This window comes from Bacillus sp. AFS037270 (assembly GCF_002585305.1).
Genome location: NZ_NUNF01000001.1, coordinates 1 through 57,671, shown reverse-complemented (window position 1 = coordinate 57,671; position 57,671 = coordinate 1). Strand labels below are relative to the sequence as shown.

Genomic DNA, 57,671 nt, shown 5'->3' with positions numbered 1-57,671 from the left:
CATGAGTACGGATTCAAAAAATCAGCGTCCAGAACACGGTGGAGCTCCACAAAAACTAGGTCCAGGAGGAGGATTCGGACCTCGTGGAATGGGGATGCCTGTCCAAAAAGCAAAAGATTTTAAAGGAACTCTTAAAAGACTCGTAGTCTACTTAAAGCCATATAAATTGCAGCTTATTTCTGTCCTTATCACAGCAATCATTAGTACTATCTTTTCAATTGTCAGCCCGAAAATAATGGGTAAGGCCACAACCAAGCTCTTTGAAGGCTTAATGATGAAGCTAAAGGGTGTTCCTGGCGCTAAAATCGATTTTGATTATATCGGTCAAATCATATTACTCTTAATTGGTCTCTATATATTGAGTGCGATTTTTGCCTATTTACAGGGATATATCATGGCAGGGGTAGCCCAAAAGACCGTTTATCATTTAAGAAAAGAAGTGGAAGAAAAACTGAATCGTCTGCCGTTAAAGTATTTTGACTCTAAGACCCATGGTGAAATACTAAGCAGGGCCGTCAATGATGTAGATAATATCAGTACTACGCTGCAGCAAAGCTTAACACAGCTGATTACTTCCGTTGTTACTTTAATTGGTGTCATCGTGATGATGCTTTCAATCAGTCCATTAATGACCTTGATTGTCATCGTTACACTGCCGCTGAGCTTTATTACTACGGCTAACATTGCGAAAAAATCACAGCAGTATTTTAAAGGACAGCAAAAATCACTTGGTCAGTTGAACGGGCATGTGGAAGAAATGTATACGGGCCATAAAGTGGTAAAAGTGTTTGGACATGAAAAGAAATCATTCGAACAATTTGAAGAAATTAACGACAAGCTTTATCAATCAGGGTGGAAGGCCCAGTTTGTTTCCGGAATGATTATGCCGCTTATGTCTTTTATCAATAATATCGGCTATGTGCTTGTATCTGTTGCAGGCGGGCTATTAGTTACTAAAAAGGCGATTGAAATCGGGGATATCCAGGCCTTTATCCAGTATGCCCGTCAATTCTCCCAGCCAATTGCACAAACAGCTCAAATTGCCAACGTCATCCAATCAACTATTGCTAGTGCAGAGCGTGTATTCGAAATCTTAGATGAAACAGAAGAGGTTCCAGAAGCGGTTCAGCCAAAAGAAATTCAATTACCACAAGGTAATGTAAGTTTTGAACATGTTTCCTTTGGTTATAAGAAAGATGAATTGTTGATTGAAGATATGAACATTGATGTTAAATCAGGTCAAAAGGTTGCGATTGTGGGTCCAACTGGAGCTGGGAAAACTACTCTAATTAACTTATTGATGAGGTTCTATGAACTTAATTCCGGTCGAATATTAATTGATGGAATCGATACAAGGGATTTAAAAAGAGAGAAACTTAGAAGTCTGTTTGGAATGGTTCTTCAGGATACATGGCTGTTTAACAGCACGATCCGTGATAATGTCGCTTACGGAAGAGAAGGGGCGTCGGAAATGGAAATTGTGGCAGCTGCTAAGGCTGCAAATGCTGACCATTTTATCAGAACACTTCCGGAAGGCTACGATACGATTTTAAATGAAGAAGCATCGAATATATCGCAAGGCCAGAAACAATTACTCACGATCGCTAGGGCTATCTTAGCGGATCCGGCTATTCTTATTCTTGATGAGGCAACCAGCAGTGTCGATACTCGAACGGAAGTACAGATTCAGAAGGCAATGGATTATTTGATGAAGGGACGCACTAGTTTTGTGATTGCGCACCGTTTATCGACCATCCGGGATGCTGATTTAATCCTTGTCATGAATAATGGTACGGTGATTGAGAAAGGTACACATCAGGAATTATTGGAAAAAGGCGGTTTTTATGCTGATCTATATAATAGTCAGTTTGCCGGTCGGAAAAATGTAGGTTAATGTATGGCGCTTAGGGTGATCCTAGGCGTTTTTTTATTGTTATCTGAAGCAGACGTCATGAAGACAATGGGGAGGAGATTTTAGATTCAAATATCCCACACGGGGAAATTGAAGACAAAAGAGGAAGGAAGTCATCCGATAAATATCCTTAAGAAGGGCTCTTGAAGACAAATTTGTAATAAAAACACCCGAAATTGTCGTCAAGAAGGGGTATTTTAGTAAGGAAATTTCAACAGTAGTTGTAGCTAAAGTGAATTTAATTATGTGGTTAAAATTTAATCTCGTCTCATTTTCTTAAGTATACTTAGGATTTGAGACAATTTACGAATTTGTTTGCATAATAACATTATGTAAACTAATAAAATTAGAAAAAACTGCCGAGAAGAGGCAGCATTTTCATTATTCTATTCAATTTGTTCTTTAGGCATATCCATTTTATCTACGGCTATTTTTAAATCGTCGTTCTTAATATGTGTATAGATCATCGTTGTCTGAATAGACGAATGACCTAGTTGTCGTCTTAATTTTGGCACATCATTTATCTCAGCATGATATCTCGTTGCGAACGAATGTCTCAGTTTATGTACCGATAATGATGGTTTACCAAATGCCGCTGCATATTTTTCAATCAGTTTTTCAACAGATCTTGCTGTTAGCCTTCGTGATTTTCCTTTTGGACCTACTGGTGCAGAAATAAACAATGCTTTATTCGTTTTATCGACTTTATACTTTGAAACTCTCACTGAGAGATATTCCTGGAGATCAGCCATGGCCACCTGGCTAAAGTATACGAATTGTTCTTTATTTCCTTTTCTAATCACTCTTACGCAGTATTTACTGAAATCGATATCGTCTAATTCGATACCAACTAACTCGGAAAGCCGCAGGCCTGATCCTAAAATTAAGGAAACAATCGCTGTATCGCGTTCTTTATTTAACAAATAAAAGTTATAAAGCTTTTTATTTTCCTTATTTAATTCACCATAATCATTCGCTACAAACAAACGAAACTTTTCATATTCATCGCCAAGAAGGATTTTACCTTCCATTTTATTTGCTTTCGTTTCCATGCTGTCTTTTACTTCATTAAATTCGATTTTAGCCATGACATTACGGTTAATATATGGCTTTAAATCAGGCGTTTCAGCAATATTTTGCAAGTAGTTGAATAACGACTTTAAGGCTGATAATTTACGATTAACGGTCAATTCCTTGTTATCTAATTGGTAATGGAGATAGTTTAAGAAGTTTTCAACCTCTAAAACTGTCATGTGTTCGAGACGTTCTAATGGGATATCCTTAACGGGACCTTGATAAAGTTGCTCCATAATGATCCAATTGAAAAAGATCTTGTAGTCATGACAGTAATTAAATAAGGATGCGGTCGAAAGTTTCCGCAACTTGTGATTAATGTATTCTTCAACATACCAAGGAAGTTCGTTCAGCAAGGTTTGTAATTTCTTAAAATTAGTTTGTTTATCCTGATTTACCATAATAACACCTCACTTCTATATTTTACCTGATGGTCATAATTACGTCAAATTTATATTTTACGTAATTATATAAAAAGTAGAGTTTCACCACCTTTCCCATAAAATGTAATATTAATATCCAGCTGTCCAGTTGGTTATCATATACAGAAAAATTAACAATCTCGTGTCCAAAGGATTTATAAATCCTATCAATTTTCCACCTGGGTCTCGAATACTTTTTCAGTTTTTACATTTTTTTTGATGATTGCATTGGGTTATCAATTAACTTTTCCTCATATATATCTCCATAATTAGTCTTCTTCTTCTGCAGTACATGTGCTTCTGTTACGTTTATTCCTGTGCCATGTTCTGTTGTTAATGGATGACCAACTCTTCGTTTCCGTCATGGTTAATATCTTCAAAAAATAACCTGAATATCTAATTTTGTTTATTTTCCCCCATCCGACTGTTTACTAGCAAAAAATAACAAGCAATGAGCATCATTAAGGTAACCTTCACAGTTATTTTTTACAATGGATCAATCGTTATTGTAATTCTTTATAAAGCCTTCAACATCTTTTGGCGATTTCAAGACAATAACTTCTTTTTCTTTAGACAACTTTTCAAGTTTCTCTAAAATTTTAGGTTTTCGCAACTTTGGATATTGCCATATCCATTTAAAAAACTTAAAAGAAAATCTCTCGTAACAACCTTCTCCCATATCTGGCCTTGTCTTATTTCGATATTGATTCATCCTTTTGAATGCCCGATAAATACATATTATTCTCGGAATATCAAGAAAGATTATTGTATCAGCAGCATTTAATCTTATTTCCATTGTCCCACTATAATTTCCATCCATAATCCAACTTTCTAATTTCACAAGTTCTTGTTGACTATCTATCCATTCCTCTCTTGGGGTTTCAACCCAACCTGGCTTCCAAAATAGTGAATCAAGGTGTAATACATTTATTTTTAACTTTTCTCCTAATTGCCTTGCCAATGTAGATTTTCCTGAACCCCCCGAACCAATAATTACAACTTTCCCCATTACATACCTCCCCATATTAATTTTGTTTTATTATATCAATGAACTGAATGTTCATATGCCTTGATCATCTTTTGCTAATAGTCATCCTATTGATTACTAATCTAGGTTTCTTTAAGCTTGTGCTGTAAGAGGATGTTTAATTTGTATTGGAAAACGATTGCTACTAATTGCTCTTACAAACAATACTTCAGTCCCCCTAAATACATTACCCTCTGTTTTAATTCCTTCATAATCTGGGGTATAATGAAAAACAATTTTAATCGTTTCTCTATCAGTAATTTTTGAAAATATATCTTGAATATTTATTTCTTTCTTAGAAATAATGTCAAAAATATCAATTTGGTTTTCATCCTTTTTATAGATTACGATAACATCCTCTCGGTCTAGATAGTAAACATCATTGTTAAATACGTACATACAGTAAAACATTAAAATCCCTTGAGTATTTTCCGTTCCAAAAAGTTTAGATACGGGTAATCTTTCGGATGCAAATTCATAAATAAAATGAAGATCCTCGGTATTGAGACCATTAAGTTTCCGAATACCAGAAACATCTGTTTTACTCGGTTTAAATTCCATTGAAAATTGATACTCATTAACTGGTTTAAACCCAAACTTTGGGTAAAAATCTAAAACAGTTTGGTTAGCAAATAAGTACATATAATCGTACTCGTTCTCATATTCATCTAATATTTTGTTTATTAAACTGGCAGAAAGGCCTTTCCTTCGATAATCCGGATGAGTCATAACGGTGCCAATCTGTAATGCATTTTTTTTCTCACCATTAATAACTAAATTTAGAACGTTAACTGAAACATTTGCGACAACTTTACTACCATCTATATAAGAAAAAGGGATATATCGGTTATTCCAAAAGCCTTTTTGGTACCATCCCTCAAAATTAATGCCAAAAACCTTCGCAGCAAGCTCATTGAAGCTTTTTCTAAGGCTCTCATCATGCTTATAATCTTTTAAATATTTTAATTCCTTCATTACCCGTCCCCTTTTTAGTATTTCTATTTTTTCCTTACTTCCACCAGTCGTCTCACCTCTATCTATGAAAACAGTTTAATATCCATAAAAATTACTTCCGTTTATTACGTTCAATATAAACTATTCGATTATATATGATAAAATTCCTTGAGAGGTAGGTCTACCAGAATATGATATAATTACATAGGAGGTGAATTATGGAAGGGAATCAAGAGGTGCCTGCAAAATGGTACAAGAACCCCCACGACAAAATTATTCTAAAAATATTAATCCCTATCATTCTTGTAATCATTCTACTTGTCATGAAGAAGATCTGGGGAGATACCATCCTCTCCTACACCCAAGAAAACAAGTGGTTTATACTTACTGTATTTTCAGCTGTCATTCTCTACATAAGTTGGGCCTTTAAAGACTTTTTTGCCAACCATAAACAAAATCTTCGGAGAACATGGTATTTCTTGTTTATTGTTGAAGTGGTTCTGCTGCTCAATCAAACAGGTTTTGATGTGAAAGAGTGGCAACGGTACACATTGTTAGCAGGAATGTTCATTTTTATTGATTTAGCCTTGTTTCTTACTCCATCTATCAAGAAAATCGGCGGCGCTGAAATGGAACAAATCAATGAGGTTGAAAGTGTCAATGAAGAGATGAAGAAAGTCATTGCTCAAACGCAGAATAGAAGTTTACAATTTACATATTTATTGGACATGATACAAATTTCATCTTTTGAAACGCAAGAATGGGATGTAATAGACAGTTATCGTGAGAGTTTAGAGGATTTTTTATTTTCATATGGGGAAACATGCCGACAAGAGATCACCGTATTCAAGAAAGATCATGACACTCATTTTAAACAAGAAGTTGGTACAGTACTCGGAATAAATCTTACAGAAGAACAAATGAACTCCATTGATGATAATACTGTAGTCCATATTAACAAACAAACTGTTCTTATCCCCTACCTCGAAAAAGTTTTTCCAGTAGTCATTTCGATCGAATCGGAAAAAGAACATGTGTTGGATATAGACATAGATCACATCATTAATCTATCTTTGATACATAGTTGGTTGAAAAAACCACAAGAAGAACAAACGAATTGGCAAACATTGTAGATAAAAAAGTGTATGTTTGATAGAATTAGGGTATAGGTAGGAAAGGAGTGGATAAAATGCCAGAGCGTACTAAAAAACCTAAAGAAAATGTAGTAACTATTGTTGGAAGGCGCAGCGGTAGAGTTAAGTCTCCTTTTTTACAAGAGAAGGCTACTCGAACAATTCCACGAACTTCTCCATCATTGTATACACGGGAATTATTTAAGAGAAGTGACGAAGCTGTAGATCGCTTAAAAGATAGCCGTTACGCAAAATAAGACTAAAAGACAGGTGATACTCCTGTCTTTTTTGATTAAAACTTTCATAATTTGACCATACAAACAATATATATATATGGACAGGGATTAGTATGGGAGATGATAATGTGGGAGTAAGTAAGAAGAAAAGCCCCTTTTTAACCGATAAGCCCTCTGGAACCTTACCAAGGCGGGACAATGATGATAGTTTACTGCTAAACTTGAATAGGAAAATGAAAGACAATATTGATAAATTAAAGAAAGGCAGATAGGGTATTGGTTATCCCACCTGCCTTTTTTCTTTGTCTACTGTTTTAGCAACATGATGAAACCGTTAAAGAATAAAGTTTCGATATAACAACTTACTGCTAAATAATCAATGGTTATTTGAATCTACTCATAACTTAAATCCCTTGGACCAAACTGATGCCCAGCGTGAGGATGCTGTTGCTCTGTTTGTGCTTCTACTTGTGCACCATCTTGAGCTCCTGTTTGTGTTCCTGCCTGTGTACCATCTTGAGTTTCTGTTTGTGTTCCTGCCTGTGCACCATCCTGAGTTCCCATTTGTGCTCCTGTCTGGGAACCAACTTGAGTCCCCGTTGGTACACCTGCCTGTGCCCCTGTTTGTAATCCAGTTTGGTTACCAGTTTGATAACCTGCTTGAAACCCGGTCTGGAACCCGGTTTGGAACCCCGCCTGGAACCCTGCCTGGAACCCTGCTTGATATCCGGCCTGATGCATTGCTTGTTGCCCAGTCTCTGCCCCGCTTGGCAGACCCATTTGCTGCCTCACACTATTAAAATCATAGTCTTCATATTCATTTTCATACAAACAATTGTCAATTCCATCCTGCCCTGCTTGTTGCTCTACTTCTGCCCCATTTGGCAGACCCATTTGCTGCCTTACGTCATTAAAATCAGAGTCTTCATATTCATTTCCATACAAATCATTGTCGATTCCATGATGCATTGCTTGTTGCTCAGCATCTGCTCTAGTTGGCAGAACCATTTGCTGCCTTACGTCACTAAAACCAGAGTCTTTATATTCATTTTCATACAAATTATTGTCAATTCCATACTGCACTGCTTGTTGCCCTGCTTCTGCCCCATTTGGCAGACCCATTTGCTGCCTTACGTCATTAAAATCAGAGTCTTCATATTCATTTTCATACAAATCATTGTCAATTCCATGATCCATTGCTTGTTGCCCTGCTTCTGCCCCGCTTGGCAGACCCATTTCCTGCCTTACGCCATTTAAATTAGCGTCTTGATATTCATTTCCATACAACTCTTTGTCGATTCGATTAAACATATACTCACCACCTGCCGATATGGTATGCACTTTAGGAAAAAGATGAGCCTTTCCATAAAATAGACATCGGATATACTACATATTTTTAGGCAGTTTGTCGTCCAATATAATTCTACACTAGTGGCATAAGCTGAAATTTAGGATGTTCATTCTCTCCTAATGTTCTTACCTTGAAACTTTTCGTACTTTGAGACTTCCATAATCGTTTCCTCGATTTCTTTTACATATGTATCAAATAATGGAAGATTCTCTGTTACTATAAAGTTCTGTTTATCTATAGAATTAAGTAATGCAATAATTGCTTTAAATTTGAGATCATCATGATTCGGTATTTTTGCTGCTCCAGATATTTCTCCTTTAACCTCAATTTTTCCATCCGTGTCTTCCATTTTAAAATTCACTGTATGTATTTGGTCTGTTTCCACAAAATATGCCTTCTTCCTTATCAATTATCAGGACATCAAAGAAAATAGATGGCACCCTTAATGGGCGCCTTTTTACGGCTCAATTTTTCTTGTGACTTTATTGTCTGTTGAAGCAAATTCAGTTCCGTATTTTCCTGATGAACCAGCTTGTTGGCGCGATGCCTCCGCTTGGTTATCTTCAACGGTGCGACTGTCTTGTTTTTTATTCTTATCCATACACATTCACCTCCAACGTTAATATATCCAAATAAGACGTCTTTATTTTTTAACCAACTGGTATTTTTCATAAAATCACTCACTATTGCAAATTCTATATTTGTTAAACACTAAAATAGCAAAGGAGTCTTATTATGCAAATGATGCAAAATAATCAACCGCCTATTCCCAACCCGCCACGAGCCATTACCACAAAGGATCTTTTATATTTGAAGGATGCTATGTCATGGGAGTTGCTTGCATTTAAGAAATTTCATTCTATGGCTCAGCAAGTGCAAAATCCACAATTTAAGCAAGCACTCGACAAAGTCGGCCAAATGCACCAAAATCATTTCCAAAGAATCCTTGGTCACCTACAAGTCGATAATAATGCAGCTTTAGCAAGCTTACCTAATACACAACTACAGTAATCTCAAAAAAGAAAAACGGAGGTTAAGTGATGCAAAACCAACAATCACAACAAAACCAAAACAAGAATCAAATAGCCAATCCGCAAACTGGTGAACTGCCGAAGGTAAAAAGTCCGGAAATGAACGATCGTGACTATGTTAATGATGCGCTTAGTACCTGCAAATATTTAACTGACAGCTTGAATATTGCAGTTCGCGAGGCCAGCCATGAACAGCTGCATCAAGAATTACAGCAAATCCTAAATGAAACACACCAAAGTAGCCGTGAGCTTTATAACTTAATGTTCCAGCATGGCTGGTATAAGCTTGAGGCGGAAGAACAGCAAAAAATCGATCAGGCTTATCAGCAATTTAACAGCTATTCTTCACAATTCCCATACTAAGATGAAAGCCTAGTGTTCTAGGCTTTTTTATTTTATTTTCCTTTCTCCCTCCCTTCCTTCTAAAGTCTAAATAAAATAGCAGTATAATCTTTCCCGTCAGATTTTTCATAACATTAGTCATATTTTCATAATTTTAATTATATTCATAAAACTAACTTGACTTTTCCAAATTAAATTAGATATAAAATTTGTATACCTTTCTGGTTATAGAACTATTTTCCTAAGGTCCCTTGTATTTTGGTGACTTAGAATTTCCCGTGATTTTAAAAAGAAAGTTTACTAAATCTTAGGTAAAGTGAGGTAATGTCATGTACAAAGCTTATTGCCGAACGTTTCAAAGGGTCATGAAAATGACCTCCTCCCTCCTGCCTTGGCGGGAACCGGAACTATTAGAAGGCGAAAATAGTCTACGGGAACTGGCCAACCTTATTAAAGACCAAGGAGTTGAAAACGTTTTAATCGTAACCGATCAAGGAATCGTCTTGGTTGGACTGATGGATGAATTCCTAGAAGATCTTCAAAGTGAAAAAATTAGCTACGTAATCTATGATAAAACGGTCCCAAATCCCACGATCGAAAATATTGAAGAAGCATTACAAATGTACTCGGATAATAACTGTCAAGGCATAGTCGCGTTTGGCGGGGGTTCCCCGATGGATTGTGCGAAAGGTGTAGGCGCCCGGGTTGCTAAGCCCCAAAAAACCGTCCCGCAAATGAAAGGTGTATTAAATATAATAAAGAAGCTTCCTCCCCTCTTTGCGATTCCTACCACAGCTGGCACAGGCAGTGAAGCTACCCTTGCTGCCGTAGTCTCTAATAGCAAAACCCATGAAAAATATGCCATAATGGATATATCACTCATTCCGCATTTTGCCGTTTTGGATCCCTTGTTAACTGTCAAACTCCCCCCTCATATTACAGCAGCAACCGGGATTGATGCTTTGACACATGCGGTTGAAGCCTATATTGGCAGGAGTAATACTAAGAATACAGCGCAGTACAGTATCGATGCTGTAAAATTAATTTTTGATAATCTCGATGAAGCATACGCAAACGGGACCAATCTTGCGGCACGTTCAAATATGCAAAAGGCAGCCTATCTGGCTGGAATGGCTTTTACTAGAGCGTATGTTGGTTATGTACATGCGATTGCACATACCTCGGGTGGATTCTATTCGGTTCCCCATGGGCTTGCAAATGCGATTATCTTACCCTATGTCCTCGAGTATTACGGTGATTCAGTCCAAAAGCCGTTAGCAGAACTTGCAGACGTCATCGGCATTGCTGACCCAGAGAAATCAATTGCACAAAATGCCGAGAAATTCATAGCGGCAATTAAGCATTTGAATGAAAGGTTGGACATCCCTAAAAAAGTAAGCGGGATTATTGAAAGTGATATTCCCGTTATGGTAGAGCGGGCTCTCGCAGAAGCCAATCCTCTCTATCCTGTTCCGCGAATTCTCTATAAGGATGACCTGATTCAACTTTACCAGCTAATAAAGGAGTAGCATTCTGTATTCAAGTAGGAAAAAATAAAAGGTGGGTAAAGAATGGAGACCTACAGTTCTCTCATTAACAAGCAAAAATCATTTTTCAAAACGGAAAAAACTAAAAATGTCGATTTCCGTATTGAAGCCCTTCAAAAGTTACGAAATGCGATTAAAAAAAATGAAAAAACACTAATGGAGTCTTTAAGAACAGACTTAAATAAATCAGAATTTGACGCATACACATCAGAAATCGGATTTGTTTTGGAAGAATTGCGTTTTACAGTGAAACATCTGCGTTCATGGGCAGCCCCCAAAAAGGTTAAAACACCGGTTACCCATATTGGTTCCAATAGTTATATTTATCCAGAGCCTTACGGGGTAGCATTGATCATCGCACCTTGGAACTATCCATTTCAATTGGCAGTGGCGCCGTTAATTGGCGCGATTTCCGCTGGAAACTGCGCCATAATCAAACCGTCTGAATTGACACCTAAAACATCCGAGGTATTAGAGACCCTTATAAAAGAAATTTTTCCAGAGGAATATATTGCGGTCGTCCAAGGCGGAGTTGAAACAAGTCAAGCCCTGTTGTATGAACAGCTTGATTACATCTTTTTCACAGGAAGTGTTCCTGTCGGAAAAATTATTATGGAGTCCGCTGCAAAACATTTAACCCCGGTAACATTAGAACTGGGTGGAAAGAGCCCTTGTATTGTTCATGAGGATGCGAATCTTAAACTGGCTGCCAAACGGATTGCCTGGGGGAAGTTTACAAATGCCGGACAAACCTGTATCGCCCCGGATTATCTTTATGTTCATAAAAGTATTAAAGATGTGTTTCTTCAGCAATTTAAGGAAACAACACTTGAATTGTATGGAAAAGAGCCTTTAAAGAATCCTGACTTTACGCGGATTGTTAGTGAAAGGCATTTTAATCGACTTTCTTCATTTTTGGACAATGGACAATTATTTATGGGTGGAAATACGGATAAGGAACGATTAACAATCGAGCCTACCGTTTTAACTGATATCACATGGGAAGAATCGATTATGCAGGATGAAATTTTCGGACCTCTTCTTCCCGTGATGGAATATGTCGATTTATCAGAGGTGATCGAGGGCATTCATCGTCATCCAAAACCACTTGCTCTCTATATCTTCTCGGAAAATAACAGCATCCAAGAGGAAGTCTTAAATAAAGTCTCCTTCGGGGGCGGATGTGTTAACGATACTGTTTATCACTTTGTCTCTCCATACCTGCCATTTGGCGGTGTTGGTACCAGCGGGATTGGCGCTTATCATGGAAAAGGGAATTTTGACACGTTCTCTCATCAAAAAAGTGTCCTTAAACAAACTACAAAGTTTGATATACCGTTCCGTTATCCAAATGTTAAGAACGGACTGGAAAAAATCAAGTTATTTATGAAGTAAGATAAAAAGCCTGACCTTCAGAAAAGTAAGGCCAGGCTTTTTATAATTACAAAGGCTGTGTTTTATTGTTCCTAATGACTAGAACAAAGGATACTATAAATTATCAAGTATATTTCCATTTTCAGTTTCTTTGTTAAAAGTCAGTACCTCTTCAACCGGTTGATAGGATTCGCCATAGAAGCGTTTGTCTTTATAGGTATGAATTAAGTTATAAGTTTTTTTCATGGCATCAAAGATGATTTCTTCTGACTCATTACTTGGAGCCCAATAAAGTATTTCCATTTTATTAATTTCATTTGTGGCTAAAGACCTCCGTGCATATCCAATTGACTCTGCATGTTCAAAACCTTCTCGCTTATAAAAACGAAGCCGTTTTGCTGTATCACTGTCTCCATAGTTTACCGGTTCCACTTCCAGAATAATCGGTTTCCCTCTGTGCTTCATTTTTCCCATAAGTTTATGACCGAGTCCCTGACCACGGTCATTTTTAGATACAAAAAGATAATCGATGAAAATAAAATTATCAAGCTCTACATACATTAAAACATGATTGGGCCCTTCATCCTTATGATAGATTTCAGAGCGTTCTTTCATTAAAGTCTCTATATGTTCTTTTGATTTCATTTCCTCAATCGGGAAATATTGATTTAATTTTTCATACCAATGCATGGACATACTCCTTTGAATATTGTTAATACCTAAAGGAATTATGTGCTATTTGTAAAATTTCATACTGAATTTTATAGGTGAAAAATCTAAAGCTCAAATTCCCATTCATCCTTAAGATTTAAGTAAAGAATAAGTAGAGTATTTTCTAATTCTGTCTCCGTTTTTCCTACCACGTCGATCCCTGTTTTAGGCAGCAGCAAATCAGCAATCTGTTTTGTCAGCTGATTTCGTTCCTCCACTGGCAACTGATGAAAACGGCTTGCATAGGTACTCACCAACTTCCAATCCTTAGCCGTAAATGATTTTAACGTCCAGTCATCCAATTCAAGGTCGTTCTCGGTAAGTCCTCTGAGATTAATTTCTTTTTCAATGGGTGTAAATTTCTTTTTCTTTTTGGCCTTTCGTTCATGAACGACAATCGTACCTGCAACAAGGTCACCAAGCCGTTTATGTTTAGGATGGAAAAATATCATAATAATACCAAGAAAATAAGCAGTTGGCAGTGAATCGATCAAACGAACAAGATTTCGAATAAAACTAGACAGCAATGTAATGCTGTGCCCATTTTCCTGAATAACTCGGATCCCGACCACTTTTTTACCAAGGGTTCGACCCCCAGAAAAAAACTCGAAGAAAAAGAAGTAGCCCCAATTTAGAACAAACAAACCTATCACCACAATCGCAATCGGAAAGGTACTTTCCGTAAGAAAAAAAGGAGATGTTTCCATCCCATCCATTACGAAAAAAAGAATCACGATTGTCAGTATATTTATGATCATAAGCAGAGCCTGATCGATAATAAAGGCTGCGGCTCTGCTCCCTAATCCAGCAATCTGAAACTGTATGGCTACATATTCTGGTGTTTTGATATCTAAATGATCCTCTGTCATCAAATTCCCCCCTTAAATCTCGTTGATTTTCTCTGATATGGTTTCTATTTTCCTACTAATTTTCTATAATAAGGAGAAAAGGATAAAAATTTACATAGCTCTGTAAAAGAAGGTGTCAAAATGAATCTCAAGCAATTTGTCAAAATGCACCGGGAAGATTGGAAACAACTTGAACAATTCGTTACCCTATTAAGCAAGCGAAAAAGGGACTATACCGGTGAAACCATTACACAGTTTCATCGATTATATCAAAAGGCAGCGCAAAATCTTTCTTACAGTCAAACTTATTTTCCAAATGATGAAATAACGCCCTATTTAAACGGACTTGTCTCCAAAGCACATAACCTTTTATACAAAGACCAGGTTTCGAGCTTTAAACAGATTCGATATTTTTTTAGCACTAAATTTATTGGTTTATTGCTTGAGCAATGGAAATTTGTCGTCGCCGCGATGATTTTATTTTTAATTGGAGGCATCGGAAGCTTTCTATCGGTTTTGAATGACCCGCTCCATATTTATTCGATTCTCCCTGCGGAAATTTCTCAAGGCGTTGATCCAGAAAAATTAGGAAAAGGCTCTGATGCAGTTGATTCTTCCCTGATGTCAGCGAGTATTATGACTAACAATATTAAAGTCGGCATCTTTGCCTTTGCCGGTGGCATTGCCTTTGGGCTCGTTACCGTTTATTTAATGGTCTATAACGGGATCATTATTGGAGCACTTGCTGCCCTTTTTTGGCATCACGGCAAATCCTATGATTTTTGGGCCTACATTGTTCCACACGGAATGATCGAGCTTACAGCTATTTTTATCGCGGGCGGGGCCGGGCTTTTAATGGGCTATAAGCTCTTTGTTCCGGGGCAATACACAAGAGGCTGGCAATTAAAGCGGCATGCCAAACGATCCGTTCAGCTTTTGCTTGGTACAATTCCATTGTTTGTAATAGCTGGAATCATCGAAGGCTTCATTACACCGGCAAAGATTTCGTTGGAAGCAAAATATTTCGTTGCGGTCCTAACCGTTGCCGGCCTTATCCTATATGTGTTAATTGGCAAACTTAAACTAGCCAAATCCCAGCCTATAAAAGATTTTGATTCATAATTTCAATATAATTGGAAACGGCCGTTACAGCCAACTTTTCCTCTCGGGCCTCTATCATCTGGAGGCCTTGTTTCTCCCATTTGCTCTTTTCTCGCTTTTTTATTATGACTTGCTGCTGAGCAATACTTTTCACCATTGCTTGCTGTACCGTTTCAGGCACTTCCTTTACCCTCTTTAATAGAGTCTGGTCTTCCACGCCGATCATCAAAAACAAATGGCGCTGTCGAAGCCGTAGTAAATAGACTAACGCACTTTCCTCATGTAAAAAAGTACGAACATCACTAAATAAGAAAAGCAGACTTCGTTTCTTTTGAATCGTTTCTAAATATAGTAAAACAGCTCCATAATTAGACTCAGATGCGTCTACCTTTAGATTGTAAATAGCATGCAATATTGTCTGTAAGTGAGCCATTCCTTTGGCAGGGGGAACAAAGACGTGGATTTCCTTTGAAAAAGCAAGAACAGAAACATAATCGCCTTTTTTTAATGCGGCTGCCGTGACAGTCAGGGCTGCTTCTAACGCCTTTTCTAGCCGATTCCCCTTTTTCAACTCGGCTCCCATCATACGCCCGCAATCAATTAAAATCGTTATATATTTGCCATGCTCTGGCTCATAGTCATTTGTCATGACTTCCCGCAGTTTGGCCGTTTGCCGCCAGTTAATCTTACGCGGATCATCACCGACCACAAACTCTCGGATTTTTGAAAAATCACCAACACCGCTCCTTTGTCTGCGGATGTTTAATCCTTCATACTTTAAATAACTTTGAGCATTTTCTAAGTATTGTTTTGTTTCAGTTAAATCTGGAATCACTTTTACCGTTTCCTTTAAGGAAACGGTTGTTTGTTTTTCCCATAAACCAAACCGGCCGCTATAGCGAAAATACAGCTTTTGTACATCATAGTCTCCTCTAATCGTAGCAGTAGTATCATAGGTAATCACTACGGTAGAATCCTTTTGAATTTGTCCCTTAAGTGGAAACGGCCTTTCAAAGGATTGTGGCAGGCCGTCCAACAATTGGTACGAAAAAAAATAGGGTGAAGAATTGCTAACCTCGATCTCGATTGGATAAGAGATACCTCTTTCCAATTCTTTAGGCAATATCCGGTTAAAGGAGAGTAGCTGTTTACAAGGTGAAAAAAGTAAGTCCATTAAACTAATACAAAGGGCCAATATATTAAAGGTAATGACATAGGCCCACGAGATACCAATAATCGTTCCCAGCATGAAAACTAGAGAAATTATGAGGTAAATGAACAATAACCGTTTGGTAGGTAGGATCCCTTTATCTTGGAACAGGAACCGAGCCCACAAGCTCTTCAATGATTTGGTCAACGGTTGCTCCCTCCAATTCTATATGTGGAGATAACTGAATACGATGTCTTAATGCCGGTTTGGCAACCATCTTAATGTCGTCTGGCGTCACATAGTCTCTCCCTGAAAGATATGCCCAAGCTTGAGCCGCTTTCCCAATTGAAATCCCAGCTCTCGTACTGGCCCCAAAGCGGATTGATTCCGCCTCTCGTGTTTTACGAACGATCTGTAAGATGTAACCTAATACGGTCTCACTAACGGTTACTTTTTCAATTTCTTTTCTTATCGCAATAAAAGTGTCCATATCCAAGATCGCTGTTAACGAACTTTCCTCAATAGTGTTTTCAATCACCATCTTCAATACATCTTTCTCCTCATCAAAGGAAGGAAAATCGATGTAAAGTTTAAATAAAAAACGATCCTGCTGCGCTTCTGGAAGTGGGTATGTACCTTCAAATTCAATTGGATTTTGTGTAGCGACCACAAAAAATACATCCGGCAAAAGATAGGTTTCTCCTTGGATGGTCACCTGCTTTTCTTCCATCGCCTCCAAAAGTGCTGCTTGTGTCTTAGCAGGGGTTCGGTTAATTTCATCAGCTAATAGGATATTAGTAAAGATCGGACCCTTAAGTGTTTGAAACGTACTTTCTTTCATGTTATAAATCGTGCTGCCAGTAATATCACTAGGCAATAAATCCGGTGTGAACTGAATCCGGTTAAAGCTGCCTCCCAGAAGACCTGCGAGCGTTCGAACCATTTGCGTTTTACCGGTGCCAGGAACTCCTTCCAAAAGGACATGTCCGCCTGATAGAATGGCAGAAAGCAGGAGTCTAAGATTAAGGTTCTGACCTAAGATCCGCTCTCCATATTTTTCTAAAAAAGATGTTAATTCTGTCTTCATGATTCAACCTCGTTTCGTAATTCCTCTAGTTTTCTCGACCACAAAAGATATTCTTGCTTATTGATCTTTTCCCGGTTTAAGATGGCGGCTAAGCCGTTTAAGAAAGTTTTTATTTCACGGGCAGGCATTTTTAGCCATTTTCTTTCAAAATAAGGAGTAAGGTCCTGCCAATCCTTATGATAAGGAATATGCCAGCGTTCCTGCAGCAGCACCTTTACATAATCTGCTTGGATATGGAGTGAATCTTGATAACGTCTACCTTTTAAATACCAGGCGGCAATCGCCTGGATCCCTTCATCACTAAAACGGACCCACTCTTCCCGCGGGATTAACAATGGGCCAAACCGTTTCCCCTTGTACCACAGCCAGAACACCACCAATAAAATCCCTTGAAATATAAGGACCAAAAGCCACATTGGATAAACCGCTAAAATGGACGATTTGTTTTCCCCAACATGCGTATATTCATCAACCAAAAGGGTGTCAGGATTCCCTCGATTTAATAGTTGAAAACTAAGTGGCAAATGGTCTTTTTTCAGTAGTTTATCATTGGTCAACCACTCAGGGGTAATGGCAACGATTAAATGTCCCTTCCCATAGGTTCTTTTTACTGCGATCGGACCATACTGATCAGACAGCAGCAGTTCATCGCCCTTGATCGTGCGGATTCGAACATCTGAATTCACTTCTGCTTTGAAAGATTTATGGTTCTGATCCTTTACCGTCTGCCATTTTTCACTTTGAGAGGTACTCTTTTCAATAAATTCCGCTTCAACATCAAACATCCCTTTTGGGTTTGTTTGTAATAACAAGATCGTATTTCCAGCATTCATATAATCTTCATATGCCTGCATTAATTCTTTTTCAGGTGTAAAAGAAGGCCCGACCATTACAAGCATTTGGTTTTTGTCCCCATTAGGGAGTAGATCGGGTGAATGGTTCCAGCTTCTTACGTCTTTTTCATTTTTTAAATATGTATATAATGCCTTAATCCCAGTTGGAGCAGGAGAGGTGGTGACATAATCCGGATAAATTTTTGGTTTGGGTGTAAAGGCGAAATAACCAACTCCAATAAAGAGAAGGAGAAGCACGGCAAACCAAATCCATCCACGTATTTTTGATGCATTCATTGAATACTTTCCACCCCCCTACTTCCCAATATATCTCTGATTTTGGTGCGAAACGGTCTATATTCTTCGGGACTTACCTTATGTTCTCCATAGGCCGCATTCTCAAAGAAATGGGCAAGCTCGTAAAATTCTTCAGCATTTTGCTGACTCACTTTTCTTAATTCATCATAGTAATCCCAATTGGTTTTCCATATCCTTGCCTCTAGCCATCCCATTTCATGATAATAAAAAAGCATGGCTAAGAAGAGGTGCCTTGTTGATTCTGTATATTCTTCAAGGGATTCCAGTTTTTCCGCCTCTTCTAAATGCCTTACGTACGTCCAATTTCTCTCAATTAATGATTGAAGTGGCTTCTGGTTTCGCAGCAATCGATTCCGTCTTGTATTTCGAATCAGAATAAAGGCTGCGAAAGCTAACAATAAAATGACAATAACAATAATCGTGATTAAAATGGAACTGGAAGCGCCACTTGCCGATTTAATGGAAGGGAACAATTTCTCCAATTGTGAGGCAATCCACTCTTTGGCCTTTTCCCACCAAGTTTTGATCAACCCGTTAGAATGATTATAATAAACTTGATACTCCTGTTTTTGTAAAATCTCTCCAATATCATCTCGTGCTTTGTTTGCATTTAACATAACCATCACCTAACATATAGGTTTTTAGATAGACTGATAATCCTCAATCAATTCCTTTAAATCCTCCGCATCATTTCTTGTTTTTAAATCAAGATACATAACCCCATAGCCGACGGAGAAAATCATTGTTGTAAATAATGATGCCAGATTCGAAATAAGGCCCAATAAAACACTGTCCCCTAAAAGTGCGCCAAAAGTCAGCTGAACAGCAAAGCTTATAATGGAAACAATTAAGTAAAACACAATATATAGGCCAAACAAAAACCAAGTCCGCTTCTTCGACAGCCGCCAGCTTCGAGTAAAACCGGGTGTGACTTTATCAAGGACAACCGAGCCAAAATAAAAGCTCCAACGTGTGATTAACAGACCCACACCGACCGCAAACCCAATAAACAACAGAATCCCGACCAATATCCCTAAAATAGGATGGACAGCGGCTGCTAGAGTAGCGCCTGAAAAAGCGACAATTAGAATGGGGATCAAGATTATTCCTAACAGTATAAATCCAAATAAAATCGAACTGCCCAGCATTGGCCAGAAGCGGAGAAATGCTTCTTTGATGACCGAGCTAACCGAATACTCTTCTTCGTTCTTAATATGCTGGATGGCAAATAAAATAGCGGCCTCAGCAACCGGAAAAAGCAGGAAGCTCACTAACCCAACGACGATTAAACCGATATCAGCACCCAAACTACTAGAATCGAACGAGCCGGCGGAACTGTCCAAGTTTGAAAGTATTTGTTCATACCATTGACCACCTGTCCCTGTATCCCGAAAAAAGCTGGTCCCGGTGGCCATTTGAATAATCGCTTGTAGTAAATAAACGGGTCCCATAAAAACGATTAAAATCATAAAAAATTCCTTAAAGCGATTCTTGCTCAAACTAAAGGTATGATCCAGTATTTCTCCAAACGCTTTTGGTTTTTTAAACTTAGAATACAAATCATTATCCTCCTAAAATAGGTTTATAAACTATATTCTAACAAATCTTTAGAGTAAAAACTTGTAAAAAAACACAAAAAATGGCCAGACTCATCATTTTGAGTAAGGCCTTCTTTTAAAATTATAGTTCCGTTCCCTCCTCATTACCTAATCGGGACTCCTTGACAAGATGAATAGCTTCTTCACGATCCGCAACTTGCAGTTTATTGAGGATATTCGTGACATAGTTAGATACTGTTTTCCCGCTAATCTTTAGCTTCGCGGCAATACCTGAATTGGTGGTACCGTCTGCCATCAAATAAAGGACTTCCCGCTCTCGCTCCGTCAAATCTGGAAAAGCCTCCCGAGGTGCTGCCGGCCGGGCCATCGCAAAATAATCAATCATTCTCGAAGCGATACCTGGGCTAAAGATGGCTCCACCATTTGCCACAGCTCGGATAGCGTTTAACAAATCCTCTTTTTCCGCATCTTTTAACACATATCCTTTAGCGCCAGCCCTCATCGCTGCGAACACAGAGTGATCATCCTGGAACATCGTCAATATCAAGATTTGAATTTGAGGATTGGACCTAATGATGTTCCTTGTAGCTTCAATCCCATTACAGCCTGACATGCGCAGGTCCATCAGGATTACGTCAGGAACAAGAGATTGCGCCATTTGAATCGCTGTCTCTCCAGAAGTAGCTTCACCAATTACCTCCAAGTCCGGCGTGGTCAAAAACAAGGTTTTCACACCATGACGAAAAAGTGGGTGATCGTCCACGATTAAAATTCTAACCTTTTTCATTCTCTTCCCCCATTCATTCAGTATTAACCGGTAAGAATACGGTGATTACCGTTCCCCCTTGGACATTCGGCTCAAGGTGAAACCGTCCTCCTAATTCAGCAGCTCTTTCTTTCATCGAACCAATACCAATCCCTGAGTTTTTCTTGTTTTTTCTTAGTGGTGATACTCCAATTCCATCATCTTCTATCGTAATGACCAATCCCCGTCCTTGCTGATTCTTCCATGCAAGAGTGATGTTACAAGTCTTTGAATTAGCATGACGAAGTACGTTCACAATGGCTTCAGTCGTGATTCGGTATGCAGCCACTTCGACGGCAGCAGGTAAAGCCGGCAGCTGTTCAGGGGCATTTAAGGTAAAGGCGGTTCTGTCACTATTTATTATTCCTCGCTGGGTGGGGCCAAGTGCTGCTAAATCCTTGATTCTTTCATGAATGGCTCCGATTAAGCCCATTTCGTCGAGCGTTGGGGGCCGCAAATCATAAACTAAACTGCGAATTTCAGACACTGTTTGACGAATGGTTGAACGTAACTCACCAAGAATATCCTTTGTCGCATATGGATTATGATCAACTAACTCCTCGGCAGCAGCCGCAGTAAGGGCAAGCGCCGCAAGCCGCGGTGCTAAATCATCATGAAGATTACTTCTTAACTTTCTTCTTTCTTCTTCTCTGGCAAAAATGAGGTTTTCCCTCGATTCTTGTAAATCCTCGGCTAATAATTTTAAATCCATTGATACTTTGGCACTCTGAGCGACTACACTGGCCTGGCGCACAAGCAAATCGATGAATTTTTGATCTGATGAAGTAAACGACTCCCCTGGGGCGCGTCTTGACAGCATGATTTCACCAATCTCATTCCCCTGATAGATAAGTCGGTACGATAACAAATCTTCACTAAAAATACCATCTTCCGCTGCAACGACTTCTTCGCCATTTTGATAAAGTGATAGAGAAGCATAAGGAATCCTTAGCGAATCTTTAATAGTTCTTACAACGAGGTGCAAAACAGATTCTGGATCATTCGGATGTTCGAGTTCTTTTGCTAAACGAAATAAAACCGTGAACGGCTCCTCATTTTCACCATACATTCTGCGGTTGATAAAGCGCTGAACCTTATCTTTTACAGGCGCAAACAATACAGCGACAATCCCTGTTGCAATAAGTGAACTGATCAGGTTATTGCTCGTTTGTAACAATAAACCAGAATACCAGACTCCAAGAACATACACTACTACCGTACAAGCGGTCATTGTCCCATAAACAAGTGTTCGATTGACAAGAAGGTCTATATCCCATAAGTGGTGTTTCATCATAGCCATCAAGATTGCTGCCGGAATAATCAGCATGGTGGTATGAATTCCTATTTCCATGTAATAAAGGTGATACGGCATCGTCTCGATTGATTTTTCTGTAATCATATACAAGGCTGTTAAGCTAAATAACCCCAATAAGGCAATCACGACTCCGTATACCACCCATTTTGCCTGCTGTTTTTCTACTGAAGTTAATACCAATTTATAGCGATAGATTTGTACAAACAGCAAGCTCCCTACCCACAAAATAAACCAACAAGCAAATAACCATTTAGAGATATACTGTAAGTCCACGAATGTTTTAGGGAGGATCATCCCTGGAATCCGGAGAGTTATCACAATCAAACAAAGATATTTAGACCATTTGGGGGCAAAACGTCCATTGGGAAAGAAGAAAAAGAACAGGATAAAGGCCGCCATTCCACCTGCTTCAATGATTTGAACGATTATCCGGTAAACAGGATGAAACACCTTTAGCACCCACATAATCGGTGTAAAGGTTCCCCCAAGCGAAATCAGCATATACCCGCCTAAAAGTCCAATGAGGTCAGAAGATTTTTTCCACAATATGACTAAACCAACCGTAATATAAACGATTCCAAAGACAACATAGATAGTGTCATAGGCAAATGAATATTCAGCAGGTGTGAGCCCATGTTCTTTAAGCCACCCGCTCCCAGGGGGAGGATTATAAAATGCTTCGCAACTGTGGGTGATACAATTGGCTTTAATATATTGATAGTATTGAGGGACACTGACGATAAAAAGGATTACAGTCAACAAACTTACGGTTAGGACCGTGCTTCTCAGCAAGGTGATCTTCGGTTTAGAAGATAATAGGTTTGTGGATTCCATTTCCTCTTCTCCTGTCAACAAGTGATAGGCAAATTGTACCAATAATCCGATTGTTCTGTAAATCATATTTTTAGCTTCCCGCTTCAGTTCCTGCTCTTCGGGAAAAAGAGTCTCTACCGGCCGGGTATTGGTGGGATGGTATGATTCAGGTGTAAACAAAAAACAAACGATTACACAGGAGGAATATTAATGATCACCATTCCAAAAGGTTTTCTTAAGTTCAGTGGATTTATGTTATTGTTAGGTGGAATTATGGGCTTTACCGGTCAATTAGTCCATCTGGGCGATGTACCTGAGACGGTAAAGGATATCCCAGAATTTTTAAAGGGAGCGATTAATACACATGTACTTTTGGCCTACGCATCTACGTTTATCTTAATGGGATTACCTGCCTTATTTTTACGGCAGGCAGCTAGTTTAAAATGGTGGGGCTGGGTCGCATTTCCTTTATTATTTATCGGTTTAATGCTGGAAATTTTCCATGGTCCTGTACAAATTATTGCCTATCCAATCATTTTTGATTTTGTTCATACAGCAAAAGATTTACAACATGTAACGGACCTTTTAAATAACATGGCCATCGATCAATTCCCATTACAGCTTGCGGTGTTTATTCCACTTATTCCAGGAATCTTTATTGGACTAATATTATTAGGAATTTCTACGTATCGGGCAAAAGTTTTACCTAAAGCACCTGCCATCTTTACATTAGTGGTTTTGGTTATTCAAATCATTGGCATGATTGTTCCGATTCATATTCATTTACTTGAGATTTCTTTTGCCTATATTCATCTAATTTTTGTCTGGTTCGGGGCAATTTTGGCTTTTGAAAAAGCAAAAACAATATCCATTCAAGAAGAAAATAAGCTTACATTATAATCACAAAAAAGGACCCGAGGAGTGAGAATTCCTCGGGTCCTTTTTGGCTTATATTTGCGAAAATTCTTCAACAAGTTCTCCAAATCGTTTCAATGCATTTTGGATTGGTTCTGGGGTTGTTAAGTCCACCCCAGTCTTTTTCAATAATTCCAGTGGATAATCAATGCTGCCGCTTTTCAGAAATTCTAGATATGAATAGATTGTTTCTTGGTCTCCTTCTAGAATCTTTGTTGCCAAATGGATCGCAGAGGCAAAGCCTGTCGCGTATTTATACACATAGAATGGACGATAAAAGTGCGGAATTCTTGACCAGCCGTATTTGACTTCCTCGTCAAAGACAACCTCATCTCCATTGTATTCCCTAAACAAGGTTTCATAGGTCTTGTTGAATACTTCAACATTCAATGGGATTCCCTTCTCAGCCATGTCATGTGTTTTCATTTCAAACTCCGCAAACATGACCTGTGTGAAAAAGGTTCCTTTGAACTGGTCTATAAAATGATTGAGCAAATGATTCCGGACTTCAGGATCCTTTTCATTATTTAATAAATAGTTAATTAAGAGTACCTCGTTAACTGTCGAAGCTACCTCCGCTACAAAAATACTGTATCCGGCCGTAATTTGCGGCTGGTATTGTGAACTCAACTTACTATGAACTCCGTGGCCGCATTCATGAACCAAGGTGAATAAACTATCCAAATCATCTTGATGATTTAAAAGTATAAAAGGATGGACACCATAAACGCCCAGATTATAAGCCCCAGATCGTTTTCCAGGTGTTTCACGGACATCAATATACCTTGAGTCCTTAAACTCTTTAAGGATGTTAATATAATCTTCGCCTAAAGGAGCTAAAGCCTTCAGCATAGTTTCAAACGCTTCTTCATAAGAAATCACTTGTTTTACACCGCTGACAAGCGGGACGCTCATATCATATTGGCGGATTTCCTCGAGTTTTAATTTCTCTTTACGAATTTTTGTATACTCGTGAAGCGGCGCAATATTGTCTTTTGTTGTTTTGATAAGCTTCTCGTAAACCTCGCGCGGGACTTGGTCACCAAACAGTGCTTTTTCAAGCGCGGATGGATATTGACGAATTTTCGCCAATGTAACGTTATTTTTGATCGCAGCCGAAAGGGTTGAAGCAATGGAATTTTTTAATTGAACATATGGCTGATAATAGGCTTTGTAAGCCTCTCTTCTCTTTTCACGGTCTTCATCTTCAATTAATTTGGAATACATGCCTCGTGTTAATTCAACCCGGTCACCATCTCCATTCGTGACTTCGCCGAATTTAATATCGGCGTTGTTGATCATCCCGAAGGTATGACCCGGAACCGACAAAGCTTCCCCTAATTGGGACAGAATTTCTTCTTGTTCCTTGCTTAAGACATGCTTTTTGTATCGGAATGAGTCAAGTAAATCTTCTTCAAAGTATGTTAATTTCTCCTCTTCTTTGATATATGCCTTTAAAGTTTCTTCGTCTAAACTTAGTAAATAAGGCATAAAAAACGAAGTGGCAGCACTGATTTTCACACTAAGCTGCTTCGCCTTGTCTAAGTACGACTGTGGGAGCGACTCACGCGTATTTTCATCGACCATTAACATCGCAAAAGCATAAACTTTATTCAAATGGAAGGACAGCTCTTGTCTTTGTTTAAGGTAATCATATAAGGAATGCCCATCGTTTATTTTTCCATCATATTGCTTAAGGTTGGCGCCGATGTTCTCAATTAATTGGTAATCTTCTTCCCATTTACTGATAGTAGGATAGATATCGGATAAATTCCATTTTTCGTGGATGGGCACTTCAGTTCTGCTTGTATAGGTGGTCATGGGTATGCTCCCTTCAAGATATTCAGTTGTATCTTCTTTCTAAAAAAGAAAAACACTCACAAGTATATTCCATATGTATCAACAATTATCCTTTTTTATGTTAGCATTCAGCGAGTATAAAGCACAAAAGCAGGCCATTAACATGACCTGCTTACTATTATTAGTTATGACTTAATGCCATTAATCTTTCATTTACTTCCTCTTCACTTAAACCATGTTGAGCAACGTAGCGGTTTCTTGGGTGAACTCGGCATTCATTTGAACAGCTACGTAAGTGTTTGTGCTCGTTTTCTTCTGAGCATAGGATCTTTTTATTACATTCAGGGTTCGCGCAGTTTACGTACCGCTCACATGGCTCGCCGGTAAAGTAATCCTTGCCGACAACTACATTTTCTTTGTGGTTAACCGGTACACTAATGCGCTCATCGAACACATAAAGCTGTCCATCCCATAGGTCACCTTGAACTTCTGGGTCTTTACCGTAAGTGACAATACCGCCTTCAAGCTGTGATACATCTTCAAAACCTTCTTTGCGAAGCCAGCCGGAGAACTTTTCACAACGGATCCCGCCGGTACAATAAGTAAGGATTTTTTTGCCTTCAAACTCCTTTTTGTTCTCTCTAATCCACTCTGGAAGATCGCGGAAGTTCAATATATCTGGTCGGACTGCTCCTCGGAAATGGCCAAGATCATATTCATAATCATTTCGAGCATCAATCACAACCGTATCTTCCCTTTGCATGGCCTCAAAGAATTCCTTTGGCTTCAAATGCTTGCCGGTTAATACGTTAGGATCAACATCATCTTCTAAACGAAGTGTGACAAGCTCTGTTCTGTAGCGGACTTTCATTTTTTTGAAAGCATGCTCTGCTGCTTCATCAATTTTAAACCAAGTTCCGTTAAACAATGGATGTTCGTCCATGTATTTCATATAAGCGTCTGTTTGTTCAATGGTGCCTGACACCGTCCCATTGATCCCTTCTGCTGCTATGATAATCCGGCCTTTTAAGCCTAAGTCGTTACAAAATTGACGGTGTTCATTTGCGCATTCCTCAGGGTTCTCAATCGATACATATTTATAATAAAGTAATACTCTATATTCTTGAATCATTATTAACCCACCTTTAAATCTTTATCTAAAATAATTTTGTTTTAAACATTAACCTTATGATTATATCAGAAACAGGTTTTACTTTCAAATCTATTTACCCAGGTAAATAATTAGCAGCTTTAAAGGTGGATATTACCAACCAATCTTAGCTGTTATTCTGTTACAATTTTAAAGTAAAAAGAAGGAGGAAACATTCCATGAAAAAACGTAAACTCCTGCTTGCAATGGTAATCGTTCTTACCTTCCTTGGAGGAATCTATACAGGGATACAATTCTCTTCGAACAAGCTACAGGAAAAACCATTGAAATCTGGAAAAGCGCCACAGTCGGCAATTAAGCCGCAGGTGAAAGCATTACCTAAAGTTGAAAAAACAAAATCAAAAGTACTGATCGGTTATATACAGGATTTCCGTGATCCAAACCAAGTTGACTACAGTCAGTTAACACACGTCATCTTCTCATTTGCCCATCCGACAAAAGACGGCGGAATTTTACTAAATGGTGATTCCGCTTTAAGAAACCTGCGGACCACCGTGGCAAATGCAAAAAAATCGAATACCAAGGTAATATTAGCTGTCGGTGGATGGTTTCATATAAACGGCGGGGAATCCTATCCCTATTTTAAAACTGCAATTTCAAATCCGACCTCCCGGACAAAACTAGTGAACGAGCTTACTAGTTTAGCAGACCGTGAGAATTTAGATGGAATCGATATTGATTTTGAACATCCCCACTCAAAAGCGGATGCAGAAAATCTTGCCGCTTTTACGAAGCAATTAAGCGCACAGCTTCATCCAAGAAAGAAAGAGCTGTCTGTCGCTGTTTATTCAAAAATACATGCTGTTACCTTAACTGAAATTGGCTTTGTTCAGTATCAGCCGTCCATGTTTAAAGATGTTGATCATGTGAATATCATGGCATATGACGGGCAATGGGACGGCGGTTACAATGCGGCTAATTTATCACCGTATCCATTTACAGAGAAAATCGTCAATTATTGGACCAGATTGTTTGAAGATCAAAATATCTCAAAAGAAAAATTGGTGCTTGGAGTGCCATTTTATGCTCAGCCAAAGGATCCTAAGATTAAACAGGTATCCTACGGAGCCATTATTAATCAAAACCCTGCCAATGCCAATAGTGACACCGTTAATATGAATGGAACCACTTACTATTACAATGGTGCAGCAACCATGAAAAAGAAAACAAAACTAGCATTAGATCATGGTTTCGGCGGGATGATGATATGGGAGATCGGACTTGATGCAAAAGGGGCAAATAGCTTAACTAGCTCCATCTCTGAGACAATTGAACAATCGACCAACACTCCTGTAAAATACTATGCTGTTGTGAATGCACAATAAAAAAAGGCTGTATACTCGTTAATGAGAGTACAGCCTCTTTTTATATTTGAAACGCTTCATCTGCAATCAATTGATAGGACTTCAGTCGATCCTCTGCTGAGTGGGTAATCGTTACCAGCATGATTTCATCTGCATGAAATAAAGAGGCTATCTCATTTAGCTTTTTAATTACCTTCTTTGGGTTACCATAAATCAAGTTTTGCAATATTTTTTCTAGAGCTTCCAGGTCTTTTTCATATAAAGGATATTGGTTTGCTTCTTCTATCGATGGAATCTCCTTTCCCTCTCCTTTACCTTTCTGTAAGGACCATACTATTGAACTTATTGCAATCTCTAAGGCCTTTTCATCTGTTTCAGCACAAATCGCATTAACTGTTACAATCACTTCAGGTTTTTGCCCCTGCTTTCTTGCTTGAAAATTATCCAGATATTGTTGGACAATCTCTGGTCCATTGTTCTCACTCATAAACTGTCCAAAGGCGTAGCTCATGCCATTTTCTGCTGCCAGTAAGGCACTTTTTTTACTTGTTCCGAGCAGCCATGGGGCAGGCGGAACTGGTGGAATGGGAGAAGCTGATAAATTTTTAAATTCGTGATCTGAAGGAAAGTCATTTTCTAAAAAGTGGAGCAGTTCTGTTACCGATTTCGGCATATTCCAGACTTGTTGTAAAAAGTTATCCGACAAGGCATTAGAAGCCTCCGCTGAACCGCCAGGTGCCCGGCCAATTCCTATATCAATCCGGCCAGGAAATAAGGTTGCGAGCATGTTGTAGACTTCTGCTACTTTGTAAGGTTTATAATGTGGCAGCAAAACCGCACCTGAACCGATGCGAATCGTAGAGGTGTTGGCGCCAATATAACTTAACATCACTTCAGGTGCCGGACAAGCAAGTCCAGGCAAATCATGATGTTCCGCAATCCAATAGCGGGTATAACCGAGTTTTTCACCCATTTGTGCCAGTTTCATCGATTCGTTTAGTGCCTCTTGAGCTGTTTGATTGGATGAAATAGGGGCCTGGTCTAAAATACTAAGTCTCAAAAATATCACTCCTCTCTTTAATGGCTTGTTTCCAGCAAACAAAGCTTATATTCCCCAACTTGGTCTTTTTCATATAGGTTAGTGACTGATGTGGAATATTGTTGAATCGCTCCCCTAAACGTTAGTTTTCTTTCCGGTATTTTCACATCAAAACTACCTTTATAAAGCAAGGTAGTGAGATCATGATAATCCTCACTTGTTACTTTAAAGGTAACCGTTATTCTATATAAATTATTGATCTTTTCTTCGTCGTAATGGTCAAGTTTAATAGCTGTGTCATTTAAAATTAATTCATTTACCAAAAAATCGTCTCCTCATTTCGTTTACTAAAAGCATAGCACTCGAAAATATTTCAATCAAATTTCGTATCTTAGGGAGAATCTCCATTTTAGTTCTTAGGTAAAAAGAAACATAACATCTATTAGTAGTAATGACACGTTTTTGACACAGAATTTGGCAATTGTCGAATATTTTCCCGAGTTTTTTGAAGGAGATTGTCGAAAGAAAGCGAATGAATTAAAGGAGAATTAAAAAGAGGAGGAAGAAAATGAAAAAATTATTAACCGTTATTGGTGGATTAGTCATTGCAGGATCCTTGTTTGTGACATCTGGGAATACGGCTAAAGCCTCAGAGTGTGGATGTGACACTTCACCCATATTAGGAGCAGAGAAAAATAAAATCGTGGCTAATTTAATCAGCAGTCTAGAGTTTAAAGAAGCTAAGCAGTCTATAAAGAATGAAGGGTTTAGTTGGAAAGGCGTCAAAAATATTGAAGTAATCGTTAACCATACACATGATGATGCACTTATGATTGGTGTACCTTTTTATAATCCAGATGGATCCATCGAAATGGCTGTTTTTATAAATGGACATTTTATGGGACATCAGCCAATGGAAGAGGAGTAAGCTAGATGATCCCCAACAAAAGAGTTGGGGATCTTTATTCATCATCCAAACTGCCAAACACTATGACTAAGGTTTCCATACCGATAGCTGCGGTGAAGCAAGCTTGCCTTTTTCACATCATCAGCCGCCCCCATCGCATAAAAAATTGGAATAAAGTGCTCATTTCCATAAGGAGGTACCGCATATTCAGCATTTGGAGCAATTGACTCATACTTAAACAATGACTCCAAATCCCAATTAGCTAAATGGACAGCCAACCAATCATCAAATTCCTGTGCCCACTGATCGATTTCATTATCGGCCCATTTTACGGCTCTCAAGTTATGAACCGTTCCCCCGCTTCCAATAACTAAAACATCTTTTTCCCTTAAAGCAGATAAAGACTTACCAATCTTATATTGTTCTTCAGGTGAAAGTTTAGGATTTACTGACATCGCAATCACTGGAATATCAGCATTTGGATATATTAACCGCAGCACCACCCAAGCACCATGGTCCAACCCGCGTTCGGTTTCAACATCAAACGGTATACCGTTTTCCTTAAACAAATCCTGGATTTCATCCGAAATCTGTTGATCCCCTTGAGCAGGATACTCAATCTGATAAAGCTCTGGAGGGAATCCGCCAAAATCATAAATCGTATTATAAGTATCAACTTTGCTCACTTTTTGATCCCGTGATTCCCAATGGGCAGAAAATAACACAATCGCCTTCGCGCGCGGCATGTTTTTACCTAACTCATTCAAAAAATGGGTGTACTCATTATTTTCAATTGCTAACAACGGTGCACCATGCGCAATAAATAAAGATGGCATCATTTTATATACCCCCTATTTTCAATGTAATAGTTTAAAAGGATTTAGTTTCCGTCTTTTGTCCTTTAAAAATAACCTGGTCAAGAGCAAACATGTTACTGCCGTTAATGGCAATAAACACAGCCATAGCTAGTAAGGATAAATCCAATTCATATCCGGCCATTTCTCCATTCCCTAAAAAGCCAACAGCGAGCTTTACTTTTAATGTTGCACCGATCATTAATAGTGCAAGCAAAGATGAAACAACTCTGCTCCCTAATCCAAGAATTAATGCAATTCCGCCAACCACTTCGATTGTTCCGACAACATATGCTAAGAATCCTGGTAAGCCAATCGCTCCAAACCAGCCAGCAATATTTTCAATTCCCCCTTGGAATTTAACAACCCCATGAACAAAGAACGTAATTCCCAAAATAACACGTAAAATTAATGTACTTGCTTCAAATCTTTTTAACATTTTCTAACCTCTCCTTAAAAATATTATTTTTCTAGTTGTTCAGAAATCCATCTGATAAAGTCCTGATGATTCTCTATTGATACGGTATGCCCCACTGGATAGGTCCGAAAGGTTACATTTGCGCCTAACTTGCGGAAGTACTCATCATTAGCCACTCCCCATTCAAAAGGAAGCACTTGATCCATTTCACCATGTGAAATAAAGTTGGATAGATTGTTGATTGGTTTAATGTTGTACTCTTCCTTTACAAATGCAGGGATATAACCGCTTAATGCTACAATACCTTTAATTCGGCTGCCTAATGTTAATCCTAAAGTCATTGACAGAATCGCTCCTTGACTGAAGCCGAGTAAAAATAATTGTTGCTCGTCTATCGGATATTGTCCGCAGGCATAGTCAACGAAGCTGGTCAGTTTCTTCACTCCCTCATCGAAGACTTCCCGATGTGGTTTCCCATACCCTTCTATTGTAAAAAAGGCATAGCCAGGAGGCTGTGGTAAATGACCGCGGATACTGAAAATGAAAAATTGGTTTTCTAAACCATCCACCAATGGCAGCATATTTTGTTCATTGCTGCCAATGCCATGCATGAGAAATAATGCTGGATAGGTTTTACCCATCTCCATTTTTGCTGGCCGTCGGAGCTCATAAATCATTGGTGCCGTCATAGTTAACATCCCTTTCTTATGTGGTTGATTATTTTAGTCTTTCCTTAATTTAAGGTATCAGACAATATACAAATAGAATAAAAAGATTCTTATAAGAAAACACACAGGCAAAAAAATAAGTTATTTATTTGTTTTTAAATATGAATCTTTGTTGTCTATAGGATAACAACTATCGAAGTAGATTGTCAATTACTTTTTTGCTAATATATAAATATGTTCTATATTAGGAAACTATCGAGGTGGATGATTTGGATATCGGCGCAAAGATTCGAGCGATACGAAATAGAAAGAAAATCACCATTGCCCAAATGTGTGAAGGAACGGGACTTTCCAAAGGGTTTATCAGCAATGTTGAAAATAATAATACTTCCCCATCGATCAACACACTGCAGACCATTGCGACCTATTTAGATGTTCCTCTTCCTTACCTGCTATTAGAAAAAAAAGAACATATGCAGGTTGTCAGAAAAGAGGAAAGAACCCATACTACTATGAATAGTTTGAAAATCGAGCAAATCTCTTCAAAGGGAGGATTATGGTTAAGGAGTGTGGAGTTTCCACCTGGAGCCTCGATTGGTGATGCCCATTCACATGAAGGGATAGAATGTCATTTAGTATTGGAAGGAAAGGTTCTTGCAGAACAAGGGGAAGATTCCTTTGTTTTGGAAAAAGGGGATTCCTTTAGCTGGAATGCGAGTGTACCTCATACGGTTAAAAATATTGGTACGGAAAAAGCGGTCGTGCTGATTGCCGTTTATTCCAACACCGAATTGCGTGACTAGTTTTAACTTTAAAAGGAGGAACCTAAAAACGTTCCTCCCTTTACCTTTTTACATATTTTCCATAAAGTCCTTAATCGCTGCAATAAGTTCGCTTGAATTTTCATACATGCTCATATGGCCGGAATCTTTGATGACCGTTTGTTTAATGTTTTCTTTACTCACAGAAAAGGTTTTTTCTGCAGGGATAATTTGATCTTGTTCCCCGGCAATTAACAACACTGCTAATGAAGTTGACTCGAGCACACTGTTACGATCCGGTCTGTCCCTCATGGCACTTAATGTATGGATAGCTCCTTCTGGAGGTGTACGATAGCCGATCTGTTTTGCCGATTCTACATACTGTTCTTCAAGGTGATTCGGTGAAAAAAGCTTAGGAACAAGTCCATCGATTAGCGTCTTTATACCCTCATGCTTAACCTTCTCCATATTAGTACTTCTACCCTTTTTGGCCTCTTCTGAATCAGGAAAGGCAGTGGAATGAACAAGCGAGAAACCGTTTAAAGTATCACTGTACTTCTCCGCAAAAGCAAGTGTAATATAGCCGCCTAATGAGTGGCCGAACATCGTTACTTTATCTAAATTCAATTTATCTAAAAACTCTTTGATCATTTCAGCTATAACTGAAATAGAATAGTTCTTTAAAGCGGTTGTAGACCCTCCATGTCCCGGAAGGTCCGGAGCGATAACCCGGTAATTTTTCGAAATCACAGGTATGACTTCTGACCAATATGCGGAACTCCCACAGAACCCATGAAGTAGCACAATCGGCTCGCCCTCTCCTTCGTCGATATATGTGATCGTTGAATTTTTTAAAGTGGCACTTTTAGTTTCCATAAAATAAATTCACCCTTTCGCTCTTTTTAATTATCTTATAATATCCCAAATGAAATCAATAATAAAAAGCATTACTTCTCCAATAGAAGCAATGCCCTATGTTTACCCTATTTGCTCTTCATTTAACTCATGATTCAATACAGATCTTTTATTAGGAATCACCGTTAAGTTTGATTTCTTCAATAAGTACTGCATATGCTCAACTGGCATTGAACCATGACCTTTACTGTCACCAAGAATAAATTGGATTGTGACACCATTATTGCTTTTCACCGTCATTGTTTCGGCAGAGTTGAAAAACCCTTTTGCATTTTGCGAAATTTGAAACTTATTTCCTTCTTCAATTAACATGTACGAACTCCTTTAATATATTCTCTATGTTAGTATGCCAATTCCTATTTTTATACATACATTATTTTTCCAAAAAAAAGAGAGGCATGAAGTCCTCTCTTAATAAATCATTCTTCCTCTTCTTCTTCATCCATCATTTCATCAAAGGCAGCGGAAACTTTATCAAATTCCTCATCGCTTTCGATGGCCGTGAAATCACCATCTTCATCTACCTTTAAAAAGAAGATATCAATATCTTCCTCCGTTTCTTCCTTTCTAACGTCATCGGCAAATGCAACGGCAACATAGTCATTACCTTCAATCGTCATGACACCTAATACTTCTACTTCCTGCTCTTCGTTACTTTCATCACTAATGGTAAAGATTTCGCCTACTTCAATTTTGCTCACCTTAAACTCCCCTTTACTAAAAAATAAATCCTTAAGACAGTATCTCATAAAAGCATGTCCATACCAAATTGTACCCATTTTTATGTTAGTATAAAAGGTATTGAGCATTGATTTTAAATTTATAAAAGTTTTGAAGGAGAAATTTTAAAAATGAATTCAAAAGAATTAGAAGAAAAAATAATCCAGCACTACCAAGGTGAAGAAAAAATGATGATTCTCGTCTTTGCCCAGTGGTGTGTGAATCATGACCTAGACCCTGAAGAATTATATTTACGGGCTTATCCGAACCAATCGTCCAATCCCTCATTAAGAGAGGCGATAGAATTGACTGTGCCAAAAGAGGAAGCAGGGGAAATTGCTGACCAAACACTGCTTGGTGTACTCTCCTTATTCGGAAACGATGATCTTGCCTTTGTCGTTACAGAGGAAATACAAAAGAGAAAATAATGCTCAAAAATACCCTCAAATTTCAATTTGAGGGTATTTTTTAAAATTTCTGTTATCTTTTATATTAAGTCAAACATTCTAACAGCCTGGGTAAGGATGAATGGGATAAAGATGGCAATGACAGTTGGTATCAAAAAGGCTAAGAACGTCCATTTCTTACTCTTCGTTTCTTTATAGATATTTAATAGCGTGGTTCCGCACGGATAATGGAGAAGGGAGAATAACATCATGTTAAGTGCGGTAAGCCACGTCCAGCCATGGTCTAGGAAAATTTGTTTTAAATCAGCTAAATTATCCACTTCCGTTAACGAGCCGGTTGATAGGTAGCCCATTAAAAGGATCGGGAGAACAATTTCATTGGCCGGAAGCCCCAAGATAAACGCCATCATTATATAACCATCAAGGCCGAGCATTTTTCCAAACGGATCTAGGAAATTCACGGCGTACATAAGGATACTAGTGTCCCCAATATAAATGTTGGCAAACACCCAGGTCAGAATGGCCGCTGGAGCAGCAACTTTAACCGCTCGCATTAAGACGGACCAGGACTTTGTTAAAGAAGAACGGATCACTGTATCCAAGATTTTAGGTTTTCGGTAAGGCGGCAGCTCTAACGTATAATGAGTAGGTATACCTTTAAGGGCTGTTTTAGACAACGCCCAAGAGACAAAGAAGGTCACGATAATCCCAAATAAGACAATCCCTACGATCACCCCTGTGGTAACCAATGATTTTAATCCTCCTGTAAAATTGGCAGCCATAAATAAGGAAGCTAATACGATCAAGGTCCCCCAGCGTCCATTACAAGGAACAAAATTGTTGGTCAATATGGCAAGCATTCTTTCCCTTGGTGATTCTATAATTCTAGTCGAGATGACGGCGGCGGCGTTACAGCCAAATCCCATGGCCATGGTTAACGATTGCTTCCCGTGAGCTCCGACCCGTTTAAACAGTCGGTCCATATTAAAAGCAACCCTTGGCAGATAGCCATAATTTTCTAATAACGCGAAAGCGGGGAAAAAGATCGCCATTGGTGGCAGCATCACACTAATCACCCATGTTGTCCCCCGGTATAAACCTAACACTAAGACACCGTGGAGCCAATCTGGTGCATGAATTGCATGGAAGAAGGTTGTTATTTGCCCTTCAATCCAGCCAAATAATTCTGCGAGTAAAGAAGATGGAATATTAGCTCCAGCGATAGTTAAGTAAAATAGTATGCCTAACATGGTAATCATAATCGGAAAGCCAAAGATAGGCGAAGTGAAAATACTGTCAAGTTTTTCTGTCCGGGTATCCTGTTTGGATTTTGTATAGGAGATTCCTTCATTGCATAATTGGCGGCTGCGATCATAAAGCTGCTCGACAATGTCATCCCGCAATTTGGACGTCGATAAGGCCTGTGCCTCTGTATAAAGCTCCTGAATACTCATTTCTATACCACCTCCGGCACAAATCGTTTAGTGATTTCATTTAAAAGTGTCTCATCGCCATCTAGTAATCTTAATGAAATCCAGCGAGAAGATATGTGATTTCCAACCAATTCACGGACCTTTGGTTCAATGACGTTTATCTTTTCTTCAATTTCATCCGGATATTTCATTTGAATGGGATTGCATCCGATTTTTCCCGTTACAATTCGATCAATCGTATCAAGTAGCATAGGAAAGCCCTTTTTATTTCTGGCCGAAATTTTTATCACCGGAACTCCTAACCGATTTGTCAACAGCCGTTCATTGATGTGAATTCCCTGCTGTTCAGCGACATCAATGAGATTAATGCAAATCACTACATTTTTCGTCATTTCTAACACCTGCAAGGCAAGATTGAAATTCCGCTCCAATGAGGTTGCATCCAAGACCACAAGAGTAACATCCGGTTTTTCGAAGACAATATAATTTCTAGCAACCTCTTCATCTGTTGAATTTGAAAACAGGGAATAGGTCCCTGGCAAATCAATTAAATGAAAGGTTTTATCCTTAAACGGAACACTGCCTTCCGCAAGGGTAACCGTCTTTCCTGCCCAGTTTCCAGTATGCTGTCTAAGGCCTGTTAAGGCATTAAATAAAGTGCTTTTTCCTGTATTCGGGTTACCTGCTAAGGCGATTCTGTATTCATTCCCCATTTGACAACAGCTCCCCTTCAATTCGTGAACTTTCCTCTTTCCGGAGGGCAATCGTCGTTTGGCTTACCCGGAAGGCAATCGGATCTCCCAATGGACTTTTCCGGACCACTTCGACTAACGCCCCTGCAACAAAACCTAAATCTAATAATCTTCTTCTCATTACACCCTCTAAGTTTAAAGAGGTAATTTTAATTACATTTCCTTTTTCCCCATTTACTAATTGAATTTTTTTAGGTTTATCCATCTCTCTTTCCCCTTTTCTAAAGTTTTTCCCGTGCGCAACTTTTTCTTTAATTATATGAGAGTTTTAAGAATAATGTCACGTAAAATATAAAAAAAGCAGCCTTTTTTTTTTGGCCGCCTTTAAAAAGTTCATTATATAATCGTAAATTGTATCCATTCACTCGGCAGTAATTGTTGATATTGCCTTTGCAAGAAACGGTCATCGACTAAAACAATCGTCCCGTGATCCTGTTCAGAGCGAATCAATCTCCCGCCTGCTTGTAGTACCTTATTGATCCCTGGAAAGACATAAGCATAGTCATACCCGTTTTTCCCTTGGGAGGAAAAATGATCCTTGATAATATTTCTCTCAAAACATACCTGAGGTAAGCCAACACCAATCACTACTACTCCATTTAAACGATCACCCACTAAATCAACACCTTCTGAAAAAATCCCACCTAGAACGGCAAATCCAAGCAATGTCTCTGTTTGGTTCGGTTTAAATGCGGCTAAAAAGTCTTCTCTTTTACTCTCCGTCATACCTGGTTCTTGAATGAGTGTCCGCGTGTTACCATCGATCTGTTTGAACCGCTCGTAAACGGCCAGTAAATATTGATAGGATGGAAAGAAAATCAGGTGATTCCCTGGACGCCCCTTTAACATGGATTGAATAACCGAAATGATCTCATCCCTTGTCCGTTCCCGATCACGGTACCGTGTTGACAATGGTTTGATCAAAACATCCACCTGCTCTTCATTAAACGGAGAGGGTATGCTTAGCGAATAATCCCCTTCACTGCCGCCAAGAATATCCTGATAATAGGGCATCGGCGAAAGAGTGGCCGAAAAAAAGATCTTGGCGCAGTAGCCTTTACCCATTTGACGAAGGAGCGACGAAGGATCAATGCAAAACAACTTGATTTTTAGATCGTTTCGATCTTTTTCTGCATAAATGACAAAATGTTCATTGAGCAGTTCAGTTATTTTTAAAAATTGATTGACCATAAAATAAGTTTCTAGTAATAATGGTGAGGTTTCTAATTGGAGAATTTGTTCTGCAGTTATGGCAAATTGGCGAGTTTGTTCTAAAAAAGCATCATCCAGCTGTTCCAACACAAACTCCTTTTGGTTCTCGTTCATCTTCTTCATTTGAATAAACCAGGCATTCATATTGCTGGCAGCATCATAAATGGCCTGATTAACTCCCTTAAAGTCTTTTTTTAATTGAAGGAACGGCTCCTTGTTTAAGGTAGCAGAAAACATCTCCCGGCCGCGGTCGACAAGATTGTGTGCTTCATCCACTAATAAAGCAGTTGACTTCTTTTGCTCTTCTAACAACCGTTTTAATGAGACCCGCGGATCAAAGATATAATTATAGTCACAAATAATCGCATCCACCGAATAGGCGAGATCGATGGAATATTCAAATGGGCAAACTTTATGTTTCCGTGCATAGCTCTCGATGACCTCACGGGTTAGCTGGTTTTCATTTGATAAAATATCCAGTATGGCTTCATTAATCCGATCATAATAACCATTCGCAAACTCACAAAACTCTTTTTGACATTTGGTTTCCTCTTGAAAACAGACCTTGTCCTTTGCTGTAATGGTAACCGTCTTGGCAATTAATCCGCAGGAACCCATACGGGCAAACGCTTCTTCCGCTGACGTACGGGTAATGGTTTTGGCAGTGAGATAGAAAACACGGTTTAACTGCCCTTCACCGATTGCCTTCATAGCAGGAAAGAGCGTGGAGATGGTCTTTCCAATCCCTGTTGGGGCTTTAGCAAATAAGTTTTTATTGTCGACAATCGTCTTATAAACGGCTCCAGCCAATTTTCGCTGCCCATCGCGATACGATTTAAACGGAAATACTAGTTCCTTACAGCTTTCATCTCGTTCCTTACGATGATCGTGAAGTAGTTTGGCGTAGGGAAAATAACCTTTAATAACCTTCCATGCAAAGCTTTCAAGCTCAGAAAATGTATAGTTTTGGATAAGTGATTTTTTCTCTTCCGTATCAACGTGGACATAGGTTAACTGAACATTAATGTCTTTAAGTTCCCTGTCCATTGCCACGATATAGGCATACATTTTGGCCTGGGCCCAGTGTACAGGGTAGCCTTCTGGTTCTAGTTGGTCAAGCGGCTGGGAAAAAGATTTAATTTCGTCTATTATTACATTGTCATCGTGGAATAAAAGCCCGTCACATCTTCCATCAATTAAGAAGGTAAGACCTTCATACCGAATCTCAGTGCTTAAGTATACTTCCTTTTGGTCACCCGCTTGATAGGTCTTTTGAATTTTTTGATGGATCCTTGTCCCATCAATCATTGCAGTTTGCGAGCGGAAACGGGCATCAATACTACCGCCCTTGAAAACATGTTCTACAAGTTTTCTTACCGATATTTGAATGTCTTCTGACACAAATTCACCAACTTACTATATGAGAATATATGTTTGTATTTAATTATACCAAAAGCTCAAAAAAAATAGCGCATTTCTGCGCTATTAGCCTAAATTTATGATCGGATTTGTCCTATTCCCCGGACAATAGCCTTCGTCGTTGTTAACGCCTTAAGACCCATTGGGCCGCGGGCATGAAGTTTTTGTGTGCTGATGCCGATTTCAGCTCCATAACCGAACTGTTCACCATCCGTAAAACGAGTAGAGGCATTATGATAAAGTACGGCCGCATCGACAGCTTGGAAGAACAAACGGACATTTTCCGCATTTTCACCTATGATCGCTTCCGAATGCTTTGTTCCATATTGGTCAATATGGTTAATCGCTTCTCTCACATCGGTAACTTGTTTCACGGCTAAAATAGGGGCTAAAAATTCACTAGCCCAATCTTCCTCAGTTGCTTGTTTTACAAACGAATAAGTTGAAACTAATGAATCACCACCACGCAGTTCAACTTGCTTATCTTGCAAACGACTTAATAATTCTGAAGTATAAGGCCAGTTTTCATGAATTAAGACCGTTTCAGCTGCATTACAAACGGATGGACGATGTAATTTTGCATTGATTGCAATTTCAATCGCCATTTCTTTTTCGGCGGTTTCGTCAATAAAAACATGGCAGTTTCCAACACCTGTCTCCAATACAGGTACAGTCGCATTCTCAACAACAGTTTGAATCAATCCCGCTCCGCCGCGTGGAATGAGCACATCAAGATAATCATTTAATCTAAACATTTCAGCAGCTGTTTCGCGGCTCGTATCTTCCAGCAATTGAACAGCATCCTCTGGAATCGCCGTCCCTTTTAAGGCGTCACGCATTACCTGAACAAGGGCCTTATTGGAATGAATTGCTGAAGAACTCCCCCGCAATAGCACAGCATTACCCGCTTTTAGACAAAGACTTCCGGCATCCACTGTTACGTTTGGACGTGCTTCGTACACCATGCCTACCACTCCAAGCGGGACACGAATCGTTTCAATTTGTAACCCGTTTGGCCTCTCCCATGCTTCAATTGTTTCGCCAATTGGATCATCTAACTGAACTAATTGCCTCACACCATCCACAATCTGTTCTATTCTTTCCCCTGTTAAAAGCAAGCGATCAAGAAGGGATGTCGAAAGTCCTCTTTCCTTGCCTGCTTCAATATCCTTTGCGTTTTCGCTTAAAATGAATTCTTTTTCCGTTAAAAGATGATCCGCTACTTTCAATAGTGCATCATTCTTTTCAACCGTTGATATCATTCCTAATTGTTTTGACGCTTTTTTTAATTTCTTTGCTTTTTCCAACAGTTCGTCCATTCTCCAATCACTCCTTTGGTAATTTGACCCAATTATCACGATGGATCACTTCAGCTTTTTTATTAATTGAAAAACTTTTCGCTTGTTCACTAGGTAAGCCTTTGACACTAACTAAATCCTCAGCTGAATAAAAAACCTGTCCTTTACCGACTAATTTCCCTTTTTGATTTCTAACTTCTACGACATCCAAGGCATTAAAGTCCCCATTCACGTTCGTTACTCCGACAGGCAATAAACTTTTCCCATGGAAAAGAATCGCATTTTCCGCCCCATCATCGATTTCAATCACTCCGCCGACTTGGGAATGATAAGCAATCCACTGCTTCCTCATTTGCATTTGGGTATGGAAGGGTCCGCCAATATAGGTTCCATCCCCTTTACCTGCAAGAATATCAGCAAGCTTTTCCTTCCCTTTCCCGGTACCAACAAAAACGCTGACCCCAAGGGATAGAGCCTTTTTCGCAGCCAGCAATTTTGATTTCATCCCGCCAGTGCCGACGGATGAACCACTTTCCCCAGCAAAACTGAGCAGCTCATCCGAAACCTCCGGGATGAAATTAAACTTTTTAGCATCCTTTGATAAGTTGGGATTCCCATCATAAAGCCCATTTATATCTGTTAAGATAATCAATGCATTAGCATGTAAAAAGCCGCTGACGAGTGCAGATAGCAAGTCATTGTCACCAAAGGTCAATTCCTCAATCGAAACCGAATCATTTTCATTGATAATTGGCAAAACGCCCCGCCCGAGCAGCTCATGAATGGTAGAAAAGAGATTTTGAAATCTTGTCTGGCTATAAAAATCTTCTCTCGTTAATAACATTTGTGCTGGCATCATCTTAAACTCTTTAAAAAGTTCAATGTAATGCTGCATTAAAAGCCCTTGCCCGACTGCAGCGGCCGCCTGTTTCCCAGCTGTCGTTTTGGGTCTAGTCGGATAGCCTAGTGAGCCAAATCCTGCTGCAACAGCACCGGATGAAATCAAAATGACTTCATGTCCTTGTGCTTTTAGGCAGGCAAGTGCCTCGACATGATCACGCATTTTTTCTTCGGAAATGGTTCCCTTAGCATTTGTTAATGAACTGCTTCCAATTTTTACGACCACCAGCTGTTTTTTCATTTTAGTACGACCTTTCATTTTTAAAAATAAAAAAACGATTCTTCTGTCCTTAAAAAAGGACGGAAAAATCGTTTCCGCGGTACCACCTTTATTGATGCATGTGCATCCTCTTCAACCCGTAACGAGGGAGACGGCTTATGTTTGCATAAGCAGCTTTCAAAGGGCAGGTTCAACCATCTTTCCGTGAGAAACCTTTCAGCCTGTGGGTTTCACTCTCTAACACATTCCAATGATTTACTAATCCCATACCATTTACTATTTTTATTTATTTGATTATCTATAGAAATCAGCAAATTGTCAAGAAGTAAAACGAATAAAAAGCAAGATATTTTTTATTTTTCCAACTATTATGAATCTACCTTTTCGACATGGTCTTTTTTATGTTTTAAAACTTCAAGTATAGTCGTCGGTTTAAACAGAATGGTTGCCGGACTTACTAGATTTGTCACCTTTACTAAATCTTTATAAATCGATTTCTTTTTGGCCGACAGTAAAAATATCTTTTTCACATACCATTGTAAAAACTTTAATCCTATTGGTTTTTTTCCTTTCACCTCATCAAATCGAAAATCCTCACAAAGGACCATTAACCAAGCGGGTGCAATAATTTTTGCCAATTGTTTCTGTAATTTTTTTATTTGGCCCGATGGTGAGGTTGAAGCTATGTAATCTCTAATTGCCAGTGCTTCTAGTGCTGCAATACTCATCCCTTGTCCAAACACTGGGTCAATGCGGCAGAGCGAATCACCCGCAACTAATAATCCGGCAGGTAGATTCACTCGCTCAAAATGGCGCCACATTATTTGAGGAAATTGATAAATTGCGGTTTCAGATTCAGTGGTACCTTTTTGTAATTCTTGATAGATATCAGGTAGTGGTAACATGGCCGTCTTATTAATAAAGCCCTGTGCATCTTTTACCTTAGCAGGATTCAAGGTATTTAAATAACCATTGAGCGTCACAATACATTGATTGTTTTCGACCATTGACAAGGTACCGCCAATTGTTTCCTTGGGGGGATTAGGGTAAATAATTTTTATTTTAAAATCATTTGGAGGCTCCGGCAATGTGAATTTCCGTGTGGCATAACAAAGTCCTATGTCAACTTTTTCCTCTGGTACGGTTCGTCCCTGCTTCTCCAGCCATTCCTTAGTAAACGAAACGGACCCACTAGTATCAATCACTAAATCCCCTATTAATGTTTTTGTTTTATTTCCTTGAAGAACTTCTACACCATAGACCTTGCTTTGATCGTCCGCTAATAAAAACGATTGTACCTTTGTTCCATATATGTAAGTAATATTTGCAATTTGGTTTACCCTTTCCTCGACATAGGTTTCAAGCAAAGGTCTTGTCTGTAAGAGTGTTGTATCACCGCTTTTAAACCGCAATTTCCAAACCCCATGATGAAACCACGCCAGATCCCAAAGTGAATCTATTTTAATCGATCCTCGTTCTACCATATCTTTTTGAAACCCGGGAAATAGTCTTTCTAATGCATGGTCACCTGCATGCAGGAGGGCATGGATGTGGTGGGCCTGAGGAACACCTTTTCTAACAGTGTCCTTATTTTCAGGCTGAGGATCCTTCTCCAAGATTTGAACATTATGAAAATAGGGGGATATTGCCGCGGCAATCAATTTTCCTGCCATTCCCCCGCCGATAATAATTGCTTTTTCACGCTTCAACTTTCTTCTTTCCCCTTTATTGTCTATATTTTTACTATAGCAGGTGTATAATTACTCTTTTGTTATAATTTGGCTTAAAAGATAATTAGAAACCTTAACCGACTCAAGTCTTGCTGCAACGTAAGGCGGCTGGATTTCCTTTGCTCCTTCTAACGGCAAACCCAGCCATAAAAGAGCCTCATCGATTATGATAAATGGAAACGGCAAACTCTCAGCAATTCTCTGCTCAGGGTGCAGATTTTGCCATTGCTCGTTTGAAACCACGGTTAATTTTACTGATTTACTTCGACTTTTTAGCTTCTCTTCCCATTCTGCGGTAAGTCTAGTTTGTGCTGGCAACGATAGAACGATTGATTCCCTTACAGAATCAAAATCCTGGAATACTTTTTCTAGCCTGCGAGCGTGCATCCATTGTAGTTGAGGATGCTGATGTCTAATCCACGTTCCAATATCTTTTGTTTCCACCAATTGCTGTTTCTTAACCTGATGGTCCACAAGCTGTCTCAATGTTTTTCCTTGAAAAACATGCTTACGGATAAAGGCTTGATTGCTGACATGGATGAACTTCCCTCTTGTTCGAGTAATAGCAACGTTTATTAACCGTTCACTATCCTTACCAGTTACGAGCATACCTGCCCTAGTTTGCGGCGCCCCCTCGACTGTATCAAAGATCATTACATCCCGCTCGCTGCCCTGAAAACGATGGACCGTGGCAGCAATAATATCCGCGAGTCTACGTTCTTTTTCATATAAATCTTCAAGAATCAACTCCATTAACTGGGCTTGGGCGCGATAAGGAGTCACATAACCAATCGACCGCAGCCCACTCACATAGGATTCATGAATTAGCTGAAACGATAACAGCACTTGCCAAATATTCATCCTTGATTGTGAGGTCCGCTCCGTTATACAATGTGCTCCTGTATAGCTGGTATCAACGAGGACCGAAGAGCGGCTCGGAAATGGTGCACTTTCAACAATTTTATTCCGGCTCTTCCAGACACTTTCGTGATCGCCTACTAGCGATTGATAGATATATTGATTTGTGAAGGCGGAGATATCGGGATGCATCCGGCGTTGTTCTTTCAGTAAGAATAGATGGGGGTGCAACCTACCATCCTTTACCCAATCCACAATACCGGCGCGGTGAAAAATATCCTCTTTCAACCACTTCGTCACTAAAGGGTCTCTTGAGGCTGCAATTGGCGGCAGCTGCTTGAAATCACCACAGATAATTACCCGTTTTCCAAGTGCTGCAGCAAATGCCGCTTGTGGGACATAGGCCATACTCACTTCATCAACTATCACCACATCAAACGTTTTTTCAAAAATCACCGGATCACTGGCCGCTTTGGCAAGGGTTGTCCCGACTACAAAGGCATCTTCAACAAATTGAATCTCCTTTTGACGTATCTTTTCAAGTACTCTGGCAATCTTCGTTTCAAGCTCTAATAGTTGATTGGTATCCCTTTTGCTGAATGAGCGTGCAATGTCCTGCTTTAAATGCTTTCGCTCTTCGAGTAAAATCACCTTTTCTTCGGCAAGACCCGGATCTTGCTTTTCAAGTAATTCGCTAGTCGTAACCGCTTCCCGATCGGCAAGCTGATCACTTGTACTAAATCCATAGCGAAGGACATCGCCTTCTCGAAACCGATTTTTCTTTTTAATAAAATCAGAAAGTTCACCAATCAGAACATCCACTGCCTGGTTGCTGTGTGATAAGATAAGGACCCGCTTTTCTTGAAAATATTTATTTGCAGCCGTTCTCGCGAGTGTATAGGTTTTGCCAGTACCAGGCGGTCCCCATACAAAGGTGACCGGATTATATTTGGAACGCAGAACTACCTCATGGACTGTGCTCTTTATTTTTTCAACAGGATGGGTGGCTGGCATCGAGGGATCCATTAATTTCTTGACCCGCAGCCGCTTTTGTTTATCTTTCTTGATTTCATCGAGTCGTTCTATCAACTGCTCCAACAATTCCCACGGATCATGATACAAAGTGGCTTCTGAAATTAAGTCGCCAAACGATTGTTCCAGCGCTATGATGACCCCTATTCCTTCTGAAGACAGGATCCGTCCATTTTGGGACATCCCACCCCACTCGAGTCTAATGGTAGAACCAACTGGTATCCGTAATGATGTCGATGTTTCAAAGTAATAAGAAAAAGAACCATCCGTTGATAACAGACGGCCATTGCTAACCAAGTATTTGTTGCTGCCGAACTTTTTTAAATAATTGATTTCATTCTGGAGGGCTTGCTGCCACTCCTTTAGATAAGAAACTACTGTTGTCATTATTTCTCTTCCTTTAAGGGCAATTCATTTAGATACTATAGCATGTTAGTTTGAAAAAGAAAAAAGCATCCGAATCTAAAACGAATGCTTTGATAGATTACAAGTTATATGTCTGCCTTCAAATAATAATTCGCAAGAGTAATGATCATCGCACCCATTCGTTCATTTTCTGGTGCTAGAACGCGGTCAATTCCTTCTTCCTTAAGGGCTTCTAGAGTTACTTTCCCAACAGCAACGGCTAGTGTTTGATCCTTAAAAGCTCTAACGATTTCTTTATAACTATTAGTTTTCCTAGCATAATCGAACAGAGAACGAACCTGTACAGCAGTTGTAAAACAAACTGCGTCACACTCATTGGCGATAAGTTCCTTGCATAAAGTGTTTACCGTTTTCACTTCTGGTTCAATATGTTGATATGGCAGTATTTTTTGAACCTCTGCACCTTGGTCTTCAAGGAATTGAGTTAGAACAGGTGCCGTCTCTCCATGAAGCTGAACCATGACTCGTTTTCCGCTAAAGTCAACTCCTTCAAAGGCACGAACTAAGCCTTTTGTTGTCCCGTCATCAGATGCAGCAAGCGGTTTGATTGCTAATTTTTTCAGAGCTGCCAGCGTTTTATACCCACGAGAAGCAACCTTTGCATTGCGGATTTTTTCGATAAAAGCTTCTTCTAATCCCAGCTTCGCTGCAATATTAACCAAGGTGTCTATCCCAATTCCTGTTGTGAAAATAACCCAGTCAGCACCGTTTTCGATAAATTCAAGCACATCCGGCTCAACTTCCTTTTCAGCTAAAAATACGGTCCCCTGCAGAGAACGTATAATAGGTATTCCGCCTTGTTTTTCAATTAATGTACTGATTTCTTCAAGCTTGCGTGTACCGCCAACCACAATTCGTTTTCCTGAGAGACCCTTTTCCATTTCTGTACCTCACAATTTTTTTATTATAATGTAACATAAAAAATGAAGGAGAAGTGGCTCTCCCTCATTTTTTCTTTTACTAGTAATCAAATTTCTACAACTTGAATTTTCTAGGTTTTAGCCTCATTATGTTCTACCCTCATTTTTACATTTCTTTTAACAAAAAGGAAGATAAACAGTAACATCAGCTGTAAGATAAGACCGATAATATTCCAAGTATAGAAAGAAAAACGTAAAAGATCCATGGTATTCTTAAACATTAAGATCGATAAATACCCAATAATAAAGGCAATAGGGAATAAGAACTTATTCGTGTTTCCCTTGTAAAGATAGCTAAAGCAATGATTGATTGCATAAAGAAGAAAAGCAACCTTTGTAAAAATTGTTGGGAGCCACACTACCGTGATTACCAAATCGAGCCGATCAAGAAAATCGGTAATATTAATTTGTTGAATAAGCATAAGACTTGGATAGGTAGATTCGCGGATGATTCTTGTTCCTAAAACCGCCAAGGACGAAAACAGTACCACAAAGAAAAGAAATAATCCAAGCCCTGTTCCAATAATGACAGCTCGTCGTGCTTTCTTAGCTGGGTTGATGTTGGAGATAATGATTAAAAAAAATAAAATCTCCCCCATCCAAGAGAAGGTGACATAAAGGGCTCTTAGAATCGCTGGAATAGATTCCCATCCGAACACGGGCTGCAGATTTCCAAAATTCCATTCATTCAATAGTAAGAATGGCAGCATGGCCACAATGATAAATAATATTGAAAAAGTGATCCCGGTGACTCTAGCTACCACCTCAAGCCCAGAAATAGCAATATAAACAATTACTAACATGGACAGAACCATTAAGATATCATTTGGTGTCGTTGGTAAAAGGACTGTCGCAACAAAATCTATCATTCCTCTTAAATCCCTGACGATGGTGAAAATAACAAACAGAAGGAAGAGCATGATAAAGGCCTTTTCAATCCATTTACTTTTACTACCAATTAAAAGAACGTTTTGTAACCATTCTATATTTTTGTTTTTCCCAAAAACAATAAAAATCAATGATATTAAGATGGGATACATGATAATCGGCACAATCCAAGCATTTTGATCGCCCTGTTGTAAAATAATTTGTGGCAGACTTATGACAGGACCGGCAAAGATTAAATTGGCAACCAAGAGGGCCAATTGGACATCAGATATTTTTTGTTTCATAATTTCACAACCATTCTCGAAATGCCTTCAAATGTTACATTTAAAAATGTAGTGACGGTACTGAGTGATAAGTGAAATAAATCCAAGATGGACATAGCAAAAGCTATCCCCACCCATAAGTAAACCCATTTTCGTTCTTTTTTACTGATAATTTTTTTTTTAAAGACAAATAAAACATAGAGCATGAGACATAACCATATAACAATCATCCCTATTTTCATACTGTCATTCCTTTTCAATGATCCCTATATTCGTTGTTCTTTGGATATCTGCATCTACTTTGACATTTACTTTTAAGTTTGGCAGAGTTTTTCGCCAGTCATTCTTCCAATTTTGTTCCCACGCCTGATGTTTATTTTTATAAAGGTACCAGCCAAACCCAAAAACATCTATACCCTGTGAGTGAGCATGCTTTAAAACTGCTTGAATTTGTTCTTTGATTTGGCTCTCCATTTTACTAATGATCAATCGATAGGTTTTGGGATCCTCAATTCGATAGTTTGGCTCATTTTCAAATAATACACCTGCAGCCCTGACTGTCAGGAGGAAGGTGGGTTTTCCATCGACAATCTTCAAAGTGGGTTCCGTTTGATTCTCAAATATCTGCACCGAAATTTCCTCATCCTTAGCGGCCGGAAAAGATGCCGATTTTTTTCCCATTTTTTCAAATAACCATAATATGCCTTCACTTTCATTGCTATTAGAAGAAAAGGCAAGCTTGTCATCTTTAAAAACAGCAAAGCTCTCCATTTGAACTTCTTTTTTGTTTTTATCGTCCTTCGTTGTACCAGCAGTATTAACAATCGGAATGACCATGTCCTTCCCTTCTCGGGACAAATCTTGAAGGGCTTCTCGAGCTGTCATATTAATACTGTTTTTAGACATTTCCCTCATTCCTTCACCCGAATATTGTTCCATTCTAGGCTGTGTCTTCAATAGTTTCACGGCATCGCCCTTAGAGATGAGCAAAAAGGTTGAAATCCTTGACCGGGGCTGTGTAAAAATGGCATTTAAGGACTTCTTAATCCCCTCTTTAGCAAGCGAATCCCCGATAATATGAACTCTTCTATGTCCTAAGTAAATCCTTCTGGACAACTTAGTTTGTATTTCCTCAATCCCTTGCCGTTCATTACCACCAGGTCCTTGAGCGACTAAATAGGGCCCTTCACCGCTTGTTCCCCCGCCGCCGCCGCTTGATCCTGCCCCGCCCATAGAGCTTGGGAGCGGAATCTGTACGGAATAAAGGAATTTGTTCTTTTCCCCTTTATCTACACCAGTTGCGACAACAAATGCAATATCGTTAATCTCTGAGCGGTCCCAGCAGCCTGTCAATAAAATGAGGGCGATTAGGCAAGTTAACAGCAGATGGATAAATTTCATGACTCATCCCCTTCTTCACTGCCTTTTCCGGGGCTTGGTTTTAAACCTTTCCCTTCTCGTGTCATATCCACTTTAACGGTTTGATTCGGACGTTGATTCATCGACCACCATGGAACCCGTATAAATACATCCTTAAGTCCTTTCATCGACAGGGGAGATACAGGAGATAAATAAGGAATACCAAAGGATCTTAATTTGGATAAATGTGTTAGGATAATCAAGATACCCAAAACAATCCCAAATAAACCGAACATTCCTGCAAGAACAATAAATGGAAAACGCAGGAGCCGAACAGAAATCGCCATATTGAATCTTGGGATAGTAAAAGAAGCGATACCCGTTAAGGAAACGACAATAACCATAGGAGCCGAAACAATTCCTGCCTCAACAGCGGCCTGGCCAATCACAAGTGCCCCAAGGATACTAACGGCTTGACCAACAATTTTTGGAAGCCGTACCCCTGCTTCCCGGAGCGCTTCAAAGGAAATCTCCATTATCATAGCCTCAACAAAAGCTGGAAATGGGATGGCTTCCCTCGATGATGCAATACTAAACAGCAGGTTTGTCGGAATCATCTCCTGATGATAGGTAGTCACGGCTACATAAATACTTGGTAAGGTAAGAGCAATAAATACAAAGATGATACGAAGCAGACGAAGAAAAATAGATATGTGATAACGATGGTAATAATCCTCACTTGCTTGAAGAAACTGCCAAAAGGTTGCTGGCATGACGAGAGCGAGCGGGGTCCCATCGATTATAATTGCCACTCTTCCTTCTAATAGATTAGCGGCAATCGTGTCCGGACGTTCTGAATTTTGGATTTGCGGAAATACACTCCAAGGATTATCCTCAATTAATTCTTCAATATAACCGCTTTCCAACACACCGTCTATCTTGATCCTGTCAAGCCGCGCTTGAACTTCTTCTAAGAGATTGGGAGAAACCAAACCATCGATATACATAATTGCGATTCCAGTTTTCGTTTCCTCGCCTACATCTTTTGCAATTGTTTTTAGACGGTTAGAGCGGATTTTTTGTCTGACAAGCGCTGTATTTACTCGGAGACTTTCCGTTAAACCTTCACGGGGTCCACGAACAACAGACTCTGTTTCAGGTTCTGTTACTCCTCTTCGTTGACCGCCCTTTGCATCAATAACAATGCCGGTGCTCACTTTATCGACTAAAAGAACGGTATTCCCTTTCAGAATATTTTTGACAGCATCATCAAGCTTAGTGATTTCAGTAACAGAACTAACCGAAATAATCCTTTCAATTATAAAGTCTGCCGTTACACGCTCTCTCTCGACTTCCCTCAACATCTGGCTGATTCCGTGAAGCTGGATACTGTTGGTATCAATTAGCCCATCTACAAATAACAGGCAGGCTTCTACCTCTCCAGCAATAATTTGCCGAAAGACGATATCAGAGCAGTCCTCAAAAAGCTGCTTTAATCGGTCAATGTTAATGGATAAATCAGCTTCGATTTCCTTTTCTGTTTTTTCACTAGGTAATGACTTCTTGTCGTCTTTAAGAAATTTTTTAATTTTTCTCATCGAAAAACTCCGATTGGGTAAATTTTTTTAGACATTCAATTTCCAAGATTTCTTTTAATAATTTGCTCCAATGATTCTAAAATATTCCTCTTGTCCCTGAATTTTGACTTGATGAGCTTGGACATACTGATTAGTGTAGAAGAATTTATCGGCTGAAGGAGTGGAGTTAATGTCAGGGCAATTTAGTGATTTTATTAATGAGGTATCTATTCATGCAAAAATGGAAAATATATGGGGCTATACCTGCAGGTCCTGGGAAAATTGCAATCAGGATACGATTCAATCGTTTCTCTCTCAATGTATGGAATATAACATTGATCCGCAATACTGCATGAGCTGGGTAGAACAGCATAAAGAGGAAATCCCAAATTGGCAGGCTGTTTCTGAAACCTCACTAGGCTGGGTGAACGAACATACATCGACGGGGTCAGCCATTTCAATTACAGAACAGTCACTAAGTTAGGCGTCTATGCACTAGGGCATTTAACAAAGAAATCCTAATCAGTCTACAAAGCTGATTAGGATTTCTTGTTTCCCTCCCTATTGCGCGGGTTCTACCGCTTCTACCAATTTAAATAAGAAATGATAGATTAACTGGAAGGCCTCTCCCACTGTCATTTCCTCTCGAAAACCTTCTACATAATTCAGGGCAAAGTTTAAATTCCACAACCCGTCTTCATTACTAAACATTAAATCAAATTTTGCCTCCTCACCTGATAAATGCACATTTAAATATTCCTTAAGCTGTTTATCATATTTCTTCTGAAACTTTAACCCCAGCATGACGTCATAGGTTCCGAATACATCGTCTACTTCAAGTGAAATCGCATCCACATTGACAAAATCGAACCATTTCGACTCGAAATATATAAACTCATTTTTATGCTTCTTGAAATAATCAAGTGGTTCAGACAAAAACGCTGATGTTTCATTCTTTAACATATTTTCCGTTTCTTTATCACAACGTTCAATATAAGCATCGGCAAAACGAGTATTTGCATCCTTTTCGACTAAATGACTCTCACCAGCAAGCTGGTTTTGTTCTGCGAATTCTATTTCCTCTCTAAAGAGAACAACCCCTTCAACAGTTGATTGGCTTTCTTTTTCCGATATGTACTTTTTGATCTTTTCTTTTAGCATACTTACCCTCCTATATCTGTCTGTACTAATATTAAATCACTTTACCAAAAATGCAAATTGCAAGAATTATCATCCTATCTGAACCGTACACAACATTTTAATGTACTGTCATTTCAATTTTCGCATTAAAAAAATCTGTAAAATCAATGGGTTTGTATTGAACTCTAAATTAAGGTAGTATTATTTTATACTGGTAGTATAAATCCAACAACGGGGGATTATATGTACAATCGAAAACAAAATGTTATGAAAATGGCCCATCAATTGTTTGTTGAAAAAGGGTTTCAAGCCACGTCTATCCAAGATATCTTGGATTACAGCGGCATCTCGAAAGGGACCTTTTATAATTATTTTTCTTCAAAAAATGAATTATTAATCAGCATTTATGGTTCCGTTTATAAGCAGCTCGAAATAGATCGAAATCATTTATTGATCGGCCAGGATCCTGCTAATATTGAAATATTTATAAAACAACTCGAAATGCAAATGGTGACGAATAGAAAAAACAAATTAATTGCCATCTATGAAGAAGTCATGGCTTCCAATGAGCCGGAGTTAAAACAGTTTGTCCGGCAAAGTAGGTTGAGGGCGCTCCGTTGGACGTATGGACGCTTCCTCGATTTATTTGGCGAGGATAAAAAACCCTATCTCTTAGATTGTGCGATTATGTTCCAAGGAATTCTTCAACATAACGTTCAATATAATCGGCTAGCATATGAAACAGAAGAAAAAATTAGCCCTGTGGTTCGATATTCAGTAAGAAGATTAGTGAAGATAGTCGAAGAGGTTTCAAAGACTGGAGATCAATTGCTTGACCCCGAAATCCTCGAATCTTGGATGCCTTCCAATAAAAAGGACTATCAAGGGTTTAAAAATCAACTGATCCATTTATCAGAAATTTGCAAAAAGTCCATCTCGAAGACGGTCAATGATGAGGAAAAACAAGAAAAATATCTTGAGCTGCTAGATTTTATCCAAGAAGAATTACTTCATTCTAACAGCCCTCGTAAATTCTTACTTGAAAGCGCCCTTGATTCGATGGGGGGAAATACGTCTTGGAAAAAAGAACTTCAACCTCTAAAACAGCTCGTTGAAGATTATTTTAGATTGGTGAAAGAAATTAATTAATGCCCCCTAGTCAGCTGGATTAGGGGGATTTAAATTTATGTAGTTGTTTTACTTTACAACACTTTTTGAAACATCCCAAATAACAAAGTATTTAGAATACTGTCTTGTCAACACGATTGCTTCATTCTCGTCCTTTAGAAAGATTAATCCCGAACCCATTTGCTCCTCAAATTTCCACCCTTTTGACTTCATAAATTCCTTAACCTCGAAAAGTGGGTTCTTCCCTTGATTTGTGGCTAAATACATGCTCTGTTTTTCTGAATTAAGAAATTGAACATAGTTAGAATCGGTGGTTTTTAATTTAAGGATAGATACTAAGAGCGGTATAGGGTTTCCTTCCTGAAATAAGACAGGGCCAAAGAACCCGATACAAAGTCCAGCAGAGAGTGTCAAACTAAACATCATAGTGATGATCATTTTTTTTAGCCAGCTCATCCATTTCCCCCCTGTAAAAACCTTCAATACATATGACGACCCAGGGGTGCAATTGGTTTCATTTGGAATTATTACATTTTTATTACAATGGATCCACTCTTTTTAAAAGAGTGGATTCACTATCATTCTACTAAATTTCATTTCTTTAAAAAACTACTTGGCATGACGACCGCAACTACTTCTCCACGAGCACAAAGATTATCATTTGCGAATACTTCTGCCACTACTTTAAATTTTTTTGGGTGAATTTCCTCAACCTTACCTATTGCCTTTAACTGGACACCATGTGGAGTCGGCCTCAAGAATTCTACATTTAAGGAAGCGGTTACAAAACGAGGCGGATCTTCCCTTTCACCAGGTTCAAAACCATTTTTCCGATGTAAGGCCAAGGAAGCAGATCCTGTACCATGACAATCAATTAACGAAGCAATAAGTCCTCCATAAACAAATCCAGGCAAAGCCGTATGTTCCGGTTTCGGTGTATAGACCGTTACGGTTTTATCTTTTTCCCAGCCAGTTCGGAAATGGTGGCCTGCATCATTTAAGCGGCCACAGCCATAACACCAGGCAAAATCATCTGGATACTCATCTTGAATTGCTTTTATTATCTTTTCCTCCATTGTCAAACCTCCTTTTCCAGAAAATTATAACATGTTTGATTACTTATGTTAAAATTTAGTAATACAAAATGTAAGGAGGAGATCGGATGACTAAGAAGACGGAAAAGCGCCTCAGCCGCTCTGAGGTTCCACTTGAAGAAGCATGGAATTTAGCAGATTTATTCCCTTCAAAAGAAGCCTGGGAAGCGGAATTAACCATAATTGAAAACGAAATTTCTCAGTTTAACAGATTTAAAGGGACGTTACATACAAATTCAGATGCTTTATTAGAATGCTTATTAGCTCAAGAACAGCTTCAAATGAGGATCATTAAAGCTGGGACCTTCGCCAATTTACGGCAATCTGCTGATGGAACGGATCCCCGCCATCAAGCCGACTCCGCTAAATTTTCGACATTGCGTACGAAAAGTATTGCAGAGCTTTCTTTTATTAATTTCGAGATTCTTGCCCTTCCCGAGGGGACAGTTGAAAAATTTCTGAACGAAGAACCGGAACTTAAGGTCTTTGAGAAAAACCTGCTCGAGCTGCTTGAAACGAAAAAACATACATTATCGCCAGAAACGGAAGAAGCACTAGCGGCTCTTGGGGAGCTACAAGGTGCACCCTACCAAATCTATCAAATGACCAAGCTAGCAGATATGGAATTCGCACCAATTCATGATATTGAGGGAAATGAGCTGCCCGTATCATTTGCCCTATTTGAAAACCGATATGAATTTTCAGCTGATACCGATTCCCGCAGAAAGTCATATGACTCTTTCGTTTCAACGTTAAAACAATACCAAAATACAATGGCAGCAACCTATGCCACAGAGGTAAAAAAACAGGTTACACTTGCCCGCTTGCGGAAATATGTATCGGTAACCCATATGCTTTTAGAACCACAACAGGTAACTCTGGGAATGTACAACAATCAGATTGATACGATTTTTAAAGAACTAGCCCCACATATGCGCCGGTTTGCCCAATTCAAAAAGCGGCATTTAGGTCTGGATACGATGCGTTTCTGTGATTTAAAAGCACCTTTAGATCCTGAATTTAATCCATCCACTACCTATGAAGATGCAAGCCAAGTCATTTTAGAATCACTAAAAGTAATGGGACCAGAGTACGTTGAAATCATTGAACGAGGATTTAAGGAACGATGGGTAGACCGCGCCGATAATATCGGTAAATCCACTGGTGCCTTCTGTTCTAGTCCTTATGGCGCCCATCCTTATATCCTGACAACTTGGCAGGATAATATGCGCGGCTGCTTTACATTAACACATGAATTCGGCCACGCCGGTCATTTCTTTTTAGCCAATAAGCACCAGCGAATCATGAATGTCCGTCCTTCTATGTATTTTGTAGAAGCTCCATCTACGATGCATGAAATGTTATTAGGTCAGCATTTACTGGCTAAGTATGATGATAAAAAAATGCGGCGCTGGGTAGTCCTTCAGTTATTGGGAACCTATTATCATAACTTTGTCACCCATTTGCTTGAGGCTGAATACCAACGACGAGTTTACAAGCTTGCTGAGGAAGGAAAGGCCTTGACAGCCAAGACCTTATCGGAAGTGACCGGCGATGTTCTTTCTGAATTCTGGGGGGATACGGTTGAGATTGACGAAGGAGCTCGGTTAACCTGGATGCGCCAGCCTCACTACTATATGGGTTTATATCCATACACTTACTCAGCTGGACTGACCGCATCAACGGCTGTTGCCCAAATGATTCAGGATGAGGGCCAGCCGGCCGTCGACCGCTGGTTGGAAGTGCTTCGTGCAGGTGGTACAAAGAAACCGCTGGAATTATTAAAGCATGCAGGCGTGGATATGTCTAAACCGGAACCAATCAGTAAAGCTGTAGCATACGTAGGTTCTTTAATTGAAGAGCTAGAAAACTCCTATAAGTAAAAGTAAAGGATGCTGCTAAATCTCCTAGCAGCATCCTTTACTTTTATTTTTTTATAAGACTTTGATAGGCTGCTGATGTTCTAATTTCCACCGTTACTTTACCTTTGGCATATATCGTTTTAATTAAAAACGGAACACCGGTTGTGTTTTTAAAACGAAAATCCGGACCACCATAGGATACCGTTGCATCTCTTCCCTGTGGAACATAGCCAACAGATAAGGAATGATGATGCTTTTCGACATAACTAACCCCAACCTGGTCAACCGCATTAAACAACGTCGACGATGTCTGACAGATTCCGCCGCCGATACCCATCACCATTTTTTTATTAACAATTTCTTTTGCCGGCTGGTAACCATGGGCAGCATCACTTGGTCCGACTGTTGTATTAAAAGAAAAAATGTCGCCTGTGCCAACAATAACATTATTAATCGCCATTGCTGACAGCTCGATATTTTTTGAACGGCCCACTACCCCGCTGTTAAAATAAGTCGTGAAGGAACCAACCACCACTTCTTTTAAATGGGCAGTGTCTTCCGGTTTATAGCCGCTTGCTGTAATTGTTATTGGAAGTTCAACATCACCGCCCATAGCTGATGCGGTCATCACTCGATTCACTAATTCCGCTTCATCTAAAATGATCAAAGGCTTTCCTTTAATGATTTGCCCATTTGTATCGATTTTATCAAGGACCATCCGTTGATCATATCCCACTGTTTTATCTGTTCCTCTTGCTAGGTCTTTGGCCCACTGTTCTATTTCCTGTTTATATGAATCTGGATTACTTGCATATCCTAATTCTTCTGGTAAAAAAGTTTTAACAATACTTTTGGTATTGGGATCCATGACTTTGACGACAACTGGTTTCTTTTCTTCTTCCTTTTGCGGTTGCTCCTGTGGCTTTTGAACTGGCTGCTTTTGTGATTCTGTCACTTTTTCTTTTCCATGGTCTGGCTTTTTAGTGGCTACCTTCTCATTACATCCTGCTAAACCTAGTAAACTCCCAATTAATAAAACTGAAATGGCCCATCTTCTCTTTACCATGTTTCCCAACTACTCCTCTTTTTCTAAAGTGATTCAGTGAAATTCGCAAACGGATTGCCTCCATTCACCCATTTTATTCTCCTGAAGAAAGCATTATTACTTGTTAGAAGCTAGTAAAAGAGAAGATTAATAAAAAAGCAGCCCCGAACAATTGTTCAAAGCTGCTTAGAGGATTATTTATCTTTTAGGAAATTATAAAATTTTCGTTTGTGGATAACTGTTGAAAAAGGACTTTTGACGTCCAGCTCCAGCGCCTAGCCCCTCGATGGTCT

At 39.1% G+C, this 57,671-nt stretch carries 58 protein-coding genes (1 of these 58 running past the window's edge); 17 read left to right on the top strand and 41 right to left on the bottom strand.

The features are described from left to right. Both COD92_RS00290 and COD92_RS00285 read left to right on the top strand, forming a co-directional pair. A protein-coding gene (locus COD92_RS00290) for an ABC transporter ATP-binding protein (RefSeq protein WP_098532124.1) crosses the window boundary here: on the top strand, positions 1 to 5 show its end. The gene continues 1,723 nt to the left of window position 1, outside the view; the window shows 5 of its 1,728 coding nt (coding positions 1,724-1,728); its start codon lies beyond the left edge, outside the window; it ends in the stop codon at positions 3 to 5. Further along, complete coding sequence (locus tag COD92_RS00285) at positions 2 to 1,894, top strand: ABC transporter ATP-binding protein (protein ID WP_098532123.1); 1,893 nt, start codon at positions 2 to 4, stop codon at positions 1,892 to 1,894. Before COD92_RS00290 ends, COD92_RS00285 begins: the two co-directional genes overlap by 4 nt. A 404-nt stretch (positions 1,895 to 2,298) precedes the next feature. Here the strand turns inward: COD92_RS00285 and xerS are convergent, their stop codons facing one another. The 3 genes from xerS to COD92_RS00270 all read right to left on the bottom strand — a co-directional run bounded on the left by xerS (position 2,299) and on the right by COD92_RS00270 (position 5,410). Beyond that, entirely contained in the window at positions 2,299 to 3,387 is a 1,089-nt protein-coding gene (gene xerS / locus COD92_RS00280; RefSeq protein ID WP_176541325.1) for a tyrosine recombinase XerS, read from the bottom strand. Positions 3,388 to 3,904: 517 nt separating this feature from the next. After that, on the bottom strand, positions 3,905 to 4,417 hold the full coding sequence (locus COD92_RS00275) for a DNA topology modulation protein (RefSeq protein ID WP_098532121.1): 513 nt from the start codon (positions 4,415 to 4,417) through the stop codon (positions 3,905 to 3,907). A gap of 111 nt (positions 4,418 to 4,528) precedes the next feature. Beyond that, positions 4,529 to 5,410 carry a GNAT family N-acetyltransferase gene (locus COD92_RS00270; RefSeq protein WP_098532120.1) on the bottom strand — a complete coding sequence of 294 codons (882 nt, stop codon included), beginning with the start codon at positions 5,408 to 5,410 and terminating at the stop codon, positions 4,529 to 4,531. A gap of 197 nt (positions 5,411 to 5,607) precedes the next feature. Between COD92_RS00270 and COD92_RS00265 the strand changes: the two genes are divergently transcribed. Together COD92_RS00265 and COD92_RS00260 are read left to right on the top strand one after the other, a co-directional pair. Next, entirely contained in the window at positions 5,608 to 6,522 is a 915-nt protein-coding gene (locus COD92_RS00265; RefSeq protein WP_098532119.1) for a type II toxin-antitoxin system SpoIISA family toxin, read from the top strand. Between the two features lie 56 nt (positions 6,523 to 6,578). Then, positions 6,579 to 6,779, top strand: a complete 201-nt coding sequence (locus COD92_RS00260; protein WP_098532118.1) for a hypothetical protein — start codon at positions 6,579 to 6,581, stop codon at positions 6,777 to 6,779. Positions 6,780 to 7,151: 372 nt separating this feature from the next. On the opposite strand, the gene COD92_RS00255 is transcribed toward COD92_RS00260, so the two are convergent. The 3 genes from COD92_RS00255 to COD92_RS31715 form a co-directional block, all read right to left on the bottom strand. Further along, positions 7,152 to 8,069 (bottom strand): FliH/SctL family protein, encoded by a 918-nt coding sequence (locus COD92_RS00255; RefSeq protein ID WP_098532117.1) that lies wholly within the window; start codon positions 8,067 to 8,069, stop codon positions 7,152 to 7,154. A gap of 146 nt (positions 8,070 to 8,215) precedes the next feature. Then, a complete protein-coding gene (locus COD92_RS00250; RefSeq protein WP_098532116.1) occupies positions 8,216 to 8,494 on the bottom strand; it encodes a hypothetical protein in 279 nt (92 codons plus the stop codon). Between the two features lie 72 nt (positions 8,495 to 8,566). Further along, the gene (locus tag COD92_RS31715; protein ID WP_176541324.1) at positions 8,567 to 8,710 is read right to left on the bottom strand and encodes a hypothetical protein; all 144 of its coding nucleotides are present in this window, start codon (positions 8,708 to 8,710) and stop codon (positions 8,567 to 8,569) included. A 140-nt stretch (positions 8,711 to 8,850) separates the two neighbouring features. On the opposite strand from COD92_RS31715, the gene COD92_RS00245 reads away from it, so the two are divergent. The 4 genes from COD92_RS00245 to COD92_RS00230 all read left to right on the top strand — a co-directional run bounded on the left by COD92_RS00245 (position 8,851) and on the right by COD92_RS00230 (position 12,424). Next, a complete protein-coding gene (locus COD92_RS00245) occupies positions 8,851 to 9,120 on the top strand; it encodes a ferritin family protein (protein WP_176541327.1) in 270 nt (89 codons plus the stop codon). A gap of 29 nt (positions 9,121 to 9,149) precedes the next feature. Further along, the gene (locus tag COD92_RS00240; protein WP_098532114.1) at positions 9,150 to 9,503 is read left to right on the top strand and encodes a spore coat protein; all 354 of its coding nucleotides are present in this window, start codon (positions 9,150 to 9,152) and stop codon (positions 9,501 to 9,503) included. A 308-nt stretch (positions 9,504 to 9,811) separates the two neighbouring features. Continuing rightward, positions 9,812 to 11,011: an iron-containing alcohol dehydrogenase gene (locus COD92_RS00235; RefSeq protein ID WP_098532113.1), complete on the top strand. Its 1,200-nt coding sequence runs from the start codon at positions 9,812 to 9,814 to the stop codon at positions 11,009 to 11,011. A 42-nt stretch (positions 11,012 to 11,053) separates the two neighbouring features. Continuing rightward, complete coding sequence (locus tag COD92_RS00230; protein WP_098532112.1) at positions 11,054 to 12,424, top strand: aldehyde dehydrogenase; 1,371 nt, start codon at positions 11,054 to 11,056, stop codon at positions 12,422 to 12,424. Positions 12,425 to 12,517: 93 nt separating this feature from the next. Here the strand turns inward: COD92_RS00230 and COD92_RS00225 are convergent, their stop codons facing one another. Next, positions 12,518 to 13,093: a GNAT family N-acetyltransferase gene (locus tag COD92_RS00225; protein WP_098532111.1), complete on the bottom strand. Its 576-nt coding sequence runs from the start codon at positions 13,091 to 13,093 to the stop codon at positions 12,518 to 12,520. Positions 13,094 to 13,179: 86 nt separating this feature from the next. Beyond that, positions 13,180 to 13,983: an RDD family protein gene (locus tag COD92_RS00220; RefSeq protein WP_098532110.1), complete on the bottom strand. Its 804-nt coding sequence runs from the start codon at positions 13,981 to 13,983 to the stop codon at positions 13,180 to 13,182. Positions 13,984 to 14,103: 120 nt separating this feature from the next. Here COD92_RS00220 and COD92_RS00215 point away from each other — a divergent pair, with 120 nt between their 5' ends. Beyond that, a complete protein-coding gene (locus COD92_RS00215; RefSeq protein WP_098532109.1) occupies positions 14,104 to 15,084 on the top strand; it encodes a stage II sporulation protein M in 981 nt (326 codons plus the stop codon). On the opposite strand, the gene COD92_RS00210 is transcribed toward COD92_RS00215, so the two are convergent. The 7 genes from COD92_RS00210 to COD92_RS00180 form a co-directional block, all read right to left on the bottom strand. Then, a complete protein-coding gene (locus COD92_RS00210) occupies positions 15,062 to 16,420 on the bottom strand; it encodes a DUF58 domain-containing protein (RefSeq protein ID WP_255286757.1) in 1,359 nt (452 codons plus the stop codon). The genes COD92_RS00215 and COD92_RS00210 overlap by 23 nt on opposite strands. Next, the gene (locus COD92_RS00205) at positions 16,371 to 17,300 is read right to left on the bottom strand and encodes an AAA family ATPase (RefSeq protein WP_098532108.1); all 930 of its coding nucleotides are present in this window, start codon (positions 17,298 to 17,300) and stop codon (positions 16,371 to 16,373) included. Before COD92_RS00205 ends, COD92_RS00210 begins: the two co-directional genes overlap by 50 nt. Next, on the bottom strand, positions 17,297 to 18,430 hold the full coding sequence (locus COD92_RS00200; protein WP_098532107.1) for a DUF4350 domain-containing protein: 1,134 nt from the start codon (positions 18,428 to 18,430) through the stop codon (positions 17,297 to 17,299). The genes COD92_RS00205 and COD92_RS00200 overlap by 4 nt, the downstream gene beginning before the upstream one ends. Beyond that, entirely contained in the window at positions 18,427 to 19,068 is a 642-nt protein-coding gene (locus tag COD92_RS00195; RefSeq protein ID WP_098532106.1) for a DUF4129 domain-containing protein, read from the bottom strand. The genes COD92_RS00200 and COD92_RS00195 overlap by 4 nt, the downstream gene beginning before the upstream one ends. A gap of 24 nt (positions 19,069 to 19,092) precedes the next feature. Next, positions 19,093 to 20,010: a hypothetical protein gene (locus tag COD92_RS00190; RefSeq protein ID WP_098532105.1), complete on the bottom strand. Its 918-nt coding sequence runs from the start codon at positions 20,008 to 20,010 to the stop codon at positions 19,093 to 19,095. 121 nt (positions 20,011 to 20,131) lie between these two features. Then, positions 20,132 to 20,797, bottom strand: coding sequence for a response regulator (locus tag COD92_RS00185; protein ID WP_098532104.1), 666 nt, complete (start codon positions 20,795 to 20,797; stop codon positions 20,132 to 20,134). A gap of 13 nt (positions 20,798 to 20,810) precedes the next feature. Beyond that, positions 20,811 to 23,030 carry a sensor histidine kinase gene (locus COD92_RS00180; RefSeq protein WP_098532103.1) on the bottom strand — a complete coding sequence of 740 codons (2,220 nt, stop codon included), beginning with the start codon at positions 23,028 to 23,030 and terminating at the stop codon, positions 20,811 to 20,813. 123 nt (positions 23,031 to 23,153) lie between these two features. On the opposite strand from COD92_RS00180, the gene COD92_RS00175 reads away from it, so the two are divergent. Beyond that, positions 23,154 to 23,843 (top strand): hypothetical protein, encoded by a 690-nt coding sequence (locus COD92_RS00175; RefSeq protein WP_098532102.1) that lies wholly within the window; start codon positions 23,154 to 23,156, stop codon positions 23,841 to 23,843. Positions 23,844 to 23,891: 48 nt separating this feature from the next. Here COD92_RS00175 and pepF (COD92_RS00170) read toward each other — a convergent pair whose 3' ends face one another. Together pepF (COD92_RS00170) and trhO are read right to left on the bottom strand one after the other, a co-directional pair. Beyond that, positions 23,892 to 25,679, bottom strand: coding sequence for an oligoendopeptidase F (gene pepF / locus COD92_RS00170; RefSeq protein WP_098532101.1), 1,788 nt, complete (start codon positions 25,677 to 25,679; stop codon positions 23,892 to 23,894). Positions 25,680 to 25,839: 160 nt separating this feature from the next. Next, the gene (gene trhO, locus COD92_RS00165; protein ID WP_098532100.1) at positions 25,840 to 26,790 is read right to left on the bottom strand and encodes an oxygen-dependent tRNA uridine(34) hydroxylase TrhO; all 951 of its coding nucleotides are present in this window, start codon (positions 26,788 to 26,790) and stop codon (positions 25,840 to 25,842) included. Between the two features lie 197 nt (positions 26,791 to 26,987). Between trhO and COD92_RS00160 the strand changes: the two genes are divergently transcribed. Then, on the top strand, positions 26,988 to 28,154 hold the full coding sequence (locus tag COD92_RS00160; RefSeq protein WP_098532099.1) for a glycosyl hydrolase family 18 protein: 1,167 nt from the start codon (positions 26,988 to 26,990) through the stop codon (positions 28,152 to 28,154). 40 nt (positions 28,155 to 28,194) lie between these two features. Here the strand turns inward: COD92_RS00160 and COD92_RS00155 are convergent, their stop codons facing one another. Then, positions 28,195 to 29,193: an LLM class flavin-dependent oxidoreductase gene (locus COD92_RS00155; RefSeq protein ID WP_098532098.1), complete on the bottom strand. Its 999-nt coding sequence runs from the start codon at positions 29,191 to 29,193 to the stop codon at positions 28,195 to 28,197. Between the two features lie 17 nt (positions 29,194 to 29,210). After that, positions 29,211 to 29,495 carry a DUF3219 family protein gene (locus COD92_RS00150; protein WP_098532097.1) on the bottom strand — a complete coding sequence of 95 codons (285 nt, stop codon included), beginning with the start codon at positions 29,493 to 29,495 and terminating at the stop codon, positions 29,211 to 29,213. Positions 29,496 to 29,740: 245 nt separating this feature from the next. Between COD92_RS00150 and COD92_RS00145 the strand changes: the two genes are divergently transcribed. After that, positions 29,741 to 30,100: a hypothetical protein gene (locus COD92_RS00145; protein ID WP_098532096.1), complete on the top strand. Its 360-nt coding sequence runs from the start codon at positions 29,741 to 29,743 to the stop codon at positions 30,098 to 30,100. 41 nt (positions 30,101 to 30,141) lie between these two features. On the opposite strand, the gene COD92_RS00140 is transcribed toward COD92_RS00145, so the two are convergent. The 3 genes from COD92_RS00140 to COD92_RS00130 are packed head-to-tail and all read right to left on the bottom strand — an operon-like array spanning position 30,142 to position 32,040. Then, positions 30,142 to 30,918: a DODA-type extradiol aromatic ring-opening family dioxygenase gene (locus tag COD92_RS00140; protein ID WP_098532095.1), complete on the bottom strand. Its 777-nt coding sequence runs from the start codon at positions 30,916 to 30,918 to the stop codon at positions 30,142 to 30,144. Positions 30,919 to 30,949: 31 nt separating this feature from the next. Beyond that, positions 30,950 to 31,372 (bottom strand): DoxX family protein, encoded by a 423-nt coding sequence (locus tag COD92_RS00135; RefSeq protein ID WP_098532094.1) that lies wholly within the window; start codon positions 31,370 to 31,372, stop codon positions 30,950 to 30,952. A 23-nt stretch (positions 31,373 to 31,395) separates the two neighbouring features. Next, on the bottom strand, positions 31,396 to 32,040 hold the full coding sequence (locus tag COD92_RS00130; RefSeq protein WP_098532093.1) for an alpha/beta hydrolase: 645 nt from the start codon (positions 32,038 to 32,040) through the stop codon (positions 31,396 to 31,398). Positions 32,041 to 32,288: 248 nt separating this feature from the next. Here COD92_RS00130 and COD92_RS00125 point away from each other — a divergent pair, with 248 nt between their 5' ends. Beyond that, positions 32,289 to 32,822 carry a helix-turn-helix domain-containing protein gene (locus tag COD92_RS00125; protein WP_098532092.1) on the top strand — a complete coding sequence of 178 codons (534 nt, stop codon included), beginning with the start codon at positions 32,289 to 32,291 and terminating at the stop codon, positions 32,820 to 32,822. A gap of 48 nt (positions 32,823 to 32,870) precedes the next feature. Here the strand turns inward: COD92_RS00125 and COD92_RS00120 are convergent, their stop codons facing one another. From COD92_RS00120 to COD92_RS00110, 3 genes are all read right to left on the bottom strand, one after another. Next, positions 32,871 to 33,656 (bottom strand): alpha/beta fold hydrolase, encoded by a 786-nt coding sequence (locus COD92_RS00120; protein WP_098532091.1) that lies wholly within the window; start codon positions 33,654 to 33,656, stop codon positions 32,871 to 32,873. 102 nt (positions 33,657 to 33,758) lie between these two features. Continuing rightward, the gene (locus COD92_RS00115; protein WP_098532090.1) at positions 33,759 to 34,007 is read right to left on the bottom strand and encodes a hypothetical protein; all 249 of its coding nucleotides are present in this window, start codon (positions 34,005 to 34,007) and stop codon (positions 33,759 to 33,761) included. 107 nt (positions 34,008 to 34,114) lie between these two features. After that, positions 34,115 to 34,396, bottom strand: coding sequence for a DUF1292 domain-containing protein (locus COD92_RS00110; RefSeq protein WP_098532089.1), 282 nt, complete (start codon positions 34,394 to 34,396; stop codon positions 34,115 to 34,117). Between the two features lie 150 nt (positions 34,397 to 34,546). Here COD92_RS00110 and COD92_RS00105 point away from each other — a divergent pair, with 150 nt between their 5' ends. Further along, entirely contained in the window at positions 34,547 to 34,843 is a 297-nt protein-coding gene (locus COD92_RS00105) for a hypothetical protein (protein ID WP_098532088.1), read from the top strand. Between the two features lie 59 nt (positions 34,844 to 34,902). On the opposite strand, the gene COD92_RS00100 is transcribed toward COD92_RS00105, so the two are convergent. From COD92_RS00100 to COD92_RS00040, 12 genes are all read right to left on the bottom strand, one after another. Continuing rightward, positions 34,903 to 36,276, bottom strand: coding sequence for a nucleoside recognition domain-containing protein (locus COD92_RS00100; RefSeq protein WP_098532087.1), 1,374 nt, complete (start codon positions 36,274 to 36,276; stop codon positions 34,903 to 34,905). Between the two features lie 2 nt (positions 36,277 to 36,278). After that, entirely contained in the window at positions 36,279 to 36,968 is a 690-nt protein-coding gene (locus tag COD92_RS00095; protein WP_098532086.1) for a FeoB small GTPase domain-containing protein, read from the bottom strand. After that, positions 36,958 to 37,212 carry a FeoA family protein gene (locus COD92_RS00090; RefSeq protein WP_098532085.1) on the bottom strand — a complete coding sequence of 85 codons (255 nt, stop codon included), beginning with the start codon at positions 37,210 to 37,212 and terminating at the stop codon, positions 36,958 to 36,960. Before COD92_RS00090 ends, COD92_RS00095 begins: the two co-directional genes overlap by 11 nt. A 131-nt stretch (positions 37,213 to 37,343) precedes the next feature. Next, positions 37,344 to 39,620: an ATP-dependent DNA helicase gene (locus tag COD92_RS00085; RefSeq protein ID WP_098532084.1), complete on the bottom strand. Its 2,277-nt coding sequence runs from the start codon at positions 39,618 to 39,620 to the stop codon at positions 37,344 to 37,346. 95 nt (positions 39,621 to 39,715) lie between these two features. Continuing rightward, complete coding sequence (locus COD92_RS00080; protein WP_098532083.1) at positions 39,716 to 40,957, bottom strand: glutamate-5-semialdehyde dehydrogenase; 1,242 nt, start codon at positions 40,955 to 40,957, stop codon at positions 39,716 to 39,718. A 7-nt stretch (positions 40,958 to 40,964) separates the two neighbouring features. Then, a complete protein-coding gene (gene proB, locus COD92_RS00075) occupies positions 40,965 to 42,077 on the bottom strand; it encodes a glutamate 5-kinase (protein ID WP_098532082.1) in 1,113 nt (370 codons plus the stop codon). Positions 42,078 to 42,424: 347 nt separating this feature from the next. Further along, positions 42,425 to 43,765, bottom strand: coding sequence for a glutamate synthase subunit beta (locus COD92_RS00070; RefSeq protein WP_098995819.1), 1,341 nt, complete (start codon positions 43,763 to 43,765; stop codon positions 42,425 to 42,427). A gap of 51 nt (positions 43,766 to 43,816) precedes the next feature. Further along, positions 43,817 to 46,063, bottom strand: a complete 2,247-nt coding sequence (locus COD92_RS00065; protein ID WP_098532080.1) for a DEAD/DEAH box helicase — start codon at positions 46,061 to 46,063, stop codon at positions 43,817 to 43,819. A 104-nt stretch (positions 46,064 to 46,167) separates the two neighbouring features. Next, a complete protein-coding gene (locus COD92_RS00060) occupies positions 46,168 to 46,983 on the bottom strand; it encodes a uroporphyrinogen-III synthase (protein WP_098532079.1) in 816 nt (271 codons plus the stop codon). A gap of 110 nt (positions 46,984 to 47,093) precedes the next feature. Beyond that, positions 47,094 to 48,194, bottom strand: coding sequence for a GerAB/ArcD/ProY family transporter (locus COD92_RS00055; protein WP_098532078.1), 1,101 nt, complete (start codon positions 48,192 to 48,194; stop codon positions 47,094 to 47,096). A 225-nt stretch (positions 48,195 to 48,419) separates the two neighbouring features. Further along, positions 48,420 to 49,574 carry a Ger(x)C family spore germination protein gene (locus COD92_RS00045; RefSeq protein ID WP_098532076.1) on the bottom strand — a complete coding sequence of 385 codons (1,155 nt, stop codon included), beginning with the start codon at positions 49,572 to 49,574 and terminating at the stop codon, positions 48,420 to 48,422. After that, positions 49,571 to 51,130 (bottom strand): spore germination protein, encoded by a 1,560-nt coding sequence (locus tag COD92_RS00040; RefSeq protein WP_098532075.1) that lies wholly within the window; start codon positions 51,128 to 51,130, stop codon positions 49,571 to 49,573. Before COD92_RS00040 ends, COD92_RS00045 begins: the two co-directional genes overlap by 4 nt. Before the next feature lie 169 nt (positions 51,131 to 51,299). Between COD92_RS00040 and COD92_RS00035 the strand changes: the two genes are divergently transcribed. Continuing rightward, complete coding sequence (locus tag COD92_RS00035; RefSeq protein ID WP_098532074.1) at positions 51,300 to 51,593, top strand: hypothetical protein; 294 nt, start codon at positions 51,300 to 51,302, stop codon at positions 51,591 to 51,593. Between the two features lie 77 nt (positions 51,594 to 51,670). Here COD92_RS00035 and COD92_RS00030 read toward each other — a convergent pair whose 3' ends face one another. Then, the gene (locus COD92_RS00030) at positions 51,671 to 52,270 is read right to left on the bottom strand and encodes a branched-chain amino acid aminotransferase (protein WP_098532073.1); all 600 of its coding nucleotides are present in this window, start codon (positions 52,268 to 52,270) and stop codon (positions 51,671 to 51,673) included. Positions 52,271 to 52,492: 222 nt separating this feature from the next. On the opposite strand from COD92_RS00030, the gene COD92_RS00025 reads away from it, so the two are divergent. Further along, the gene (locus tag COD92_RS00025) at positions 52,493 to 53,398 is read left to right on the top strand and encodes a TetR/AcrR family transcriptional regulator (protein WP_098532072.1); all 906 of its coding nucleotides are present in this window, start codon (positions 52,493 to 52,495) and stop codon (positions 53,396 to 53,398) included. 48 nt (positions 53,399 to 53,446) lie between these two features. On the opposite strand, the gene COD92_RS00020 is transcribed toward COD92_RS00025, so the two are convergent. Continuing rightward, on the bottom strand, positions 53,447 to 53,833 hold the full coding sequence (locus COD92_RS00020) for a hypothetical protein (protein WP_098532071.1): 387 nt from the start codon (positions 53,831 to 53,833) through the stop codon (positions 53,447 to 53,449). A gap of 137 nt (positions 53,834 to 53,970) precedes the next feature. Beyond that, positions 53,971 to 54,453, bottom strand: coding sequence for a PaaI family thioesterase (locus COD92_RS00015; protein WP_098532070.1), 483 nt, complete (start codon positions 54,451 to 54,453; stop codon positions 53,971 to 53,973). 86 nt (positions 54,454 to 54,539) lie between these two features. On the opposite strand from COD92_RS00015, the gene pepF (COD92_RS00010) reads away from it, so the two are divergent. Continuing rightward, the gene (pepF, locus tag COD92_RS00010) at positions 54,540 to 56,354 is read left to right on the top strand and encodes an oligoendopeptidase F (protein WP_098532069.1); all 1,815 of its coding nucleotides are present in this window, start codon (positions 54,540 to 54,542) and stop codon (positions 56,352 to 56,354) included. Between the two features lie 43 nt (positions 56,355 to 56,397). Here the strand turns inward: pepF (COD92_RS00010) and COD92_RS00005 are convergent, their stop codons facing one another. Continuing rightward, on the bottom strand, positions 56,398 to 57,399 hold the full coding sequence (locus tag COD92_RS00005; protein ID WP_098532068.1) for a VanW family protein: 1,002 nt from the start codon (positions 57,397 to 57,399) through the stop codon (positions 56,398 to 56,400). Positions 57,400 to 57,671 lie beyond the last annotated feature (272 nt).

Bases quoted from the DNA above. Each gene is read 5' to 3' on its own strand.
- COD92_RS00285 (WP_098532123.1), top strand. From the start codon at position 2: ATGAGTACGGATTCAAAAAATCAGCGTCCAGAACACGGTGGAGCTCCA.
- xerS (WP_176541325.1), bottom strand. From the start codon at position 3,387: ATGGTAAATCAGGATAAACAAACTAATTTTAAGAAATTACAAACCTTG.
- COD92_RS00275 (WP_098532121.1), bottom strand. From the start codon at position 4,417: ATGGGGAAAGTTGTAATTATTGGTTCGGGGGGTTCAGGAAAATCTACA.
- COD92_RS00270 (WP_098532120.1), bottom strand. From the start codon at position 5,410: ATGAAGGAATTAAAATATTTAAAAGATTATAAGCATGATGAGAGCCTT.
- COD92_RS00265 (WP_098532119.1), top strand. From the start codon at position 5,608: ATGGAAGGGAATCAAGAGGTGCCTGCAAAATGGTACAAGAACCCCCAC.
- COD92_RS00260 (WP_098532118.1), top strand. From the start codon at position 6,579: ATGCCAGAGCGTACTAAAAAACCTAAAGAAAATGTAGTAACTATTGTT.
- COD92_RS00255 (WP_098532117.1), bottom strand. From the start codon at position 8,069: ATGTTTAATCGAATCGACAAAGAGTTGTATGGAAATGAATATCAAGAC.
- COD92_RS31715 (WP_176541324.1), bottom strand. From the start codon at position 8,710: ATGGATAAGAATAAAAAACAAGACAGTCGCACCGTTGAAGATAACCAA.
- COD92_RS00245 (WP_176541327.1), top strand. From the start codon at position 8,851: ATGATGCAAAATAATCAACCGCCTATTCCCAACCCGCCACGAGCCATT.
- COD92_RS00240 (WP_098532114.1), top strand. From the start codon at position 9,150: ATGCAAAACCAACAATCACAACAAAACCAAAACAAGAATCAAATAGCC.
- COD92_RS00235 (WP_098532113.1), top strand. From the start codon at position 9,812: ATGTACAAAGCTTATTGCCGAACGTTTCAAAGGGTCATGAAAATGACC.
- COD92_RS00230 (WP_098532112.1), top strand. From the start codon at position 11,054: ATGGAGACCTACAGTTCTCTCATTAACAAGCAAAAATCATTTTTCAAA.
- COD92_RS00225 (WP_098532111.1), bottom strand. From the start codon at position 13,093: ATGCATTGGTATGAAAAATTAAATCAATATTTCCCGATTGAGGAAATG.
- COD92_RS00220 (WP_098532110.1), bottom strand. From the start codon at position 13,983: ATGACAGAGGATCATTTAGATATCAAAACACCAGAATATGTAGCCATA.
- COD92_RS00215 (WP_098532109.1), top strand. From the start codon at position 14,104: ATGAATCTCAAGCAATTTGTCAAAATGCACCGGGAAGATTGGAAACAA.
- COD92_RS00205 (WP_098532108.1), bottom strand. From the start codon at position 17,300: ATGAAGACAGAATTAACATCTTTTTTAGAAAAATATGGAGAGCGGATC.
- COD92_RS00200 (WP_098532107.1), bottom strand. From the start codon at position 18,430: ATGAATGCATCAAAAATACGTGGATGGATTTGGTTTGCCGTGCTTCTC.
- COD92_RS00195 (WP_098532106.1), bottom strand. From the start codon at position 19,068: ATGTTAAATGCAAACAAAGCACGAGATGATATTGGAGAGATTTTACAA.
- COD92_RS00185 (WP_098532104.1), bottom strand. From the start codon at position 20,797: ATGAAAAAGGTTAGAATTTTAATCGTGGACGATCACCCACTTTTTCGT.
- COD92_RS00180 (WP_098532103.1), bottom strand. From the start codon at position 23,030: ATGATTTACAGAACAATCGGATTATTGGTACAATTTGCCTATCACTTG.
- COD92_RS00175 (WP_098532102.1), top strand. From the start codon at position 23,154: ATGATCACCATTCCAAAAGGTTTTCTTAAGTTCAGTGGATTTATGTTA.
- pepF (WP_098532101.1), bottom strand. From the start codon at position 25,679: ATGACCACCTATACAAGCAGAACTGAAGTGCCCATCCACGAAAAATGG.
- trhO (WP_098532100.1), bottom strand. From the start codon at position 26,790: ATGATTCAAGAATATAGAGTATTACTTTATTATAAATATGTATCGATT.
- COD92_RS00160 (WP_098532099.1), top strand. From the start codon at position 26,988: ATGAAAAAACGTAAACTCCTGCTTGCAATGGTAATCGTTCTTACCTTC.
- COD92_RS00145 (WP_098532096.1), top strand. From the start codon at position 29,741: ATGAAAAAATTATTAACCGTTATTGGTGGATTAGTCATTGCAGGATCC.
- COD92_RS00140 (WP_098532095.1), bottom strand. From the start codon at position 30,918: ATGATGCCATCTTTATTTATTGCGCATGGTGCACCGTTGTTAGCAATT.
- COD92_RS00135 (WP_098532094.1), bottom strand. From the start codon at position 31,372: ATGTTAAAAAGATTTGAAGCAAGTACATTAATTTTACGTGTTATTTTG.
- COD92_RS00130 (WP_098532093.1), bottom strand. From the start codon at position 32,040: ATGACGGCACCAATGATTTATGAGCTCCGACGGCCAGCAAAAATGGAG.
- COD92_RS00120 (WP_098532091.1), bottom strand. From the start codon at position 33,656: ATGGAAACTAAAAGTGCCACTTTAAAAAATTCAACGATCACATATATC.
- COD92_RS00115 (WP_098532090.1), bottom strand. From the start codon at position 34,007: ATGTTAATTGAAGAAGGAAATAAGTTTCAAATTTCGCAAAATGCAAAA.
- COD92_RS00105 (WP_098532088.1), top strand. From the start codon at position 34,547: ATGAATTCAAAAGAATTAGAAGAAAAAATAATCCAGCACTACCAAGGT.
- COD92_RS00100 (WP_098532087.1), bottom strand. From the start codon at position 36,276: ATGAGTATTCAGGAGCTTTATACAGAGGCACAGGCCTTATCGACGTCC.
- COD92_RS00095 (WP_098532086.1), bottom strand. From the start codon at position 36,968: ATGGGGAATGAATACAGAATCGCCTTAGCAGGTAACCCGAATACAGGA.
- COD92_RS00090 (WP_098532085.1), bottom strand. From the start codon at position 37,212: ATGGATAAACCTAAAAAAATTCAATTAGTAAATGGGGAAAAAGGAAAT.
- COD92_RS00080 (WP_098532083.1), bottom strand. From the start codon at position 40,957: ATGGACGAACTGTTGGAAAAAGCAAAGAAATTAAAAAAAGCGTCAAAA.
- proB (WP_098532082.1), bottom strand. From the start codon at position 42,077: ATGAAAAAACAGCTGGTGGTCGTAAAAATTGGAAGCAGTTCATTAACA.
- COD92_RS00065 (WP_098532080.1), bottom strand. From the start codon at position 46,063: ATGACAACAGTAGTTTCTTATCTAAAGGAGTGGCAGCAAGCCCTCCAG.
- COD92_RS00060 (WP_098532079.1), bottom strand. From the start codon at position 46,983: ATGGAAAAGGGTCTCTCAGGAAAACGAATTGTGGTTGGCGGTACACGC.
- COD92_RS00055 (WP_098532078.1), bottom strand. From the start codon at position 48,194: ATGAAACAAAAAATATCTGATGTCCAATTGGCCCTCTTGGTTGCCAAT.
- COD92_RS00045 (WP_098532076.1), bottom strand. From the start codon at position 49,574: ATGAAATTTATCCATCTGCTGTTAACTTGCCTAATCGCCCTCATTTTA.
- COD92_RS00040 (WP_098532075.1), bottom strand. From the start codon at position 51,130: ATGAGAAAAATTAAAAAATTTCTTAAAGACGACAAGAAGTCATTACCT.
- COD92_RS00035 (WP_098532074.1), top strand. From the start codon at position 51,300: ATGTCAGGGCAATTTAGTGATTTTATTAATGAGGTATCTATTCATGCA.
- COD92_RS00030 (WP_098532073.1), bottom strand. From the start codon at position 52,270: ATGCTAAAAGAAAAGATCAAAAAGTACATATCGGAAAAAGAAAGCCAA.
- COD92_RS00025 (WP_098532072.1), top strand. From the start codon at position 52,493: ATGTACAATCGAAAACAAAATGTTATGAAAATGGCCCATCAATTGTTT.
- COD92_RS00020 (WP_098532071.1), bottom strand. From the start codon at position 53,833: ATGAGCTGGCTAAAAAAAATGATCATCACTATGATGTTTAGTTTGACA.
- COD92_RS00015 (WP_098532070.1), bottom strand. From the start codon at position 54,453: ATGGAGGAAAAGATAATAAAAGCAATTCAAGATGAGTATCCAGATGAT.
- pepF (WP_098532069.1), top strand. From the start codon at position 54,540: ATGACTAAGAAGACGGAAAAGCGCCTCAGCCGCTCTGAGGTTCCACTT.
- COD92_RS00005 (WP_098532068.1), bottom strand. From the start codon at position 57,399: ATGGTAAAGAGAAGATGGGCCATTTCAGTTTTATTAATTGGGAGTTTA.